This window comes from Mesorhizobium sp. WSM4813, assembly GCF_055811555.1.
Map to the genome: position 1 here is coordinate 58760 of NZ_JBVVQU010000011.1, position 54887 is coordinate 113646.

The 54887-nt window shown below is 63.0% G+C and carries 58 protein-coding genes (1 of these 58 cut by a window edge); 38 read left to right on the forward strand and 20 right to left on the reverse strand.

The window, feature by feature from the left end; all coding sequences use genetic code 11:
• On the reverse strand, positions 1–843 hold the 5' portion of the coding sequence (locus AC0L25_RS08545) for an NAD(P)-binding domain-containing protein (RefSeq protein ID WP_473595087.1). Its footprint begins 516 nt before the window's first position; 843 of the gene's 1359 nt are visible here — the first part of the coding sequence; it begins with the start codon at positions 841–843; its stop codon lies off the left edge, out of view.
• Between the two features lie 251 nt (positions 844–1094).
• Here AC0L25_RS08545 and AC0L25_RS08550 point away from each other — a divergent pair, with 251 nt between their 5' ends.
• The 6 genes from AC0L25_RS08550 (at position 1095) to AC0L25_RS08575 (ending at position 7982) form a co-directional block, all read left to right on the forward strand.
• Positions 1095–1805 carry a helix-turn-helix domain-containing protein gene (locus tag AC0L25_RS08550; RefSeq protein WP_473595088.1) on the forward strand — a complete coding sequence of 237 codons (711 nt, stop codon included), beginning with the start codon at positions 1095–1097 and terminating at the stop codon, positions 1803–1805.
• A 484-nt stretch (positions 1806–2289) separates the two neighbouring features.
• A complete protein-coding gene (locus AC0L25_RS08555; protein WP_473595089.1) occupies positions 2290–3222 on the forward strand; it encodes a carbohydrate ABC transporter permease in 933 nt (310 codons plus the stop codon).
• Positions 3222–4079 (forward strand): carbohydrate ABC transporter permease, encoded by an 858-nt coding sequence (locus AC0L25_RS08560; RefSeq protein ID WP_473595090.1) that lies wholly within the window; start codon positions 3222–3224, stop codon positions 4077–4079. The genes AC0L25_RS08555 and AC0L25_RS08560 overlap by 1 nt, the downstream gene beginning before the upstream one ends.
• Positions 4080–4102: 23 nt before the next feature.
• The gene (locus AC0L25_RS08565; RefSeq protein WP_473595091.1) at positions 4103–6094 is read left to right on the forward strand and encodes a glycoside hydrolase family 127 protein; all 1992 of its coding nucleotides are present in this window, start codon (positions 4103–4105) and stop codon (positions 6092–6094) included.
• A 150-nt stretch (positions 6095–6244) separates the two neighbouring features.
• The gene (locus tag AC0L25_RS08570) at positions 6245–7363 is read left to right on the forward strand and encodes a hypothetical protein (RefSeq protein ID WP_473595092.1); all 1119 of its coding nucleotides are present in this window, start codon (positions 6245–6247) and stop codon (positions 7361–7363) included.
• Positions 7350–7982, forward strand: a complete 633-nt coding sequence (locus AC0L25_RS08575; protein WP_473595093.1) for a hypothetical protein — start codon at positions 7350–7352, stop codon at positions 7980–7982. The genes AC0L25_RS08570 and AC0L25_RS08575 overlap by 14 nt, the downstream gene beginning before the upstream one ends.
• 98 nt (positions 7983–8080) lie before the next feature.
• Here the strand turns inward: AC0L25_RS08575 and AC0L25_RS08580 are convergent, their stop codons facing one another.
• From AC0L25_RS08580 to AC0L25_RS08590, 3 genes are read right to left on the reverse strand one after another with little or no spacing between them, the layout of a single operon-like run.
• The gene (locus AC0L25_RS08580; protein WP_473595094.1) at positions 8081–8536 is read right to left on the reverse strand and encodes a GtrA family protein; all 456 of its coding nucleotides are present in this window, start codon (positions 8534–8536) and stop codon (positions 8081–8083) included.
• Positions 8514–9206 (reverse strand): class I SAM-dependent methyltransferase, encoded by a 693-nt coding sequence (locus AC0L25_RS08585; protein ID WP_473595095.1) that lies wholly within the window; start codon positions 9204–9206, stop codon positions 8514–8516. The genes AC0L25_RS08580 and AC0L25_RS08585 overlap by 23 nt, the downstream gene beginning before the upstream one ends.
• Positions 9181–10239, reverse strand: a complete 1059-nt coding sequence (locus tag AC0L25_RS08590) for a glycosyltransferase family 2 protein (protein ID WP_473595096.1) — start codon at positions 10237–10239, stop codon at positions 9181–9183. Before AC0L25_RS08590 ends, AC0L25_RS08585 begins: the two co-directional genes overlap by 26 nt.
• A 10-nt stretch (positions 10240–10249) precedes the next feature.
• Between AC0L25_RS08590 and AC0L25_RS08595 the strand changes: the two genes are divergently transcribed.
• From AC0L25_RS08595 to lpxK, 7 genes are all read left to right on the forward strand, one after another.
• Entirely contained in the window at positions 10250–10444 is a 195-nt protein-coding gene (locus AC0L25_RS08595; protein ID WP_473595097.1) for a hypothetical protein, read from the forward strand.
• A gap of 134 nt (positions 10445–10578) precedes the next feature.
• Positions 10579–11922, forward strand: coding sequence for a TldD/PmbA family protein (locus tag AC0L25_RS08600; RefSeq protein WP_473595098.1), 1344 nt, complete (start codon positions 10579–10581; stop codon positions 11920–11922).
• The gene (locus tag AC0L25_RS08605; RefSeq protein WP_473595099.1) at positions 11909–12715 is read left to right on the forward strand and encodes a 3'(2'),5'-bisphosphate nucleotidase CysQ; all 807 of its coding nucleotides are present in this window, start codon (positions 11909–11911) and stop codon (positions 12713–12715) included. Before AC0L25_RS08600 ends, AC0L25_RS08605 begins: the two co-directional genes overlap by 14 nt.
• Positions 12716–12791: 76 nt before the next feature.
• Positions 12792–13037: a DUF4170 domain-containing protein gene (locus AC0L25_RS08610; protein WP_027153864.1), complete on the forward strand. Its 246-nt coding sequence runs from the start codon at positions 12792–12794 to the stop codon at positions 13035–13037.
• A gap of 5 nt (positions 13038–13042) precedes the next feature.
• The gene (locus tag AC0L25_RS08615; RefSeq protein ID WP_473595100.1) at positions 13043–13831 is read left to right on the forward strand and encodes a lysophospholipid acyltransferase family protein; all 789 of its coding nucleotides are present in this window, start codon (positions 13043–13045) and stop codon (positions 13829–13831) included.
• Entirely contained in the window at positions 13828–15144 is a 1317-nt protein-coding gene (gene waaA / locus AC0L25_RS08620; RefSeq protein ID WP_352951799.1) for a lipid IV(A) 3-deoxy-D-manno-octulosonic acid transferase, read from the forward strand. Before AC0L25_RS08615 ends, waaA begins: the two co-directional genes overlap by 4 nt.
• A gap of 1 nt (position 15145) precedes the next feature.
• Complete coding sequence (gene lpxK / locus AC0L25_RS08625) at positions 15146–16174, forward strand: tetraacyldisaccharide 4'-kinase (protein ID WP_473595101.1); 1029 nt, start codon at positions 15146–15148, stop codon at positions 16172–16174.
• A 24-nt stretch (positions 16175–16198) separates the two neighbouring features.
• On the opposite strand, the gene AC0L25_RS08630 is transcribed toward lpxK, so the two are convergent.
• Entirely contained in the window at positions 16199–16432 is a 234-nt protein-coding gene (locus tag AC0L25_RS08630; RefSeq protein WP_095496171.1) for a DUF2093 domain-containing protein, read from the reverse strand.
• Between the two features lie 143 nt (positions 16433–16575).
• On the reverse strand, positions 16576–17502 hold the full coding sequence (locus AC0L25_RS08635; protein WP_473595102.1) for a LysR substrate-binding domain-containing protein: 927 nt from the start codon (positions 17500–17502) through the stop codon (positions 16576–16578).
• A gap of 90 nt (positions 17503–17592) precedes the next feature.
• Here AC0L25_RS08635 and AC0L25_RS08640 point away from each other — a divergent pair, with 90 nt between their 5' ends.
• Positions 17593–18486 (forward strand): DMT family transporter, encoded by an 894-nt coding sequence (locus AC0L25_RS08640; RefSeq protein WP_473595103.1) that lies wholly within the window; start codon positions 17593–17595, stop codon positions 18484–18486.
• Between the two features lie 84 nt (positions 18487–18570).
• Here AC0L25_RS08640 and mutL read toward each other — a convergent pair whose 3' ends face one another.
• On the reverse strand, positions 18571–20460 hold the full coding sequence (mutL, locus tag AC0L25_RS08645; protein ID WP_473595104.1) for a DNA mismatch repair endonuclease MutL: 1890 nt from the start codon (positions 20458–20460) through the stop codon (positions 18571–18573).
• Positions 20461–20540: 80 nt separating this feature from the next.
• Complete coding sequence (locus tag AC0L25_RS08650) at positions 20541–21443, reverse strand: LysR substrate-binding domain-containing protein (RefSeq protein WP_352951803.1); 903 nt, start codon at positions 21441–21443, stop codon at positions 20541–20543.
• A gap of 92 nt (positions 21444–21535) precedes the next feature.
• Here AC0L25_RS08650 and AC0L25_RS08655 point away from each other — a divergent pair, with 92 nt between their 5' ends.
• From AC0L25_RS08655 to AC0L25_RS08675, 5 genes are all read left to right on the forward strand, one after another.
• Complete coding sequence (locus AC0L25_RS08655; RefSeq protein ID WP_473595105.1) at positions 21536–23086, forward strand: trimethylamine methyltransferase family protein; 1551 nt, start codon at positions 21536–21538, stop codon at positions 23084–23086.
• 42 nt (positions 23087–23128) lie between these two features.
• On the forward strand, positions 23129–24778 hold the full coding sequence (locus AC0L25_RS08660) for an ABC transporter substrate-binding protein (RefSeq protein ID WP_473595106.1): 1650 nt from the start codon (positions 23129–23131) through the stop codon (positions 24776–24778).
• 136 nt (positions 24779–24914) lie between these two features.
• Positions 24915–25394, forward strand: coding sequence for a DUF3828 domain-containing protein (locus AC0L25_RS08665; protein ID WP_473595107.1), 480 nt, complete (start codon positions 24915–24917; stop codon positions 25392–25394).
• Positions 25395–25398: 4 nt separating this feature from the next.
• Positions 25399–25947, forward strand: a complete 549-nt coding sequence (locus AC0L25_RS08670; protein ID WP_473595108.1) for a YqhG/Tai3 family protein — start codon at positions 25399–25401, stop codon at positions 25945–25947.
• 10 nt (positions 25948–25957) lie between these two features.
• The gene (locus AC0L25_RS08675; RefSeq protein WP_473595109.1) at positions 25958–27142 is read left to right on the forward strand and encodes a mandelate racemase/muconate lactonizing enzyme family protein; all 1185 of its coding nucleotides are present in this window, start codon (positions 25958–25960) and stop codon (positions 27140–27142) included.
• Between the two features lie 29 nt (positions 27143–27171).
• Here the strand turns inward: AC0L25_RS08675 and queF are convergent, their stop codons facing one another.
• Positions 27172–27633 carry a preQ(1) synthase gene (gene queF / locus AC0L25_RS08680; RefSeq protein WP_473595110.1) on the reverse strand — a complete coding sequence of 154 codons (462 nt, stop codon included), beginning with the start codon at positions 27631–27633 and terminating at the stop codon, positions 27172–27174.
• Between the two features lie 112 nt (positions 27634–27745).
• Between queF and AC0L25_RS08685 the strand changes: the two genes are divergently transcribed.
• From AC0L25_RS08685 to AC0L25_RS08695, 3 genes are all read left to right on the forward strand, one after another.
• Entirely contained in the window at positions 27746–29791 is a 2046-nt protein-coding gene (locus AC0L25_RS08685) for an oxidoreductase (RefSeq protein WP_473595111.1), read from the forward strand.
• Positions 29792–29976: 185 nt separating this feature from the next.
• Entirely contained in the window at positions 29977–30219 is a 243-nt protein-coding gene (locus AC0L25_RS08690) for a type II toxin-antitoxin system Phd/YefM family antitoxin (protein ID WP_473595112.1), read from the forward strand.
• A gap of 18 nt (positions 30220–30237) precedes the next feature.
• Positions 30238–30696 carry a PIN domain-containing protein gene (locus tag AC0L25_RS08695; protein WP_473595113.1) on the forward strand — a complete coding sequence of 153 codons (459 nt, stop codon included), beginning with the start codon at positions 30238–30240 and terminating at the stop codon, positions 30694–30696.
• 54 nt (positions 30697–30750) lie between these two features.
• On the opposite strand, the gene AC0L25_RS08700 is transcribed toward AC0L25_RS08695, so the two are convergent.
• Positions 30751–32823: a putative bifunctional diguanylate cyclase/phosphodiesterase gene (locus AC0L25_RS08700; RefSeq protein ID WP_473595114.1), complete on the reverse strand. Its 2073-nt coding sequence runs from the start codon at positions 32821–32823 to the stop codon at positions 30751–30753.
• Positions 32824–32977: 154 nt separating this feature from the next.
• Between AC0L25_RS08700 and AC0L25_RS08705 the strand changes: the two genes are divergently transcribed.
• From AC0L25_RS08705 to AC0L25_RS08720, 4 genes are all read left to right on the forward strand, one after another.
• A complete protein-coding gene (locus AC0L25_RS08705; protein WP_473595115.1) occupies positions 32978–33112 on the forward strand; it encodes a hypothetical protein in 135 nt (44 codons plus the stop codon).
• Positions 33113–33114: 2 nt separating this feature from the next.
• Entirely contained in the window at positions 33115–34302 is a 1188-nt protein-coding gene (locus AC0L25_RS08710; RefSeq protein ID WP_473595116.1) for a glycine C-acetyltransferase, read from the forward strand.
• A 68-nt stretch (positions 34303–34370) separates the two neighbouring features.
• Positions 34371–35405, forward strand: a complete 1035-nt coding sequence (gene tdh, locus AC0L25_RS08715; RefSeq protein ID WP_473595117.1) for an L-threonine 3-dehydrogenase — start codon at positions 34371–34373, stop codon at positions 35403–35405.
• A gap of 24 nt (positions 35406–35429) precedes the next feature.
• On the forward strand, positions 35430–35801 hold the full coding sequence (locus AC0L25_RS08720; protein WP_473595118.1) for a hypothetical protein: 372 nt from the start codon (positions 35430–35432) through the stop codon (positions 35799–35801).
• Here the strand turns inward: AC0L25_RS08720 and AC0L25_RS08725 are convergent.
• Positions 35798–36235, reverse strand: coding sequence for a MarR family winged helix-turn-helix transcriptional regulator (locus AC0L25_RS08725; RefSeq protein WP_473595154.1), 438 nt, complete (start codon positions 36233–36235; stop codon positions 35798–35800). The genes AC0L25_RS08720 and AC0L25_RS08725 overlap by 4 nt on opposite strands.
• Before the next feature lie 174 nt (positions 36236–36409).
• On the opposite strand from AC0L25_RS08725, the gene hmgA reads away from it, so the two are divergent.
• The 5 genes from hmgA to AC0L25_RS08750 are packed head-to-tail and all read left to right on the forward strand — an operon-like array spanning position 36410 to position 40474.
• On the forward strand, positions 36410–37723 hold the full coding sequence (hmgA, locus tag AC0L25_RS08730) for a homogentisate 1,2-dioxygenase (RefSeq protein ID WP_473595119.1): 1314 nt from the start codon (positions 36410–36412) through the stop codon (positions 37721–37723).
• A complete protein-coding gene (locus AC0L25_RS08735) occupies positions 37720–38622 on the forward strand; it encodes an MBL fold metallo-hydrolase (RefSeq protein WP_473595120.1) in 903 nt (300 codons plus the stop codon). Before hmgA ends, AC0L25_RS08735 begins: the two co-directional genes overlap by 4 nt.
• Entirely contained in the window at positions 38619–39632 is a 1014-nt protein-coding gene (locus AC0L25_RS08740; RefSeq protein WP_473595121.1) for a fumarylacetoacetate hydrolase family protein, read from the forward strand. Before AC0L25_RS08735 ends, AC0L25_RS08740 begins: the two co-directional genes overlap by 4 nt.
• A 4-nt stretch (positions 39633–39636) precedes the next feature.
• On the forward strand, positions 39637–39930 hold the full coding sequence (locus AC0L25_RS08745; RefSeq protein WP_473595122.1) for a hypothetical protein: 294 nt from the start codon (positions 39637–39639) through the stop codon (positions 39928–39930).
• 4 nt (positions 39931–39934) lie between these two features.
• Positions 39935–40474: a DinB family protein gene (locus AC0L25_RS08750; protein WP_473595123.1), complete on the forward strand. Its 540-nt coding sequence runs from the start codon at positions 39935–39937 to the stop codon at positions 40472–40474.
• On the opposite strand, the gene AC0L25_RS08755 is transcribed toward AC0L25_RS08750, so the two are convergent.
• The 3 genes from AC0L25_RS08755 to hppD all read right to left on the reverse strand — a co-directional run bounded on the left by AC0L25_RS08755 (position 40475) and on the right by hppD (position 42258).
• Entirely contained in the window at positions 40475–40849 is a 375-nt protein-coding gene (locus tag AC0L25_RS08755; RefSeq protein ID WP_473595124.1) for a type II toxin-antitoxin system VapC family toxin, read from the reverse strand.
• The gene (locus AC0L25_RS08760; RefSeq protein ID WP_473595125.1) at positions 40846–41061 is read right to left on the reverse strand and encodes a type II toxin-antitoxin system Phd/YefM family antitoxin; all 216 of its coding nucleotides are present in this window, start codon (positions 41059–41061) and stop codon (positions 40846–40848) included. Before AC0L25_RS08760 ends, AC0L25_RS08755 begins: the two co-directional genes overlap by 4 nt.
• A gap of 81 nt (positions 41062–41142) precedes the next feature.
• Positions 41143–42258 carry a 4-hydroxyphenylpyruvate dioxygenase gene (gene hppD / locus AC0L25_RS08765; protein ID WP_473595126.1) on the reverse strand — a complete coding sequence of 372 codons (1116 nt, stop codon included), beginning with the start codon at positions 42256–42258 and terminating at the stop codon, positions 41143–41145.
• A gap of 140 nt (positions 42259–42398) precedes the next feature.
• Between hppD and AC0L25_RS08770 the strand changes: the two genes are divergently transcribed.
• On the forward strand, positions 42399–42866 hold the full coding sequence (locus AC0L25_RS08770) for an Lrp/AsnC family transcriptional regulator (RefSeq protein ID WP_473595127.1): 468 nt from the start codon (positions 42399–42401) through the stop codon (positions 42864–42866).
• Here AC0L25_RS08770 and AC0L25_RS08775 read toward each other — a convergent pair.
• The 4 genes from AC0L25_RS08775 to aztA form a co-directional block, all read right to left on the reverse strand.
• Positions 42863–43201: a protein tyrosine phosphatase family protein gene (locus AC0L25_RS08775; RefSeq protein ID WP_473595128.1), complete on the reverse strand. Its 339-nt coding sequence runs from the start codon at positions 43199–43201 to the stop codon at positions 42863–42865. The two genes, AC0L25_RS08770 and AC0L25_RS08775, sit on opposite strands and share 4 nt — an antisense overlap.
• A gap of 232 nt (positions 43202–43433) precedes the next feature.
• The gene (aztC, locus tag AC0L25_RS08780) at positions 43434–44354 is read right to left on the reverse strand and encodes a zinc ABC transporter substrate-binding protein AztC (RefSeq protein WP_473595129.1); all 921 of its coding nucleotides are present in this window, start codon (positions 44352–44354) and stop codon (positions 43434–43436) included.
• A gap of 22 nt (positions 44355–44376) precedes the next feature.
• Positions 44377–45252, reverse strand: a complete 876-nt coding sequence (gene aztB / locus AC0L25_RS08785) for a zinc ABC transporter permease AztB (protein ID WP_473595155.1) — start codon at positions 45250–45252, stop codon at positions 44377–44379.
• Positions 45252–46070, reverse strand: coding sequence for a zinc ABC transporter ATP-binding protein AztA (gene aztA / locus AC0L25_RS08790; RefSeq protein WP_473595130.1), 819 nt, complete (start codon positions 46068–46070; stop codon positions 45252–45254). Before aztA ends, aztB begins: the two co-directional genes overlap by 1 nt.
• A gap of 219 nt (positions 46071–46289) precedes the next feature.
• Between aztA and AC0L25_RS08795 the strand changes: the two genes are divergently transcribed.
• On the forward strand, positions 46290–46634 hold the full coding sequence (locus AC0L25_RS08795; RefSeq protein WP_095496140.1) for a RidA family protein: 345 nt from the start codon (positions 46290–46292) through the stop codon (positions 46632–46634).
• A gap of 9 nt (positions 46635–46643) precedes the next feature.
• On the opposite strand, the gene hutC is transcribed toward AC0L25_RS08795, so the two are convergent.
• Together hutC and AC0L25_RS08805 are read right to left on the reverse strand one after the other, a co-directional pair.
• A complete protein-coding gene (gene hutC, locus AC0L25_RS08800) occupies positions 46644–47378 on the reverse strand; it encodes a histidine utilization repressor (protein WP_473595131.1) in 735 nt (244 codons plus the stop codon).
• A gap of 2 nt (positions 47379–47380) precedes the next feature.
• The gene (locus AC0L25_RS08805; RefSeq protein ID WP_473595132.1) at positions 47381–48733 is read right to left on the reverse strand and encodes a formimidoylglutamate deiminase; all 1353 of its coding nucleotides are present in this window, start codon (positions 48731–48733) and stop codon (positions 47381–47383) included.
• Positions 48734–48831: 98 nt separating this feature from the next.
• Between AC0L25_RS08805 and hutI the strand changes: the two genes are divergently transcribed.
• The 5 genes from hutI (at position 48832) to AC0L25_RS08830 (ending at position 54852) form a co-directional block, all read left to right on the forward strand.
• Positions 48832–50067, forward strand: a complete 1236-nt coding sequence (gene hutI, locus AC0L25_RS08810; protein WP_473595133.1) for an imidazolonepropionase — start codon at positions 48832–48834, stop codon at positions 50065–50067.
• On the forward strand, positions 50064–51599 hold the full coding sequence (gene hutH / locus AC0L25_RS08815; RefSeq protein WP_473595134.1) for a histidine ammonia-lyase: 1536 nt from the start codon (positions 50064–50066) through the stop codon (positions 51597–51599). Before hutI ends, hutH begins: the two co-directional genes overlap by 4 nt.
• A gap of 127 nt (positions 51600–51726) precedes the next feature.
• Entirely contained in the window at positions 51727–52545 is an 819-nt protein-coding gene (gene hutG, locus AC0L25_RS08820; RefSeq protein WP_473595135.1) for an N-formylglutamate deformylase, read from the forward strand.
• 40 nt (positions 52546–52585) lie between these two features.
• Complete coding sequence (hutU, locus tag AC0L25_RS08825) at positions 52586–54256, forward strand: urocanate hydratase (RefSeq protein ID WP_473595136.1); 1671 nt, start codon at positions 52586–52588, stop codon at positions 54254–54256.
• An 8-nt stretch (positions 54257–54264) separates the two neighbouring features.
• A complete protein-coding gene (locus AC0L25_RS08830; protein ID WP_473595137.1) occupies positions 54265–54852 on the forward strand; it encodes a HutD/Ves family protein in 588 nt (195 codons plus the stop codon).
• Positions 54853–54887: the final 35 nt, after the last annotated feature.

Sequence of the window (54887 nt, forward strand, 5' to 3'; positions counted from 1 at the left end):
GAGGAACGGGAACGAGTGCAGGTAGCCCGTGCACAGGATGATGGCGTCGACATCCCTGGTGCTGCCGTCCTTGAAATGCGCGGTCTTGCCGACGACCTTCTGCAGCAGCGGTACTTCCTTCCAGTTGTCAGGCCATTTGAAGCCCATCGGCTTCGAGCGGTAGCTTGAGGTGATCGATTTGGCGCCGTATTTGTAGCATTGCGAGCCGATATCCTCGGCCGAATAGGAGCGGCCGATGATCAGGATGTCCTTGTCCTTGAATTCCATGGCGTCGCGGAAATCATGGCTGTGCAGGATGCGGCCGTTGAAGGTCGAAAAACCTTCGAAATAAGGGACGTTGGGCACGGAGAAGTGCCCCGAGGCGACGACGACGTTGTCGAACTCCTCCGAATAGGTGACGTCGTTGGTGCGGTCATGCGCGGTGACGGTGAACTTTTTCGTCGTGTCGGAGAAGGTCACCATGCGCACCGGACTGTTGAAGCGCACCCATTGGCGCACACCGGATTTTTCGACGCGGCCCTTGATGTAGTCCCACAGCACGGCGCGCGGCGGATAGGAGCCGATCGGACGGCCAAAGTGCTCCTCAAACGTGTAGTCGGCAAATTCGAGGCATTCCTTCGGCCCGTTCGACCAGAGGTAGCGGTACATCGAGCCATGCACCGGGTCGCCATGCTCGTCGAGGCCGGTGCGCCAGGTGTAATTCCACAGGCCGCCCCAGTCGGACTGCTTTTCGAAGCAGACGATTTCCGGAATGTCCGCACCCTTGTCGGCAGCCGATTTGAAGGCTCGAAGCTGGGCCATGCCGGAGGGTCCGGCTCCAATGACGGCAACACGACTTTTCATTGCGGGCCTCCCGGTCTCATTTCCCTAACGAAACAAATTTCACTGACAGGACAGTAATTGCCCCTTCGATGCTGTCAACAGGCGTTCTGCTGAAACCACGTTCACCAGATCGGATTCTGGGCAAAACCGCTGACGGCGGAAAAATCGGAGAGCACGCTGTTCGACAAAGTGCCTTCGCAGTTGCGCTCAGGTACCCGCACCGAATATGTTCACCCCGAGTGAAATAAATCCGCAGAACCCGGGGTGGCGAAATGGCGAAAAAAGCTTTCAATTCCAGGAATGGGGCAGCCCCTTCCAAGGCCAAGCCATCGCCGAAGGGCGTGGCAACGATCCGGACGCCACTAAGCCAGGACCCGCACGCCGTTCGCGACACACGCGAAAAAGTCCTCGAGGTCGCGATCGGTCGCGAGGTGCGGGCGTTTCGCAAAAAACTCGGCATCACCGTCGCCGATCTTGCAGCTGCCACCGATATTTCGCTTGGTATGCTGTCGAAGATCGAAAACGGCATCACCTCGCCGTCGCTGACCACTTTGCAGGCGTTGTCGCGGGCGCTCGGCGTTCCGGTTACCGCTTTCTTCCGCCGTTTCGAGGAAGAGCGCAGCGCCGTTTTCGTCAGGGCTGGCGAAGGCCTCGACGTCGAGCGGCGCGGCACGCGTGCCGGCCACCAGTACAATCTGCTCGGCCATATCGGCTCCAACACCAGCGGCGTCGTGGTCGAACCCTATCTGATCACGCTGACCGAGGATTCCGACGTGTTTCCGACCTTCCAGCACGAAGGCATGGAGTTCCTCTACATGCTCGAAGGTGAGGTCACCTACCGGCACGGCAACAACCTCTATCCGATGAAGCCCGGCGACAGCCTGTTCTTCGACGCCGATGCGCCGCACGGGCCGGAAGTGCTGACAGTCCTGCCGATGCGCTATCTCTCGATCATCTGCTATCCGCAGAGTAGTGCGGGTTGAGCGGGTTTACTAATGAACGCCTGTTCATTCCAGCTTGGGTTCCTCGCCCACGAAGTGGGGGAGAGGTGGCTCGGCGGAGCCGAGACGGAGAGGGGGACTGCGCCCTACGAAAGCCCCCTCTCCGGGGGGGGGGGGGGCCCCCCCCCCCCCCCCCCGGGGGGGGGGGGGGGGCGCGGCCCGGGGGGGGGGGGGGGGGCCCCACCCCCCCCCGCGGCGGGGCCCCCCCCCCCCCCCCCCCCCCCCCGGGGGGGCCGCGCCGCCCCCCCCCCCCCCCCGCCTCTGGCGGGGGCGAGGAACTCAAGCCTTGTCGGGCCGTTCGCTCCACCTTCTCCCCTTGTGGGAGAAGGTGTCGCCGAAGGCGACGGATGAGGGGTGCTCCAGCTTGGCTCCGACAGCACTCCGTCCAACACCCCTCATCCGTCTCGGCGCTACGCGCCGATCCACCTTCTCCCACAAGGGGAGAAGGAAAGGGGAGCGGCCGCGCATGACCTCAATCGCAACATCAGCAACCACCACCCCCGCCCGTCGCCGCAAACTGGTCGGCGCCGGCCGCCGGCAGTGGATCGGCCTGCTCTATGTCGCGCCGGCCGTCGCGCTGGTCGTCGTCTTCTTCATCATCCCGCTTTGCATGACCGCGTGGATGTCGCTGCACAACTGGCCGCTGATGGGCGCGCACTCCTTCATTGGCCTCGACAATTACTGGGCCATCCTGCGCGATACCAGGTTCTGGAACGCGCTGCGTTTCACCGGCTACTACACGGTGGTGGTGACGATCGCGATCTTCGCCGTCGCCTTTCCGCTGGCGCTGTTCATCGAAAGGCCGCGGCCGCTGACCGGCTTCTACCGGACATCCTTCTTCATGCCGGCGGTCATCGGTTTCGCATCGGCCAGCCTGCTCTGGTCGTGGCTGCTCAACGTCGATTCCGGCCTGTTCAGCCCGGCCGCCTTCGAGCTCGGCTTGACCGAAAGGAAGGTCAATTTGCTGGCGACCTTCCAGCCGGCGTTCTGGTCGATCATCGCCATGGTCGTCTGGAAGGTGGCGGGTTTCACCATGATCATCCTGATGACCGGCCTGCAATCGATCCCGCCGGATCTGCAGGAGGCGGCGATGATCGACGGGGCAGGGCGGCTGGCGCGGTTTCGCGCCATCACTCTGCCGCTGATGCGCCGCACGTTGGCGCTGGCGCTGATCCTGTCGGTTGCCGGCTCGGTGCTCGCCTTCGACCAGTTCTACATCATCCTGCGCGGCGGGCCGCGCAACCAGACGCTGACCGCCGTCTACTGGATTTTCAACCAGTCATTCGTGTCGTTCAAGCTCGGCTATGGCGCCGCCCTGTCGATGATCCTGCTGGTCATCCTGGTCGCGCTCAGCCTCATCCAGCTGCGCCTGCTGCGCCAACCGGAGGGCGTTGACTGATGGCGCAGGCAAAGAGCCGCAAACGCCGCATCGGCATGCAGATCGCCGAGCACGCGACGGGCATCATCGCCTCGATGCTGTTCCTGGCGCCGATCGTCTGGACCGTGCTTTCGGCGTTCAAGCCAGCGCAGGAATCGCGCCAGCCGCCGCTGCCGCCCTGGCCGACGACGGGTTTTTCGGTCGAGAATTACGCCACGCTCAACACTTTCGGCGACGGCCTCTGGCTGCCGGCGCAAAACAGCATCTATGTCTCTGTCATGACGGTGGTGCTGTCGGTGATCGTCAGCGTGCTGGCCGGGTACGGTTTCTCGCGCTTCCGCTTTCCGCTGAAGAACCTGCTCTTCGTCCTCATCCTGTCGACGATCATGATCCCGTTCCAGTCGATCCTGACGCCGATCTTCCTGGTGCTGACCAAGATCGGCCTGCACAACACGCTGACCGGGCTGGTCTGCGTCTATGTCACGCTGCAGCTGCCGTTCTCGATCTTCATGATGCGCAACGCCTTCGACGCGGTTCCGCGCGAGATCGAGGAAGCCGCCCGCATGGACGGCGCCAACAACGTCACCATGCTGCTGCAGGTGATGCTGCCGCTGGTCTGGCCGGGCATCGTCACCATCGCGCTGTTCGCATTCCTTGGCGCCTGGAACGAATTCCTGGCAGCGCTGGTGCTGATGACAGACCAGTCCAAATTCACGCTGCCGATCATGATGACGGCGCTTCAGTCCGGCCGCTTCGGCGCCATCGACTGGGGCGCGGTGCAGGCCGGCGTCACCGTGATGATGGTGCCATGCCTGGTGCTCTTCCTGCTGCTGCAGCGCTTCTACATCCGCGGCCTCATGGCAGGGGCCGTGAAGTGATCCCTATCGAACGGAGTAAATTGATGACCGCATCGCAGTCGGCCCTTCAGGGCACCACGTTGGGCAAGCCGAAACTCGCCTTCCGTCCGCTGCCCGTGCCGCAGGTCGATGTGCGCGGCTTCTGGGGCGACCGTGTCGATGCCGTGGCCACCAGGACCGCCGACATCCTCTATGACCGCTGCGTCGAGGCGCGCATGCTGGAGCAGATCGATCCGGACCGGCCATCGCCGGGCGTCGTCATTCCGTTCCATTCCCCCTCGCCGGACGAGGCAGCCGCCGCCGGCAACGAGTTCACCGGATCGACGGTGACGACGCAGATGTTCTGGGACAGCGATTGGGGCAAGACGATCGAGACCGCCGCCTACTCGCTCTATCGCCGCCGTAATGACGAGCTGGAGAAGAAGATCGACGCCGTCATCGATATGTACGGCAAGCTGCAGCAGCCCGACGGCTATCTGTCGAGTTGGTACCAGCGCATCCAGCCGGGCTTGCGCTGGACCAATCTGCGCGATTGCCACGAGCTCTATTGCGCCGGCCATCTGATCGAAGGCGCGGTCGCCTACTACCAAGCCACTGGAAAACGCAAGCTGCTCGACATCATGTGCCGCTATGCCGACCACATCGCCGAGACGTTCGGTCCCGAGCCCGGCAAGAGGAAGGGCTATTGCGGCCACGAGGAGATCGAGCTGGCGCTGGTCAAGCTCGCGCGCGCCACGGGCGAGCAAAAGTACATGGACCTCGCAAAGTACTTCATCGACCAGCGCGGCCTTGAGCCGCATTATTTCGACGAGGAGGCGCGGGCCCGCGGCGCCGATCCGAAGACCTATCATTTCAAAACCTATGAATACAGCCAGTCGCACAAGCCGGTGCGCGAACAGGACAAGGTCGTCGGCCATGCGGTCAGGGCGATGTATCTCTATTCGGGCATGGCCGATATCGCCACCGAATATGGCGACGACACGCTGCGCGTGGCGCTCGACCGGCTGTGGGACGATCTCACCACCAAGAACCTCTACATTACCGGCGGCATCGGGCCGTCGTCGCACAATGAAGGCTTTACTGCCGACTACGACCTGCCCAACGAAACCGCCTATGCCGAGACCTGCGCTTCGGTCGGCCTGGTGTTCTGGGCGAGCCGCATGCTCGGCATGGGGCCCAATGCGCGTTACGCCGACATGATGGAGCGAGCGCTTTACAACGGCTCGATCTCGGGCCTGTCGCTCGACGGCTCGCTGTTCTTCTATGAAAATCCGCTGGAAAGCCGGGGCAAGCACAATCGCTGGAAATGGCATCGCTGCCCCTGCTGCCCGCCCAACATCGGCCGCATGGTGGCTTCGATCGGCAGCTATTTTTACAGCCTGTCCGACGATGCACTGGCCGTCCATCTCTATGGAAACAGTACGGCTCGTTTCGATATAGCAGGGACGCAAATAGAGCTGAGCCAGGCCAGCAACTATCCATGGGACGGCGCGGTCTCGATCGGCGTCGAACCCGAGGCGCCGACCGCGTTCACCTTGCACCTGCGCCTGCCGGCCTGGTGCCGCAACGCGGCGCTCAAGGTGAACGGAGAGGCAGTCGATCTGGAGGATGTAACCAGCGACGGCTATGCCGCGATCCGGCGTGAGTGGCGCACGGGTGACCAGGTCGAGCTCGATCTCGAAATGGCGGTCGACCGGCTCTACGCCAATCCGGAGGTCCGGCAGGATATCGGCCGCGTCGCGCTTGCCCGCGGTCCGCTGATCTATTGCGTCGAGCAGACCGACAATGCCGGCCAGCTGCACCGCATCGCCTTGCCACGCACGGCAGACATCGAGGCGCATGAGGAGCCGAACCTTCTGGGCGGCGTCGTCACGCTTTCAGCTATTGCCAGGAAAGAGGCGTTTGAAAACTGGGACAACGGCCTCTATCGCACCGAACCGCCGGCGGTGGAGGAAGCAAAAATCACCGCCGTGCCCTATTTTGCCTGGGACAACCGCGATCCCGGCGAGATGCTCGTCTGGCTGAGAGACTCGTGATACGGGACGAAGATGATGCCGCCGACGAAAGGGATGTCTTGAATTTGCCCCGACGGCGCTAGTTTAGAAGGAGAGTGGCGCCAGCCACTTGAATGGGTGGAGGCAGAGTTGGCGCTCGAAGTTGCGCATCCGAGCGCTGGCGCTCGCGCCATGGTCCTGACCGTCGCGGCGGTGCCGTTGCTGTTCGTGATCAGCGGACTGGCCATTCGCTATGCGGCATTTGCTTCTGTGTCGGAGGAACCAGGTTTCGAGGCTTATGCCCACGCGCTCTGCCGGTGGGATTGCGCCTGGTACATTGGCATCAGTGAACAGGGCTATGAGCGCTTTCCCATTCCAAACCACAGCAATGTCGGTCGCTGGGGCTTCTTCCCGCTCTACCCGATGCTGGTGGCGGCGATCCGGGTTGTCTTTCCTTTCCAGACGATACTGGTCGCGACGGTCACCTCCATCGCCTGCAGCTACGCCGCCTGTCTGGTGGCCTGGCCGCTGCTGGACAAGAACATGCGCGCCTATGTGCTGTATTGCGCCTTTCTGCTCAGCGGCCCGTTCTCCTTTCACTTCACGACCTTCCTGAGCGAACCGCTTTTCGTGCTCCTCACCTCGTGCGTTTTTCTGGCGCTCAAGCGCTCCAGCTATCTCGCCGCGGGCGTTTCATCCGCGCTCCTGTCGGCGACGAGGCTCGTCGGCGTCTTCGTCGTATTTGCGACCGTCATTCAAATGTTCAGGGAACACCGCGAGCAGGGCGGATCGGAGCTGTCTTTCCCGCGCTGGGTGCTTGGCCGGCCGGATCTGCTGGTCGCTGTCCTCATCTCGCCAGCCGGTTTGTTCGCTTACATCCTGTTCCTGTACCTCACCGTCGGAGACGGCTTTGCGTTCTTGCACATCCAGCGCGCGTTTGGACGGGTGGCCGGTAATCCGCTGGTTTTTGTGTGGGACGGGCTCTCCGCCGTCCCGAAGACGGGCTGGCTGCCCACGGCGCCGCAATGGAGCGCGCTCGCCGCGATCACGGGATTGGCGCTGTCGGCCGTTCTGGCGGCTCGCAGGCAATATGGCGCGGCACTGTTCTGCGCGCTCTGCATTGTCCTGCCGCTGATCACCAACCTGGCCTCGATGGTCAGATACGTCATTGGGCTTGCGCCTCTGACAATGTTGCTCGCCGTCCTGTTGTCGGCGTCGAGGCTTATTTGGCTCGCAGCTTTGGTTCTCTTCCTTGGCGCCTGTTATTTCACGACTGTGGCGTGGATCGGAGGCTATCTTGCCCTGGTCTGACAGTCTGGGGCCTTACAGACGCGCCGCCTCGCTCGGCGGCTACGCGCTGGCGGCGGTTCTGGCCGGGTCCGAGATCCTCATCCTTGCGCTTGCTCTCAATCCAAACGTCAATGCCGATTATCGCGCTTATTACATCGATCGGACGACGACCTGCCTCAATCGCGATGCCGTTGGCAGCTACACATTTGGCCAGACGGTATCGTTCCGGAACGACGGCGCCGAACAGGCAGCCAGTATAAAGGTCTGCGGCTGGTCGGGACCCGTTGCCGACGGCACCCATTCCCTAGGCGAGACCTCGCGGCTTCGCGTAAAGATACCGCCGATGCGCAACGAACTGACAGCCACGCTGCAAATGGCCGCCGTCATTCGCCCACCACAGGTCACGCAGAGGATTGTGATCTCGGTGAATGGCGTTCGGGCGCATGCTGTGACGCTGTCTGGCAAAGAACCACGAATGGTCTCGTTCGTCATTCCACCGGCGGCGCTCGGCAAGGCCGATACACTCGAAATTGCCTTCGATTATCTCGACGGCATTCCGCCAACTCCGGCCGCCAGCAACATCTATAAGCGCTCCATCAAGCTGGTGTCGTTCCGGCTGGATGCCATTGAGATGGATTGATGCATGTCGCGCAAAAGTGCGCAGCGGTTTTGCGATAACGACATGCATAAAAACAAGAACTTACGCGCGTCGCCTGAATCCATTCAAACGCGACGCGCTTAGGTAGAGCGGTCGCCTTGCGCGCCGGGTCCTCGCTGCGCAAAAACCCATCGGTCGAGCATGAGCAGATTGACCGCTGGAATAAGCAGGCATGTAACCAGAATGGCAATGATGGGCGGCAGGCCGAGTTTCGCCGTCAAAAGCGCCGGCGCCGCGTAAGCCACGGCGAAACCTGTCGACGTCAGCAGGAGAAAACGCGCAGCTTCCGATCGATGCGATCCGTTCGACATGAAGGTTACTGATTTGTGGGCGAGATACGAAAACACGGCAGCCGCGGCGTAAGCCGCAAGCGACGCTTGGACAGGCGAGAAGCCGATCCATCTCGTTTCGACCAAGGCGATAGCCAAGACAGCATACAGCGTTGTCGCGGCGATGCCGACCAACCCGAAGCGCGCCAGCAGCTTCAGCCCGGCGCCGGCGGTCGAACGGCGCTCAGACATACGCACTGCAGGCATACTGGGCTCCGAGCGGTAGGCGCGCGAGCAGACGCTCGAGTTTTCTGGCAAAAGGCCTGGCCGACGGCAGCAGCAGGAAGTGCTCGGATCGGACATCCCTGAAGCCCGTCTCCTGAAAAAGGGACCTTGCTTTGGCGGCGTTGAGCAGGACCGCATCCTGATCGAACGGACACCGGAACACCGCAAGACGCGTCAGCGGATTATAGGGATTGTGCTCGATGATGCAGGCGACGCCGCCCGGCCGCACGACGCGCCGCATTTCCCGGAAGAAATCGCACCAGGAGGCGGGCGGAACATGGTGGACGACGCAACTGGCGAATGCCAGATCGAACGCCCCGTCCTTATAAGGCAGGCTCGGCGTGGTGCAGGCTCTGTAGCTCACACGTGGATTGTCCTGGCCGGCGCGCAGGATCGATTCCTCCGAGACGTCGCAGCCATCCAGGCTCACGAAGACGCCTTCGAGATAAGGGTGGAGCGATCCGACACCGCAGCCGACATCCAGCGCCCGCACACCGGCACCATCCTGCCGAAGCCTTCGCTCGACGACAAGACGCTGCAGCAGGTCGGCTTTGGCGATAAGAAAGAAGTCGTGCCTGAGGCCGGAAAACCGGATGGATCCTGCGACCGCCTCGCCATAATTTGATTTATAGCTGTCGAAGAGTTCGGCCATCAGCCGAGGCTCCGTTCCTGGGTTTTCGAAACGATCGACGGCTCTCATCCGGGCTGGCGGCACGCAGTGCCTTGTCGAAGCCGGCGACCCGATCGATCACGTAAAGCGGACGGCGTTTGACCTCGGCGTGGATACCGCCGACATAGAGCCCGACCACGCCGGTCATGAAAAGATTGATGCCGCAAAGGAGCGACACGATCACCACGGTGGATGTCCAGCCGGCAATGATGCCAGTTTCAAAAATCCAGGCGAAGATGGCGTAAGCACCGAACACCACCGCAAGCGCGGAGATGGCCAATCCGCCCCACAGCGCCATGCGCAGCGGCTTCTCGGAGAAGCTGACGATGCCGTGAACGGCAAGGTGCATCATCTTCCAGAATGGGTATTTGGTCTGGCCGAGGGTCCGCGCGGGACGTTCGAAAGGCACCGCCGTCTGCTTGAACCCCATCCAGGCGAACATGCCCCTGACGAAACGGTCGTGTTCCGGCATTTGCTTGAAGGTTTCCAGAGCCTTGCGCCCGACCAGGCGAAAATCGCCGACGTCGCGCGGGATGTCGACCGACGTCATCTTCTCCAGCAGGCGGTAGAAGAGGCTCGCCGTCAAGCGCTTGAACCAGGATTCGCCCTCACGCTTGACACGGCGGGCATAGACGATCTCGAAGCCTTCCTTCCACTTCTCCACCAGATCGAGAACCACCTCCGGCGGGTCTTGCAGGTCGGCATCCATGACGATGACGGCATCACCCGCAGCTGCGTCCATGCCTGCCGTGATCGCGACCTGGTGGCCGAAATTGCGGGAAAGTTCGATCAGCCGGAAGCGCGGCTCGACGGCGACCATTTTCCGAAGGTATTCGACGCTTCCATCGAGGCTCCCGTCATCGACGAAGATCGCCTCAGCCTCTCCGTCCAACCGGCAGATCAGCGAATTGATCCGCTCGATCAGTCGAGGCAGCACCTGTTCTTCGTTGTAGATGGGAAGGACCAGCGAGTACCGCGGCGGCGCGTTCACCGCAGTCCTGATGGTTTGGATCACAGAGTCTCGCATGCGGTTGAAACTGGAACGCAAGCTACAAAGTTCCAAGGGAACACAAGAAATCGCTAAATTTAACGGTTTCGGGCAGGTGCCGATCATGAGTGGAAAGGACAAAGGCGCTACCGCATTCGAACGTCCGCATGAGGTCGGAGCACGGCGTCACTGGGCCATCCGCCAGTCCGAAACCGCCGCGAGCAGCGTTTGAGGACCCCGCTCCGATCGTGTCTGTTGGCCGATCTACCCCGCTTGCGACTTCTGCCATTGCACAAGCCACATCGGAACAATAGATGGTGCGGAGCGGCCGCCCCTTATGTCAGGCGGAAAAACAGGATTATGTGCATGACCGATACGCTGGACTCAGCGAAATTGACCGACCGCGTCGCGGCCCTGGTCGAGGCTGCCAAACGGGCCGGCGCCGACGCCGCCGACGCGGTTGCGGTGCGCGGCCGTTCGACCGGCGTGTCGGTGCGGCTTGGCAAGGTCGAGGGTACGGAGGCGTCCGAGAGCGAGGATGTCTCGCTGCGCGTCTTCGTCGGTAAGCGGGTGGCGAGCGTCTCGGCAACCGCTGCCTCCGACCCGAAAGCGCTAGCCGAGCGCGCCGTGGCGATGGCGAAAGTCTCGCCGGAAGATCCCTATCAGGGACTCGCCGATCCGGCCCTGCTGGTCAGGAAGCCGCGCGACCTCGATCTGTTCGACGCGACGGAAGTTTCGGCCGACCAGTTGAAGGAAGCAGCGCTGGCCGCGGAAGCGGCGGCCCTTGCCGTCAAGGGCGTTACCAATTCGGCCGGCAGCGGCGCCAGCGCCGGCCTTGGCGGGCTGGTGCTCGCCACCTCGCACGGCTTTGTCGGCCACTACGTCGCGTCCCGCTTTTCGCGCTCGACCAGCGTCATTGCCGGCGAGGGCACCGGCATGGAGCGCGATTATGAATTCTCCTCGCGCCAGCATTTCTCCGACCTGGACGCACCCGAGGACATCGGCCGCAAGGCCGGCGAACGCGCCGCGCGGCGCATCGGCGCGCGCAAGGCTGCGACCGGGCCGGTCGACGTGGTGTTCGACCCGCGCGTCGCCCGCGGCATCGCCGGCCATCTCGCCGGCGCCATCAACGGCGCGTCCGTCGCGCGCAAGACCAGCTTTTTGCGCGACATGATGGGCAAGCAGGTAGCGGCGGCGGCGATCACCGTCACCGACGAGCCGCTCCGGCTCCGCGGCCAGGCATCGCGCCCGTTCGACGGCGAAGGCATCGAGGGCGAAAAGCTGCTCATGGTTGAGAAGGGCGTTTTGAACCACTGGTTCCTGTCGACCTCGGTCGCGCGGGAACTGGAGCTGACCACCAACGGGCGCGGCTCGCGCAACGGCTCCTCCGTCTCGCCGTCGTCAACCAACCTCGCTATCGAGCCGGGCGAGCGAACGCCCGAAGACCTCATCAAGTCGCTCAAATCAGGCTTCTACGTCACCGAAGTGTTCGGCCAGGGCGTCGACATGGTGACTGGCGAGTACAGCCGCGGCGCTTCCGGCTTCTGGATCGAAAATGGCGAGCTCGCCTATCCGGTTGCGGAAGTGACCATCGCCTCGAACCTGAAGACCATGTTCCTCAACATGGTTCCGGCGAGCGATCTCGATCGCAATTTCGGCACCGCCGCACCAACACTTCTGATCGAAGGCATGACCCTTGCCGGAGCTTGACCAGGTCACCTCTGCCGGGGCTCGCGAGGATCTGCCGCTGCTGCGCGACGCCGCCCGCGAGGCGGGCGCCATCGCCATGCGCTATTTCGGCAACAATCCGCAAGTGTGGATGAAGGGCGGCACCTCGCCAGTGAGCGAGGCCGATCACGCCGCCGACGCCTATCTGCGCGAAACCTTGCTTGCAGCGCGGCCGGACTATGGCTGGCTGTCGGAGGAGACAGCCGACGATCCGGCAAGGCTTGCCGCCCGCCGCACCTTCGTCGTCGATCCGATCGACGGCACGCGCGGCTTCCTCGAAGGCCTTCGCTCCTGGTGCGTCAGCGTCGCGGTGGTCGAGGACGGCCGCACGCTTGCCGGTGTGCTCGAATGTCCGGCCACGGAGGAGACCTATTGGGCACTGCCCGGTGAGGGGGCGTTCCTGAATGGCCGTCGCATTGCCGTGCGCCGCCCGGCAGCAATGGTGGAAATTGGCGGCCCGAAGCCGTTGATCGCCCTGATGCCGGCGGAATGGCAGGGCCGGCTGAGCCGCGTGCCCTATATTCCCTCGCTCGCCTACCGGCTGGCGATGGTCGCCAATGGCAGGCTCGACGCGACCTTCGTCAAACCCAACGCACATGACTGGGACATCGCCGCGGCGGATCTCATCCTGCGCGAAGCCGGCGGCGCATTGCTCGACCAGAAGGGCCGCCCGCCGCGCTATGCCGGTGAAGTGATCCACCACGGCGCGCTGGTTGCCGGCAGCGGCGAACTGCTCGCCGTGCTCTCCGGCGTCGTCGCAGGGCTGGACGGCTGAACATATCATCAATGGTTCCAAAGTCGGCGGCTTTGGTCTAGACCTGTCATAAACTCACGATATGTGAAGGACCGACATGACCGCGGAAGACGGAAAGAAGCAGCTTTTGCACCTGGTGTTCGGCGGCGAACTGAAGACGCTGGGCGGGACAGAATTCCGTGATCTCGACGCGCTCGACATAGTCGGCATCTATCCCGATTATCAATCCGCGCAAACGGCGTGGAAAGCCAAGGCCCAAGCCAGCGTGGACAATGCCCACATGCGTTATTTCGTCGTTCACCTGCACCGGTTGCTCGACCCCGACAACAAGCCTGCCGGTTGAGATTGATGGATCATGACGCCGTGAAAGGGCCGGCCACGAGGTCCGCGGTAAGAGGGCGCCGCGGTGACAGCTCGAAGACAATCTGGCGCAAAATACGCGAACCGCTGGCGCAATCGCGATTCGCCAAGAACGCCATCGCCAGCGTGTTTGCGCAGTTCGTTCGCCTTGTCCGCCTGACCAACCGTGTTGTCGACGGATCGGCGCAGATGTCGGGCGGCGCCTACTCGCAGTTCGAACCCATCATCATCGCGCTGTGGCACGGCCAGCATCTTCTGACACCGGCCTACTATCCCAGCGGACGGCCGCTGGTCGCCATGGTGTCGCGTAGTGCCGATGCCGAGCTCAACGCACTGATGCTCGAAAAATTCGGCATCGAGGCGGTGCGCGGCTCGGGCGGACGCGAAAGCTCGAAGCGTCGCGATAAGGGCGGTGCCAAAGCGTTGATTGCCCTGAAAAAGTCACTCGCCACCGGCAAGAACGTTGCCATGATCGCTGACATTCCCCATGGAACGCCGCGCGACGCGGGGCTTGGCATCGTTCTCCTGGCACGGCTTTCGGGCCGACCGATCCTGCCTGTCGCGATCGCCACCAGCCGCCGCAAGGTGCTGGAGCGCAGCTGGGACAAGACCACGATCAATCTGCCGTTCGGCCGCTCCTCGATCATCGTCGGAGCGCCGGTGTTCGTTCCGGCCAATGCGGATGAGACCGAAATGGGACGCAAGCGCCAGGAGGTCACGGCCGCGCTCAACGCCGCGACCGCCGAGGCTTACAGCCTCGTGGATGGCTCAAAATGAGCGAGCGCTGGGCGCGCACTTTCCTGACGGCGTATCGTTTCGCAGGCGCAGCCGCCTACCCGCTGATCGGGCCCTATGTCGCTTGGCGCACCTCCAGGGGCAAGGAGGACCGAATTCGCCGGCGCGAGCGCTATGGCATCGCCGGGCGCGAGCGGCCCGAAGGGCCGGTGATCTGGATCCATGCGGCGAGCGTCGGCGAGACAATCGCGGTCGTGCCGTTGGTCGAGAGCATCCTCGACTACGGCGTCAACATTGTGCTGACGACGGGGACTGTCACCTCCGCTCAGGTTGCCGACGAGCGGCTCGGTGACCGCATCATCCACCAATATGTGCCGCTCGACCTCAAGCCGGCGGTCAGCCGCTTCCTCGACCATTGGCGGCCGGATCTGGCGATCATCGCCGAATCGGAGATCTGGCCGATGACCATCCTGGAGCTCGGCGCACGCCGTGTGCCGCAGGTGCTGGTCAATGGCAGGCTGTCGGACCGTTCGTACAAATCCTGGAAGAAGCGCGCCAACATCGCCGAGGCGCTGTTCGAGAATCTCGCCCATGTCGTCGCCCAGTCGGATGTCGACGGCGAGCGCTTCCTCTCGCTCGGCGCCCGGCCGGTCACGGTATCCGGCAATCTCAAGGTCGACACCACGCCGCCGCCGGCCGATGAAAGGGCGCTGTACACGCTGAAGCGCCAGATCGGCGCCCGCCCGACCTGGGCGGCGATCTCGACCCATGACGGCGAGGAGGTGGTCGCTGCCGAGGTTCACGCGATGCTGCACAAGCGTCACCACGGTCTTTTGACGATCGTCGTCCCGCGCCATCCCGATCGCGCCGACGCGCTTGCCGCGCAGATTTCTGGCATGGGCCTGAAAGTCGCTCGGCGCAGCAAGGGCGACCGGACCACCGCCGATACCGACATTCTGCTCGGCGACACGATGGGCGAGATGGGGCTTTATCTCAGGCTGACAGAGATCGCCTTCGTTGGTCGTTCGCTTACCTCCGAGGGCGGCCAGAACCCGCTGGAGCCGGCCATGCTCGACACGGCGGTGCTGGCCGGCCGCAATGTCCAGAATTTTCGCGAGACCTATCAGCGCCTGCTCGACAGCGGCGGCGCCAAGCTGGTGCGCGACCGCGACATGCTGGCCGGCGCCGTCAATTTCCTGTTGAGCAACGAGGTGGCTCGCCATGAGATGATGGCGGCCGGCGCGGCGACCGTCGACGAGATGCGCGGCGCGCTGGCGCTCACGTTGAAGTCGCTCGAACCCTACATTCAGCCGTTGGTCGTCAAGTCGCGCCTCAAGGGCGCCAACGGCCGCTAAGATGGCCAGCGAAGCGCCCCCCTTCTGGTGGGAAGAACCGGACTGGCGGGCGCTGGCGCTGGCGCCGCTGTCCGCGATCTATGCGCTCATTGCCGGCCGCCGCATGCGCTCAGCATCGCGCGAAAAGGTCGAGGCGCCGGTGCTGTGCGTCGGCAACTTCACCGTCGGCGGCACTGGCAAGACGCCGGTGGCGATCGCCTTGGCCCGGCAGGCCAGGCGCATGCAGCTCAATCCCGGTTTCCTGTCGCGCGGCCATGGCGGCTCCTTCGCGCAGCCGCATGTCGTCGATCCGCATCACGACGCCGCCAAACATGTCGGCGACGAGCCGCTGCTTTTGGCCGAGCACGCGCCGGTCGCAGTGACGCCTAACCGTGCCGCCGGCGCGCGCCTTCTGCTGGAAAAGCATGGCTGCGATTTCCTGATCATGGATGACGGTTTCCAGAGCGCGCGCATCCATATCGACTATGCGCTGGTCGTCGTCGATGCACGCTACGGCGTCGGCAACGGCCACGTTATTCCTGGCGGTCCGCTCAGGGCCGATATCGTCGACCAACTGGTTTTCACCAGCGCGCTGCTGAAGATGGGCGAGGGCCTTGCTGCCGATGCGGTCGTCCGCCAGGCGGCGCGTGCCGGCCGGCCGATCTTCGAGGCGCATACACGGCCAAGCAGCAAGGCGGTGTTGGCCGGCAAGCGATTTCTGGCCTTTGCCGGCATCGGCCATCCCGACAAATTCTTCGACACGGTCCGCGAGGCCGGTGGCGAGGTTGCGCTGACCCGGGCGTTTCCGGACCATCATTTCTATGGCGAGGACGAGCTTGCCGAACTGGCAACGACAGCGCGAGGTGCCGGACTTGGCCTCATCACCACCGCCAAGGACGCCGCCCGGCTGCGCCACGATGCCGCCTCCGCCGATTTCCTCGGACAGCTCGATGTGCTGGAGATCGACACCGTGTTCGATCCCGGCCACGTGCCTCAACGCATCATCGACGAGACGCTGGATGCCTGGCGGCAGCGCAAGCTGCAGGGCTGACTTTGGAGCCGATCCGGAGCTGGTTTAGCGCCGGCTGCGCATTTCGGGATGTGCCTCGATCTCGCGGCGCAGCGAGGCCGCGGCACTCACATAGGGCTCCTGCCTAGCGACGCTCCAATATTTGAGCTCATCGAGCGGGATGCTTTCGCCGGTTACCGCGCAGCGCACGAAAGCGCCGGGGCTGGTCACCTGGAAGTCCCCGTCCAGGTAGCGGATACGGGCTTCCTTGCCGCCGGGGCCTTCAAAGCGGTTCATCATGACATGGAGCCAAGGTTCATGACGATGTCATCGCCACAAATTGCCGGCAAGGTCAAGCTTGGAGCGAGACAAGATTGGGTTTGGTCGGCTCCGTTTCGGACGACAACCAGCCGAGCAAGCCGGCAAAGTGGATGTCCGTCATCCTACTGCTCGGCTTCGATGAACTCCTCGATCTTTTCCGCCGCCAGCCCGGCCTGGGCCGCGATGCGCCGGGCAAGCTCGGCGGCGGCGGCGCGCGGTCGCCCTATAGGCCGGTCGAGCCAATAGGATATCGGGCTGAGAACGATCCGGTCGTCCACAGCGACGATGCGGCCTGACTTCAGTTGATGCTCGGTCATCGGTGGCCGCGCCAGCGCGATGCCGAGGCCGTGAGTGGCAGCATCGAGCACCAGATTGTAATCCTCGAAGCGCCGGTCCTGTGGGCGCGGACGATAGTCGATATCCTGCGCGGCAAACCAGGCGCGCCAGGCCGAAGCATCCGAATCATTGATCAACGGAAATTTGAGCAGCCGGGCAGGGTCGCCACGGCCGATCTCGCGGGCGAGGTCCGGCGAGGCGACCGGAAACACATGTTCCTCGAACAGCTGCACCGAGACGCGGCCGGGAATGCGGCCGCGGCCGCAGCGGATCGACAGATCGATGCCCTCATCGGCAAGGTCCGCCTGGCGGATATCGACATCGAGCACGATGCGCAGCTTGGACGGATTGTTTTCCAGCGCCGCCATGCGCGGCATCAGCCACAGCCCGCTGACCGACGGGATAGAGGTCAGCCGCACCACGGCGGTGCCGCGCGGCTCGATCCAGCGGTCCGAATTGCTTGCGATCAGGGCGAAGGCCTCAGTGGTGCGCAGATGCAGGCGGTTGCCTTCGATCGTCAGCGATACCCCACGCGCGCCGCGATCGAACACTTTCAGCCCGAGCCAGTCCTCGAGCTTGGCGATCTGCCGGCTGACGGCGCCATGAGTGAGGTTGAGTTTTTCGGCAGCCGCCGAAAAGCTGCCCGTCCGTGCCGCGGCGTCGAACGCGCGCAGAGTTTCGAGCGGCAGCATCGCGTCCGAGCTGTGATCCATAGTCACAGCTCACTCTCGATTTGGTCGTTTGTCAATCGGCCAGGAAAGGCGTTTTGTTTGTTTGAGGACAAGAAACGCGAGAACAATGAAATGAGCGCCTGTACCGGCACGTTGAATACGACACAGCGGATAGATACCACGGCGGCCATTGCGGTGGCGCTGACGGTGGTCGGCTGGGCCTCCGCGTTCCCGGCGATCCGTGCCGGCCTCGCCGCCTTCGGGCCGCTGGAACTCGGCGCGCTACGCTTCGCCATCGCTGCGGTGCCGGCGGCGATCTTCCTCGCAGTCAAGCGGCCGGCACTGCCCCGGTTCGATGAATTGTGGCGCTTCGGGTTCGGCGGCGCCGTCTTCGTTGCGCTGTACACGGTGATGCTCAATTTCGGCGAACTAACCGTTTCGGCGGGTGCCGCCGGCTTCATCATCAATGTCAGCCCGATCTTCACTGCGATCCTGGCGATGGCGCTGCTCGGCGAACGCTTCTCAGGCCTGGCCTGGGCCGGCACATTTCTGTCCTTCGCCGGCATCGGCATCATCGCCATGGGCGAGGGGCAAGGGTTGCATTTCAACAATGGCGCGCTGTTGGTCCTTGGCTCTGCGCTGTGCTCGGCCGTCAACACCATCGTGCAAAAGCCGCTGTTTGCCCGCCATCATCCGCTGACCATTTCGGCCTCGAACATGGTGCTCGGCGCGCTCTGCCTGCTGCCTTTCCTGCCGAGCGGCCTGGCGCAGGCGGCGGTTGCCGATAGCGCCGGCCTAGGCGCGGTCATCTTTCTCGGCATCGTGCCAAGCCTCATCGCCTACGCGGCCTGGGCGACAGCACTTTCCCGGCTGCCTGCAGCCCGTGCCTCGAACTTCCTCTATCTGGTTTCGCCGGTGGCGACGCTGATCGGCTTCTTCTGGCTGGGCGAGGTGCCGACGCTGCTTGGCATTCTCGGCGGCGCACTGGCGCTTGGCGGCGTGATCGTGGTGAATTTGAAGAGGTGAATCAAAGCTTTGGGGCGGTCTCTTGACTCAGCGGTCCCTTGACTCAGAAGAGCCGCTGAAGAGCGGCTCTTTTTGCATCCCAAGCTAACGCCTGCCGAACAGTCTTTCGATGTCGGCGAGTTTGAGCTCGATATAGGTCGGGCGGCCATGGTTGCAGGTGCCGGAGCCCGGCGTTGCTTCCATCTGGCGCAGCAGCGCGTTCATCTCCTCTGGCTTGAGCAGGCGGCCGGAACGCACCGAGCCGTGGCAGGCCATGGTCGCGGCTATTTTGTCCAGCCGCCCTTTCAGCGTGTCGACCGTGTCGTTGTCGGCGATCTCGTCGGCAAGGTCGCGCACCAGCTGCTGGACATTGGTTTCGCCGAGAATCGACGGCGTCTCGCGTACCGCGACCGCACCCGGGCCGAAGCGCTCGACGGCGAGGCCGAAGCGGGCCAGCGTTTCGGAATGCATGGCAAGCCGCTCGGCATCCTCTTCCGACAGGTCGACGATCTCGGGCAAAAGCAGCATCTGCGACGGCACGGCGCGCGCATGCAGTGCGTTCTTCAGCGCCTCGTAGACCAGCCGCTCATGCGCCGCATGCTGGTCGACGATAACAAGCGAATCCCTGGTCTGCGCGACGATGTAGTTCTCGTGTACTTGCGCCCGTGCGGCACCTAGCACCATGCCAAGCAGCGTCTCCGCCGTCTCAATCTGTCCGGCACGCGCGTCGGCGCTGTGAAGCGGTCCGGCGTCGAACACCGCCTGATCGTTTTCGCCGAAGCCGCCGTTTCCTGGTTCAGGGTGTTCAAATCCCTCGCCTTCCAAGCCCAGGTCCAGCGGCCTCTGCGGCGAGCGGGAAGGATCGAAACCGGCGAAGCCAGAGGCCCGGTAAGCCGCTTCATAGCTGCGATGGCCGTTGGCCGGCCCAGCATGCGCATAGGACGCTGCGCCCGGCCGGAATGCCGCCATCATGCCGGCCGCCCCTGATGTGGCGGCACGGATGCCGGCATTGGCGAGCGCTTCGCGGATGGCGCCGACGACCAGCCCGCGCACCAGTCCCGGATCGCGGAAGCGGACATCGGCCTTGGCTGGATGGACATTGACGTCGACGATGGCCGGGTCGAGCGTCAGGAACAGCACCGTCACCGCATGTCGATCGCGCGGCAGCACGTCGGCGAAGGCGCCACGGATGGCGCCGGCGATCAGCTTGTCGCGCACCGGCCGGCCGTTGACATAGGCGTATTGCTGCAGCGCGTTGGCGCGGCTGAAGGATGGGATCGAGACGTGGCCGGCCAGATGCACGCCGTCGCGCATGGCATCGATGGCGATGGCATTCTCCGGAAAGTCGGCGCCCATCACTTGCGCGACGCGGCGCAGCCGGCCTTCCGGACTGTCGTCGGTCGCCGGCAGTTCCAGCGTCGAGCGGTCGGAACCGGCCAGCGTGAAGCGTACGGCTGGGAAAGCGATGGCGATGCGTTTGATCACATCGCTGGTTGCTGAGCTTTCGGCGCGCTCGCCCTTCATGAATTTGAGCCGCGCCGGCGTGGCGAAGAACAGGTCGCGCACCTCGACCGTGGTGCCGCGATTGGCGGCCGCCGGCTTGACGGCGGACACGCGGCCGCCCTCGATGCCGATCTCGGCGGCGCTGTCGCCGTTGGCGGTGCGCGAGCGGATCGACAGCCGCGCCACCGAGCCTATCGACGGCAGCGCTTCGCCGCGAAAGCCGAGCGAGCGGATGTCGTGAATGTTGTCGGCGAGCTTCGAGGTGCAGTGCCGCGCGATCGCCAGCGCCAGTTCCTTCTCCGGGATACCGGAGCCGTCGTCGGTGACGCGGATCAGGTTCAGCCCGCCGCCGGCGGTGACGATCTCTATTCTGGCAGCGCCGGCATCGAGTGCGTTCTCGACCAGTTCCTTGACCACGCTTGCCGGACGCTCGATGACTTCGCCGGCGGCGATCTGGTTGATCATCGTTTCGGAAAGCTGGCGGATGGGCATGGGGTACTATAAGCGGATTCGAGACTTGCGCGGAAGCACTAGATACATACGCCGAGGCCCGTGGCAGAAGATAGGCGAGCTCATGCTTGCGCGGCCAGCCAGTCCCGCACCTTGCGAGCATTGTCGCTGAGCTCCCGGTTTCTCGACCAGATGATGTGAAAGCCCTTGCCGGTCGTCATCGTGTGGTCGGTGACGCGCACCAGCAGTCCTGAGGCAAGCAGGCGCGCGGCGAGGTGACCCCAGCCGAGCGCAATGCCTTGCCCCTCCATGACCGCCTGGATCACCAGCGCGTAGTCGTTGATGCGCAAGCCGCGTCCGGCATCGGTGATGTTGACCCCAGCCGAGTGGAACCACTCGTCCCAGCTCGCGGCCTCGCGAAACGGCTCTTCGAGATGGATGAGCCGGTGTGATGGCAGAGCCTCGACGGTTTCCGGCAGTCCGAACCGCGCCACATAGCTCGCGCCGGCGACCGGGAATATTTCCTCGTCGGCTAGCCGCAGCGAATGATAGTCCGGCCACTCCCTGGGTTCGCCGCCGCGGACGCCGAGCGGGATATCTTCGGCGATGATGTCGAGATCGCGGTCGGCGGTCTGGATGCGCAGGTCGATGCCCGGCAGTTCGTCGCGAAACTGCTGCAGGCGCGGCATCATCCAGAACGAGGCGAAGGCCGTCGACGCGGCGAGCGTCACATGGCCGCCAGTCGCCTGCAGGCGCAGGTTCTCCGCTGACCTGCGGATGTGCGACAGGCCGAGCGAGACGTCGGCGTGGAAGCGATCGCCGGCTTCGGTAAGGCTGACCTGCCGATGGCGGCGCTGGAACAGTTTCGCGCCGAGCTGCTCTTCAAGCCCGCGGATCGCATAAGAAACGGCAGCCTGCGTCATGCCGAGCTCTCGCCCGGCGGCGGTAAAGCTCGACAGCCGCCCGGCGGCCTCGAAAACGATCAGGCTGCCGGCCGACGGCAGCAGATGGCGCAAGCTTCGCATAAGCTGAGCTTATACAAGTGATCAGGATTTTCCAGCGTCACAGCCAAATTTCCTCTCGCTAGGCTGGTCGTCATTGGGAGGATAGAATTGCCATGAACGCACCGGCCGCTGAATTAACCGAGCAAACCCACCGCCGCGGCGGCGGCCGCCTTGGACGCAAGGCGCTGAGGAGCGCTCCCATAGCCTCGTTCCCGACGCTGGTGCGCCAGATTCCCGCCTATCAGATGGTCCCTGACGAGGCGGTTGAGCTAATCCACCAGGAATCGCTCTCGATCCTCGAAGAGGTGGGCTGCGAGTTCCGCGACGACGAGGCGATCGCCCTCTGGAAGGCCGCCGGAGCCGATGTCTCCGAGACGCGCGTCCGTATCGACCGTGCGCTCTTGATGGAGCTGGTCTCCAAGGTCCCACCAGAATTCACCCTCAATGCCCGCAACCCCGAGCGTACCGTCCGCGTCGGCGGCAAGAACTCCATCTTCGTGCCGATGTATGGCGCACCCTATGTGCGCGACCTCGACAACAACAGGCGCTACGGCTCGCTCGCCGATCTCAACAATTTCCACAAGCTCGCCTACATGGCACCGGCGCTGCATTCCTCGAGCTCGGTCATCTGCGAGCCGATGGAAATTGCGGTGCCGAAGCGTCACCTCCACATCATCCATTCGGCGCTGAAGCACTCAGACAAGCCGTTCATGGGCATCGTCACCTCGAAGGAGCGAGCCGAAGACACGATGGCGATGGCGGGCATCGTCTTCGGCGAGGACTATGTCCGCGACAATTCGGTGCTGGTGGCGATCACCAACTGCAATTCGCCGCTCGTCTGGGACGCCACCATGCTGGACGCGATGAAGGTCTATGCGCGCCACAACCAGCCGCTGATTCTCGCGCCCTTCGCTCTCTGCGGCGCCTCGACTTCCGCCTCTGCCGTGGGAGCGGTCGCGCAGGTCAATGCGGAAGCGCTGGCCGGCGTCGCGTTCACGCAGCTCCTGCGTCCGGGTTCTCCGCAGATCTACGGACAATTCATGGTCACGGTGGACATGAAGACCGGCGCTCCGATGGGCGGCACGCCGGAGGCCGCCCAGATGATGTATCTGATGGGGGCGCTGGCGCGGAAATACCGGCTGCCATGGCGCACGTCGGGCTTCCATGTCGGGTCGAAGCTGAACGATGCCCAGGCGGGCTACGAGGCGAACATGCTGATGCATGCCGCCATCCTTGCCGGCGCCAACTACATCTGGCACTCCGCCGGATGGCTCGAGGCCGGCCTGACCTGCGGCTATTCAAAATTTGCGACGGACTGCGAACAGCTTATTGGCTGGTACAAATACGCAGGCGGCCTTCCGTTCGACGATTTCAAGGAAGCGATGGCGGCGATCCGCGAGGTGGGGCCGCAGGGCCACTTCCTCGGCACCCAGCACACGCTTGAACATTTCGAGTCCGCCTTCTTCATGCCCAGCATCATGGACTTCAATTCGTATGAACAGTGGAAGGCTGAAGGGGCAAAGGACCACGACACGCGCGGCCGCGAGAAAGCGCGCAACATGCTCGCGGATTATGAGGAGCCGAAGCTCGATGAGGGCATCGCCGACGGCCTGACAGACTTCATCGCGCGCCGCGAGGGGAAGCTGCCTGACAGCGTTAGTTGATGCAAAGGGCGAAGACCCGACGAAACCATAAGGGAGGAAAAAATGGCACTCTTCAGAAGCAACGGTGATCGCGTGCCGAATGCGATCGAGGCGATGGCTAAGGAGGCCCGCTCAGGCCGGATGGATCGGCGCGAATTTCTGGCGCTGGCAAGCACGTTCGGGGCATCGACTGCCCTTGCCTACGGTATGATCGGTCTTGCGATGCCGGAACAGGCTTTGGCCGAAGAGCCGAAGAAAGGGGGGACGCTGCGCCTATCGATGTCGGTGAAGGCGCAGAAGGATCCGCGCACTTACGACTGGGTGGAACTTGCGAATATTTCGCGCTGCTGGCTCGAGCCGCTTGTCCGTTACACCCGCCAGTTCACATTCGAGCCGGTCCTGCTCGAAAGCTGGGACGTCAACGATGACGCCACCGAATATGTGCTGCATCTGCGCAAGGGCGTCACCTGGAACAACGGCGACGCTTTCAACGCCGATGATGTCGTCTACAATCTGACGCGTTGGTGCGAGAAGGAAGCCTCCGGCAATTCGATGGCCGCGCGCGTCGGTGCGCTGATCGACGCAAAAACCGGCAAGGCGAAGGAGGGCGCGATCACCAGGGTCGACGACAACACGGTCAAGCTGAAGCTGAACGAACCTGACATCTCGCTGATCCCGAATTTCACTGACTATCCGGCGCTCGTCGTCCACCGCAAATTCGATGCCGACGGCGCCGATCCTATCGCCAAGCCGATCGGCACCGGGCCTTTCGAACTTGTGTCGTATTCGGTCGGCCAGAACGCGGTCGTCAAGCGGCGCGAGAATGGCAAATGGTGGGGCGGTGAAGCGCCGCTCGACAGCGTCGAATTCATCGACTACGGCACTGACTTCAACGCCTCGGTGAATGCCTTCGAATCCGGCGAGATCGACGTCAATTTCGAAACACCCGCCGACTTCATCGACATCCTCGACCAGATGGATCTGGTGAAATCGGAGGTCGCGACAGCGACCACGCTCGTTGCCCGGACCAACATCACGCACAAGCCTTATGATGACCAGCGGGTGCGCAACGCGCTGCAAATGGCCGTCGACAACAACGCGGTGCTCGAACTTGGCTACGCCGGGCGCGGCACCCCAGGTGAAAACCACCACGTCAGCCCGATCCATCCGGAATACTACCCGCTGCCCAAGAAGAGACGCGACGCGGCGGGCGCCAAGGCGCTGATGGCCGAGGCCGGACAGGCCGATTTTGAGCATGAACTGATCACCGTCGAGGACGATTGGCAAAAGAACACGGGCGATGCGATTGCCGGCCAGCTGCGCGATGCCGGGATCAAGGTGAAGCGCACGGTGCTGCCGGGGTCGACCTTCTGGAACGACTGGACGAAATATCCCTATTCCATGACCATCTGGTACATGCGCCCGCTCGGCGTTCAGGTGCTGGCGCTCGGCTATCGCACCGGCGAGGCCTGGAATGAAACGGCGTATTCGAATCCTGATTTCGATGCCAAGCTCAAGCAGGCCCTCTCGCTCATCGACGTAGAGAAGCGCCGCGAGGTGATGAAGGACGTCGAGCAGATCCTGCAGGATTCGGGCGTCATCATTCAGCCGTTCTGGCAGAAGCTGTATAGCCACATGAACAAGAAGGTGAAGAATTACGCTGTCCACCAGACTTTCGAAATGGATCTCCAGAACGTCTGGCTGGACGCCTGAGTTAACGCCCAAGGGCGGGCGGCTGAGTTAACGCCCCCTTGGATTTCATGGGGCGGATTCATGGGCTGCAAAAAAGCCGGAATGCAGGATTCGTGGTATTGAACGGTTCCCACCACGAAAGCCTGGAGATTATCGGATGAGACTGACTGTGCTTGCCGCCGCTCTCTCGATCGCAGCGCCTGCGGCCGCCCTGGCCGGGCCGGCATCCAATGCGGTGAAATTCTTCTATATGCCCGAGGTCAAGTTCGAGGCCGATGCGAAATACCGCGACCGTTTCACCGAGCCGGTGACCAAGCTGTTCGACCTCAACGACCAGGCACAGAAGAACAAGCCGGACGAAGTGCCTTGCATCGACTTCGCCCCCGGTCTCGACGCGCAGGACTATGACGAGAAGACCGTCGCCAAGACGCTGAAGCTGTCTGAAGCGGTGGATGGCGACAGCGCCAGTGTGACAGTGACGTTCAACCTTTTCCCGGAAGGCGATGGTTCCAAACGCGAAATGGTCTGGTCGCTGAAGAAGGTTGACGGCAAATGGAAGGTCGCCGACATCACCTCGAAGACCAGCGGCTGGACGCTGAGTGCGCTCGAATGCCTCGCTGGCCAGGCCCCGGAGTGATGCCATGGCCCGCGTCCTGGCCCTGGTGACTGTGTGCCTGCTGGCGGCGGGTTTGAGCAGCACCGCTGCTCAGGACCTGTTCGGTGCGCCACCCGCAAACGCGCCGGCCGACAATGCGGCACCTGCCACTCCGCCGGCCGCAGAAAATGAACCGACCGCGCCGGTGCGGCCGGGTTCGCCAACGGCGGTGGTGAAACCGTTCTACGAGCATGCCGGGCTCGAGCTCGATCCGGCCCAGCGCAGCCACTTCGCCGATCCGGCGAAGTCGGTGCTCGACAAAAGCGATGCGCTGCGGAAATCGGGGCAGGGCGAGTGCCTCGATCCCAACATGGCGCTCGACAATGCGGCGTACGATAGGGCCGAGATCGACAAGAGCCTGAAGACTGTTGAAGCGGTCAAGGGCGACGAGGCCAAGGTGGTCGTCGCCTTTGTCCTTGCCGGCAATCCGCACCGGCTGGAATGGAAACTCAAGAAGATCGATGACGATTGGAAGGTCACGGATCTTCTGTCGGTGACCGGCGAATGGGCGCTCAGCCAGTACCAGTGCGAGTGAAAGCGAACCGATGAAGATCACCAACATCCGCGTCACCCATGTCAACGTTCCGCTAGACGCCCCGTTCTGGTGGACGGCTGGTCTCTACGGCGGCGCCTCGAAGTCGATCATCGAGGTCGAAACGGACGGAGGCGTGGTCGGACTGGGCGAGGCCCCGTGGTGGCATTTCGGCGAGGTGATCAAGGTCGAGATCGCGCCGGCGCTGATCGGCGCCGATCCGCTCGACATCGCCGACTGCGAGGCGCGCTGCGTGCCGCCCTGGCAGATCACCGCCAACACCGGCGAGAATGCCGCCTCCGTGGCGTTCGGCGCCGTCGAACTGGCGCTGTGGGACATCAGAGGCAAGGTCTTCGGCATGCCGCTCTACAAAGTCCTCGGCGGCGCTGTGCGCAAGGACATTCCGTTTTCGGAATATTTCTCGTTCCGCACCGCGCAGGGCGGAGCGGGTGGCGAGATGACGTCCGAGGCGATCGTCGAGTACTGCCTAAAGATGCGCGAGGAGCATGGCTCGACCATCTTCGAGGGTAAGCTGATCATGGGCGATCCCGCGCTCGAGATCAGGACCGTGCGCATGCTGCGTGAGGCGCTTGGCGACAAGGCGCAGATCAAACTCGATTCCAACATGCAGTGGTCGCTGACCACGGCGCGCTGGGTGCTGCGCGAGATCGAGCCGTTCAACATCCGCAATTATGAGGATCCGGTCGCGACCTTCGAGGAGATGGCGGCGCTGCGCCAGCACTCGCGCATTCCGTTTTCCACGCACATCCCGGATCTCAGACGAGCGGTCGCGCTCGGTGCGCCGGATTACTTTGTCTGCAATTTCGCAGCACTCGGCGGATTGTCCAAAACCCTGAAATTCATTGCCGCCTGTGAGGCGATGGGCAAGGGGTTCTGGTGCTATTCGAACGATCTCGGCATCATGACATCGGCCTATCTGCACGTCGTCGCGGCGACGCCGTGGATCACCGAAGCATCGCAGTCGCTGTTTCGCTGGCAGATCGGCGATGTCATCAAGGACGGGCCGTTCCGGCAGACCGGCAATACGGTGCGTGTGCCGGAGGGCAACGGGCTGGGCGTCGAACTTGACCCCGCTGCGATGAAGTGCTGGGCCGGGCACTTCGCCGAGCACGGGCCGATGGGCCATTTCAGCGACCCGAACAATCCTGGCCGCTACCGGCGGCTGCCGCTCAACTGATGCAACGGACGTTCCGTAGAAACTCAGGCTCACCCGCGCCCGCGATAGGGCGCAACACCGGTGTCGGGCAGCCATGCGCCTTCGGGCGGCGCGCCGGTCTGCCAGAACACGTCGATCGGAATGCCGCCGCGCGGATACCAGTAGCCGCCAACGCGCAGCCACAGTGGTTTGGTCGCGGCGATGATGCGGCGGCCGATCATGACGGTGCACTCTTCATGGAACGCTCCATGGTTGCGAAACGAGGTCATGAACAGCTTGAGCGACTTCGATTCCACCAGCAGCGTATCGGGTGCATAGTCGATGACGATATGGGCGAAGTCCGGCTGGCCGGTGACCGGGCAGAGCGAGGTGAATTCCGGGCAGGTGAAGCGAACAATGGCCGGCGGCGCGTCACCGCGCGAAAACGGCACGGTTTCCAGGACTGCCGCTTCAGGGTTCTGTGGCGCCTCGACGTTGGTCCCGAGCTGGGTAAGGTTCTTCGTATCGGTCATGGGCGGATTCCTTGCTGCACGTCACCCAAAACTGCGCAGCGGTTTGGGATACGACATGCGCGAAAACAAAAATTTGCCGCTCTTTAGCACAATTTGAAACAGCAGGAAGACGATGACCACCAACGATCCGCTTCTCCAGCCCTATCAGCTCAAACATTTGACGCTGAAGAACCGGGTCATGTCGACCAGCCATGAGCCGGCCTATTCCGAGGACGGCATGCCGAAAGAGCGCTACCGGCTCTATCACGCTGAAAAGGCCAAAGGCGGCATGGCGCTGACCATGACGGCAGGCTCGGCGATCGTCTCGCGCGACAGTCCGGCCGCTTTCGGCAATCTGCATGTCTATGACGACCGCATCGTGCCGTGGCTCACCGAGCTCGCCGATGCCTGCCACGAGCATGACTGCAAGGTGATGATCCAGATTACCCATCTCGGCCGCCGCACCGGCTGGAACAAGGCCGACTGGCTGCCGGTATTGTCCGCCTCGCCGGTGCGTGAGCCGGCACACCGCGCCTTTCCCAAGACCATCGAGGACTGGGATATAGAGCGCATCGTCGCAGACTACGCCGCCGCCGCCCAGCGCTGCCAGGCCGCTGGCCTCGACGGCATCGAGTTCGAGGCTTACGGCCATCTGATGGACGGGTTCTGGTCACCGGCCACCAACCTGCGCGACGACGATTTCGGCGGCTCGCTCGACAACCGCTTGCGCTTCACTGGCATGGTGCTCGACGCGGTGCGGGCGGCAGTCGGCGACAAGTTCGTCGTCGGCATCCGCATGGTCGCCGACGAGGACTTCGAAAAAGGCTTGTCAAAGCAGGAAGGCGTCGAGATCGCCAGACGGCTGGCCGGCTCCGGCAAGGTCGATTTCCTCAACATCATTCGCGGCTCGATCGAAACCGACGCCGCGCTGACCAAGGTCATCCCGGTGACCGGCATGCGGTCGTCGCCGCATCTCGACTTCGCCGGCGAGGTGAGGGCGGCGACGAAATTCCCGACCTTCCATGCGGCGCGGATTGCCGATGTCGCCACCGCGCGTCACGCCATCGCCACCGGCAAGCTCGACATGGTCGGTATGACCCGCGCCCACATTGCCGATCCGCACATCGTTCGGAAAGTGATGGAGGGCCGCGAGCACGAAATCCGCCCCTGCGTTGGCGCCACCTATTGCCTCGACCGTATCTATGAGGGCGGTGAGGCGCTGTGCATTCACAATGCGGCAACCGGCCGCGAGGCTGATGTTCCGCACATCATCCCGAGGACCGAGGGACCGAAGCGAAACGTGGTCGTTGTCGGCGCTGGGGCCGGCGGTCTGGAGGCGGCGCGCGTCGCGGCTGAGCGCGGGCACCAGGTGACGGTGCTGGAAGCGTCGAGCCAGGCCGGCGGCCAGGTCCGTCTGGCGACGCAGAACCCGCGCCGCAAGGAACTGATCGGCATCGTCGACTGGCGACTGGCCGAGCTCGACCGGCTCGGCGTCGAGATCCGTTATGACACCTGGGCAGAGAAGGACGATGTTCTGGCGCTGTCGCCGGACGTGGTGGTGGTCGCCACCGGCGGCCTGCCGCAGAACCCGCCGCTGGCGGCAGGCGACAATCTCGTCACGTCGAGTTGGGATATCATGGCCGGCAGCATCAAGCCGGCTGAAAACGTGCTGCTCTACGACGACAATGGCGGCCATCAGGGCATGGGTGCGGCCGAGCTGATCGCCAATAGCGGTGCAAAGCTGCAGCTGGTTTCGCCCGAACGCTTCTTCGCCCCGGAAATGGGCGGCATGAACCACGTGCCCTATATGCGCGCCTTCCAGGAAAAAGGCGTCACCATCACCATCAACACGCGGCTGCGTTCGGTGCGGCGCGAGGGCAATCAACTGGTTGCGGAGCTCGGCTCAGACTTCGCTGACGGCTGGCGCGGCGAGCGGCGGGTCGATCAGGTGGTGGTCGAGCACGGCACCTTGCCGCTCGACGATCTCTATCGCGCACTGAAACCGCTGTCGAAGAACGGCGGCGCGGTCGATTACGAGCGGCTGGTCAATGGGGGCGACATTTTCCCGGCGCGCAATCCGCAAGGCGGTTTCGTGCTCTTCCGCATCGGCGATGCGGTCGCCTCGCGCAACATTCACGCCGCAATCTATGACGGCATCAGGTTCGGCCTGAGGATCTGAGGATCGCTTTGGATTGGTGGCGCGCAGCCGAACTCCGTACGGAGAGCCACCAGGCAAGTCGGACCGACCTGCGCGCCGCGCACGCTGCTGCGGTCGAATGTCGATTGATCCCAATTGCCGAACGCAATGTTTCAGTGGGTCCAAGATGTTATATGACCACAATGGTCACAAACTAGGACAGCAGCATGCGCGAAATTCAGTTGAAGGATGCCAAGGCTATGCTTTCGGCGGTGGTCGATCAGGCCGTCGCGGGAGAACCTGCCGTCATCACGCGTCACGGGCGTAAGCAGGCCGTGATCCTGTCGTTCGAAGACTACGAACGGCTGTCGCGGGTGCCTAGCTTCGGACAATTGCTAGCGGCTTTTCCTGGTGACAAAGGCGATATTCCTCCCCGTTTTCGCAAACAGGTTCGCAAGGTTGCGTTGTAACGCGGTTGATTGGTCCTGATGTTTCTGCTGGATACCAACATCATCTCGGCAATCGCTCCGGCCAAGAAGGTTGATCGGGCAGCGCTGCCAACATGGCTCGACAAAGCCAGCGAATACCTGTTCCTGTCCGTTGTCAGTGTATCCGAAATCGCTGCAGGGATAGCGAAGGCCGAGCGCGAGGGTGCGACGACAAAGGCGAATTTGCTACGCAACTGGTGGCAAGCGGTCGAGCACCTTTATGGAGAGAGGGTTCTTCCCTTCGATTTGCGTGCCGCACATGCCGCCGGGTCCATCCTTGATCGGGCAAGGGCGCATCGGCCAGGGTTCGATGACATAGCGATTGCCACTACGGCCGAGGTCCACGGTTTGACGCTACTGACGGACAACGAGCGTCATTTTGCACCGCTCGGGGTGCCGATGCTCAATCCGCTGAAGAATTTGCCACCGTTGCGGCAGTCAGCGGCAGATCGGCCTTAGCCGGACTCACCCGTCAGGCCGCCATTTCCGAAGAGGCGTGTCAAGGCTGGCGCCTTACGCCCGGCTTCCCCGCAGCAGCGTTAGTCTGGCTTTCTTCGGCGCCCGCGCGACCAGCCATTCGCGTGCCTTGTCCTGCGGCATCGGGAAGGCGATGGAATAGCCCTGCACCTGGTCGCAGCCGATCGCCATCAGCGAATCGAGCTCGGCCTCGGTTTCGGCGCCCTCGGCGACGATCGAGATGCCGAGGCCGCGGGCGAGTTCGGTGATGGCCCGCACGATCTTGGTGTTGTCGTCGTTCTCATTGATATTCTGGACGAAGCGTCGATCGATCTTCAGCCGGTCGATCTCGTTCGGGTTGACGTGGCTGAGCGACGCGTAGCCGGTGCCGAAATCATCAAGTTCGAGATGAACACCGGCGGCGCGAATGTGCCTCAGCTTTGCCGCTATGCCGGTCTTCTCGTCGTCGAGAATGACGGATTCGACGATTTCCAGCGAAAGTTTTTCTGGCGGCAGGCCAGTTTTTTCCAGCACGCCGAAGAGGAAGGCGTCGAAATCGGGCTCACGCAATTCGGAGCCGGACACGTTGACGGCGAGCCGTCCAAAGGCGACACCGGCGCGGTTCCACTCGGCCGCCGCGCTGATTGCCTTGGCGATGACAATGCGGCCGATCGCAGGCATGAGTCCGCATTTTTCGGCAACCGGAATGAACTCGCCCGGGGCGATCATGCCGCGTTCGGCATGTTCCCAGCGAACCAGCGCCTCGATGCCGCCGATCGTGCCGTTCGACAGCGAAACCTGTGGCTGGAAATAAACCTGGAACGCCTTCTCCGCGATCGCGATCCTAATGTCATGCTCGAGTTGCTTGCGGAAATCGAGTTCATGCCGCAACTCCTCGGAGAAGAATGAGATGCTGCCGCCACTCTGCTTCTTGGCGGAGTGGAGCGCGAGATCGGCATGGACGAGCAGATCTTGCGCATTGTCGGCGTCGATCGGATAGACGGCGACGCCGGCGCTGGCGCCCGGAAGGATGGTCGTGCCCTGAAATACGATCGGTTCGTTGATCTGCGTCAGGACGCGCCTGGCGACCATGTTGATGTCCTCGGTGCCGCCGGCGCCATTGAGGATCACTACGAACTCGTCGCTGCCGAGACGCACGCAGAGATCCGATGCTCGGCAGGAATCGCGCATGCGCTGCGCCGTCACCACCAGCACATAGTCGCCGGCGGCGTGGCCAAGCGTGTCGTTGATCTGCTTGAACCGGTCGAGGTCGAGGTGGACCGCCGCAAGCCGCTCCCGCCGACGCTGTGCCCCCTTGATCAGCGTATCGAAATGGTCGGTCAGGAAGGTGCGGTTGTGCAGGCCGGTAAGGCCGTCATGCACGGCGATGAAGGCCATGGAATTGCGGGCATCGATCAGTTCATGCGTCTTGCGCAGAATGGCGTTCGACATCGGCCTGAAGATGAAAAGTGCCACCAGCACGATGACGCCGATGGTGGTGTAGAACAGCGTTCGATGGAGATCGAGAAGTGTTTCCGATCGCGCATCGGCATGGGCGCTGATGCGCAGGCCGAGTGCCGCATAGCCCGACAGGGTCGCATTGGCGATGGAAGCGTCGAGGTTGACGCGTTCGCCGCCGCCCTTGTAGCCGCCATTATCGGCCACACCGAGTCGTGATTCGAACGCCGAAACCAGGCGTTGGCCGTTGGCGATAAGCCCGACCGAGAAGTAATCGAGATGAAACGGCTTGGCAAAAAGCACGCTCTCGACTGATTTCGGATCGAACCTTGCCGGTGACGCCGGGTCGGCGACGACCCGCTCGAGCAGAAGGTCATAGTTCCTCTCGAACTCCGCCGTGGCCTGTTTGAATGCGGTGACCAGAGCCGGTTGCTGGTTGCGCGAAGCAGCACCTGCCGCGTTGGCAAGGAAGACAATGCGTTGCGACAGCGTCTTTTGCATGCCGACAATATCGAGCAGCGTATCGTCGTGCCGCTGGGCAGCCATCATTTGCTGGAGAAGGATGAAGGAGGCCATCACCATGGCTGCAATGATCAGCAGCGCCAGCCAATAGCCGGCCTTGATCAACAGTACGAGCCTGCCCGAAATGGTTTGCGCCTGTTGCTGCGACATTTTCTGGGGCGGTCCCTCTCGCCGGCAGATTGTTAGGTGTGAGAACCATTGGCTTGAAAGTGTTAACAGCTCTGGAAGTCGACAGAGCTGCGACAGCGCCAGCGGTGGAAAGCTCGCGAAATGGTTATCGCGTTCTTTCGCGCGGCAGCTGCATTTGAGCATCCGCCATTTGGCGGCATTCTGGGGCGGCATTCTGGTCACTGGCCGTCGCATCACCGAAGCGGTCGCTTTTGCGGTGGATTTTTCGTCCGCGTGGGGCGACAGTCCATTCAATCTCAACAGGGCCTGATCATGAGCGCGGCATTCCTCTCCCATATCGACAGCGAGCTTCAAGGGCTGAAATCGGCCGGCCTCTACAAATCCGAGCGGGTGATCACCTCGACGCAGTCGGCCGAGATCGAGGTCGGCGGCGAAAAGGTGCTGAATTTCTGCGCCAACAATTATCTCGGGCTCGCAGACAGCGCCGAATTGCGCGACGCCGCCAAGCAGGCACTCGACCGCTATGGTTATGGCATGGCGTCGGTGCGTTTCATCTGCGGCACGCAGGAAGAGCACAAGCAGCTCGAGGCGACGATTTCTGGCTTCCTCGGCATGGAGGACACGATCCTTTACGGCTCGTGCTTCGATGCCAATGGCGGCCTGTTCGAGACGCTGCTCGGCGAGGAGGATGCGGTCATCTCCGACGCGCTGAACCACGCTTCGATCATCGACGGTGTGCGGCTGTCGAAGGCGAAGCGCTTCCGCTACGCCAACAACGACTTGGCCGATCTGGAGGCGCGGCTGAAGGAGGCAATGGATTGCCGTTTCCGGCTGATCGCCACCGATGGAGTATTTTCCATGGACGGCATCATCGCCAATCTGAAGGGCGTCTGCGATCTCGCCGAGAAGTACGATGCAATGGTGATGGTAGATGACAGCCATGCAGTCGGCTTCGTTGGCAGGAACGGCCGCGGCTCGGCCGAGCATTGTGGCGTCGAGGGCAGGGTGGACATTATCACCGGCACGCTCGGCAAGGCATTGGGCGGCGCGTCGGGCGGCTACACATCGGCCAAGAGCCAGGTGGTTGACTGGTTGCGCCAGCGCTCGCGTCCTTATCTGTTTTCCAACACGCTGATGCCGGCGATCGCCGGCGCCTCGATCCGGGTTTTCGAACTGATCGGCAATGGCGATGCGCTGCGTCAGCGTCTCTATGCCAATGCGGCGCGCTTCCGGTCTGAAATGGGTAAGATCGGCTTTACGCTTGCCGGCGCCGATCATCCGATCATCCCGGTCATGCTGGGCGATGCGACACTGGCGCAGGAGATGGCGGCGCGCATGCTGAAGCGCGGCATCTATGTCATCGGCTTCTCGTTTCCGGTGGTGCCGAAGGGCCAGGCGCGCATCCGCACGCAAATGTCGGCCGCCCATTCCAGCGCCGACATCGACCGTGCGGTCGAGGCATTCGGCGCAGTCGGGCGCGAACTCGGAGTGATTTCCTGAACAGCCGGAACCGAAAAGCGATTCCGGATCAAGAGATTCAAGCGACCAAGGGTTCTGGGGACAAAAGAATGTCGAACATGATGAAGGCGCTGGTCAAGGCCAAGGCCGAGCCGGGCATCTGGATGGAAGAAGTGCCGGTGCCGGAAATCGGCCCGAACGACGTTCTGATCAAGATCAAGAAGACCGCGATCTGCGGTACCGACGTCCACATCTACAATTGGGACCAGTGGGCGCGGAAGACCGTGCCGGTGCCGATGGTAACAGGGCATGAATTCGTCGGGACGGTCGCCGACTTTGGCGCGGCGGTGACCGAGTACAAGATCGGCCAGCGTGTTTCGGGTGAAGGCCACATCGTCTGCGGCCACTGCCGCAACTGCCGGGCGGGCAGGGGGCATCTGTGCCGCAACACGCTCGGCGTTGGCGTCAACCGGCCGGGTGCCTTCGGCGAATATCTGGCGATCCCGCAGCACAATGTCGTGCCGATTCCCGACGATGTGCCCGACGAGATCGCCGCAATTTTCGATCCCTTGGGCAATGCCGTTCACACTGCATTGTCCTTCGATCTCGTCGGCGAGGACGTGCTGGTCACCGGCGCCGGGCCGATCGGCATCATGGGTGCGCTCGTCGCTCAATGTGTCGGCGCGCGAAAAGTGGTCATCACCGATATCAACCCGGTGCGGCTGGCGCTGGCGAAAAAACTCGGCGTCCAGCATGTGGTCGACGCGTCGAAGGAAAAGTTGCGCGATATCATGCCGGCGCTCGGCATGACCGAAGGTTTTGACGTCGGCCTCGAAATGTCGGGCGCCGCACCCGCCTTCCGCGACATGATCGACGCCATGAACAATGGCGGCAAGATCGCCATTCTGGGCATCGCGCCGACCGGCTTCGAGATCGACTGGAACAAGGTCATCTTCAAGATGCTGCATCTCAAGGGCATCTATGGCCGCGAGATGTTCGAGACCTGGTACAAGATGATCGCGCTGGTGCAGGGCCCGCTCGACATCAGCGGCCTGATCACCCACCGCATCGGCATCGACGACTACATCGCCGGCTTCGAGGCGATGAAGAGCGGCAATTCCGGCAAGGTGGTGATGGACTGGTAATCCCGGACCTACCAGGTTACGCCCGTGCAAACGACCAGCAAGGACGCTACTTTGAAGCGGCACCAATTACTTGAGCTTCTGGTGGCTGCTCTGGAACAGTTGGACGGTCGATCATACGACAACATGAGGTTGGTATTCACGGAAGTCGCCCGACGTCGGCCGGATTTGCTGGAGCGGTCGCTGTTTTCTGAGCGTAGTCGCCGAACGACGGAAATCGAGAAGGTGCTGCTTAAGACCATCGCTGAAATAGACGCGATGGTCAGCACCGGCTCATTGCCGGATGGACTGGCCGCACCATTCTTAAGCCACTTGCGATTTAATCACTCGAGCGGCCGTTTGCACATTGGCCACGGTAGCCAATCCACGCTGTTGTTCTCGGAGGATCCAGGGCGCTAGCCCTTGCTCAACACCGCTTCCAGCGCGGCCACTCCGCTGACAATCGCCGCGCGCTCGCCAGCGCTGAGCTTTGCCAGCAATTCCCGCTCGAACGCCTTTGCCAGCGGCACCATCTCGCGATAGGCGGCAAGGCCCGCTCCAGTCAGCGTCAGGTGCTCGATGCGGCGGTCATTTTCATCCGGTTTTCGCGTGAGCCAGCGACGCCGTTCGAGTTCGGCAACAGCGCGCGAAACCTTGGTCTTGTGCATGGCGGACTGCTCACCGAGCGCTGTTGCGGTCATGCTGCCGTGTTGGCCGAGGCCGGCCAGCGTGCGCCATTCGGGCCGCGTCAGGCCGTGGCGATCTTTGTAAATCCTGGAGAATTCGCGGCTGACGGCATCGGCGAGCCGGTAGAGCCGGTAGGGCAGAAAGCTTTCGAGCTCGAGAATTTCCAGTTCATCCGAGGTCTCGCGCTTGGTCGTCATTTTCGCAGCCGCCGCATCTTTTAAGTCAGTTGATGGTTACATTTTCAATGGTTACAAATGAAACCAGTTTGGTCAATTCAGAGCGCGGCGCGCACTCGTGGACGCGCAAAGGCCGCTCTGGCACTGTGGATTCGGGAGGAAACTATGGATTTTTCCTACATGCCGGGGTTCGGCAACGACTTCGAAACCGAAACCTTGCCCGGCTCGCTACCGCAGGGGCGGAATTCGCCGCAGCGGCCGGCCTATGGACTCTATGCCGAGCAGCTCTCCGGCTCGCCCTTCACCGCGCCACGCGGCACCAATGAGCGCTCCTGGCTTTATCGCATCAGGCCGAGCGTTAGGCACACCGGCCGCTTCAAGCCGGCGAGCTATCCGCTATGGAAGAGCGCGCCGAATGTCGGCGATCACGAACTGGCGCTCGGCCAATATCGCTGGAGCCCGGTGCCGATGCCGACCGAGCCGACCGACTTCATTGCCGGCATCCGCAGCATCACCACCGCCGGCGACGTGCTCGGCCAGACCGGCATGGCGGCGCATGTCTATGTCGCCAACCGCTCGATGGTCGACGACCATTTCTTCAACGCCGACGGTGAGCTGCTGGTAGTGCCGCAGGTGGGGGCGCTCCGCCTCGTCACCGAGATGGGCGTCATCGAATTGCGACCGGGCGAGATCGCGGTGCTGCCGCGCGGCCTCGTCTTCAAGGTCGAACTGGCCGATGAAACAGTGCGCGGCTATGTCTGCGAGAATTACGGTGCCAAGCTGACGCTGCCGGATCGTGGCCCGATCGGCGCCAATTGCCTGGCCAATCCGCGCGATTTCAAGACGCCTTGCGCCTGGTTCGAGGACAAGGAGACGCCTTGCCGGCTGATCGTGAAATGGTGCGGCCAGTTTCACGTCACTGAACTCGATCATTCGCCGCTGGACGTGGTGGCCTGGCACGGCAATTACTCGCCCTACAAATATGATCTTGCAACCTTTTCGCCGGTTGGTGCGATCCTGTTCGACCATCCCGATCCGTCGATCTTCACGGTGCTGACCGCACCGAGCGGCGAGGAGGGCACCGCCAACATCGACTTCGTCATCTTCCCGCCGCGCTGGCTGGTGGCCGAAAACACGTTCCGCCCGCCCTGGTACCACCGCAACATCATGAGCGAGTTCATGGGCCTGATCCACGGCCAGTACGATGCCAAGGAGGAGGGCTTCGTTCCGGGCGGCATCAGCCTGCACAATCTGATGCTGGCTCACGGGCCTGACGCGTCTGGCTTCGAAAAGGCCTCGCGCGCCGAGCTGAAACCGGTCAAGCTGGACAACACCATGGCCTTCATGTTCGAAACCCGATTCCCGCAGATGCTGACCCGCTACGCCGCCGAGGTCGAAACCCGGCAGGACAATTACATCGACTGCTGGGCCGATCTGAAAAAGCGCTTCAACGGCACGCCCGAGGGCGACTGGTCTTGAGCGCTGATCCAACGCGGGATCGGCTGGTGCTGCTGGGCTCGAAGGGCGGCCCGGCGCTCCGGCCGGGCGGGCCGTGGCCGAGCTCGTCGCTACTGGAGATCGGCAGCCGCACCATCGTCGTCGATTGCGGGCTTGGCGTAACGCGCGGGCTGGCCGACGCCGGCATCAGTCTGAAGGCGCTCGACCTGGTCTTCATCACCCATCTGCATTCCGACCATGTGCTGGAACTCGGTCCGCTGATCCACACCGCCTGGACCGCGGGTCTGGCGACGCCGATCACCGTGTTCGGCCCGCCCGGCACCGGCCATTACTGGCAGCGTTTTTGCCAGGCGATGGAATTCGACATCGAGATACGCATCGTCGACGAAGGCCGGCCGGATATTCTCGAGATGGTTTCGATCATCGAATTCGGCCAAGGCCGGGTGATGGAGGAGCGCGGCCTGATGGTGTCAGCGCTGCGCGTCGACCATCCGCCGGTGACCGACTGCTTTGCGCTGCGCTTCGAGCATGCCGGACAAAGCGTGGTTTTCTCCGCCGATACGGCATTTTTTCCGCCATTGGCCGATTTCGCCAAAGACGCCGACATCCTCGTCCATGAAGCCATGCTGGAAGAAGGCATCGAGCGGCTCGTCGCGAAAACCGGCAACGGCGCGCGGCTGAGAGAGCATCTGCTCGCCAGCCATACTTTTGCTGAGGACGCGGGGCGCATTGCCAGTGATGCAGGAGTCAAAAGACTGGTTCTCAACCACCTCATTCCGGCCGACGATCCCGAGATCGGCGAGGCCGACTGGATTGCCGCCGTCAGGAAAACATGGGCCGGCGACTTGACGATCGCCCGCGACGGCCTTGTTGTGGGATTAAGCGGCACCAAAGCCGCATCAGGAGAGGAAACCGCATGAATCTTGCCACATTGAAGGACGGGACGCGCGACGGAAAGCTGGTCGTCGTCTCGCGCGACCTGACGCGGTTCACGGATGCCTCGTTTCTGGTGCCAACGCTGCAGGCGGCGCTCGACGACTGGAGCCGGATCGCCCCGCATCTCGCCGCCATGGCGGAATCGCTGGAGAACAATGCGGTGCCGTCAGCGCGCTTTCACGAGCATGACGCTCATTCGCCGCTGCCGCGCGCCTACCAATGGGCGGATGGCTCGGCCTATGTGAACCATGTCGAGCTGGTGCGGAAGGCGCGCGGCGCCGAGATACCGGCAAGCTTCTGGACCGATCCGCTGATCTATCAGGGCGGCTCCGACGCTTTCATCGCGCCGCGCGACCCGATCCGGATAGTCGACGAGGCTTTTGGCGTCGACATGGAGGCGGAGGTCGCCGTCATTGTCGACGATGTGCCGATCGGCGCAAGTCTCGATGAGGCAAGGGCCGCGATCCGGCTGGTCATGCTGGTCAATGACGTCACGCTGCGCTCCCTCACTGCGCCAGAGCTTGCAAAGGGCTTCGGCTTCTTCCAATCAAAGCCGTCCTCTGCTTTCTCGCCCGTCGCGGTAACGCCGGACGGTCTCGGCGAAGCCTGGGATGGCGGCAAGGTCAGCCTGCCGCTGCTGGTCGATCTCAATGGCAAGCCGTTTGGCCGGGCGAACGCGGGCGCGGATATGACCTTCGATTTTCCGGCGCTGATTGCACATGCCGCGAAAACCCGGCCGCTGGCCGCCGGCACCATCATCGGCTCGGGCACGGTCTCCAACAAGCTCGACGGTGGCCCGGGCAAGCCGGTCTCGGCGGGCGGCGCCGGCTATTCCTGCATTGCCGAGTTGCGTATGATCGAGGCGATCGAAACCGGCGAACCCACAACTCCGTTCCTGCGCTTTGGCGATACGGTACGCATAGAGATGAAGGACAGGACCGGACATTCGATTTTTGGTGCGATCGAGCAGAAGGTCGAGAAATACGGGGCATAAGAGAATGACAGGCGGGACAATCTATCTTCTGTGCGGTGTCTGGGCTCTTGTCATGCTGGCGATCTTCATCCAGGCGATCCGGCTGAGCTATCGCATCGAGGCGCGTTCGCCCGGCCTTACCAACCGCAGCGGCTTTCCGCGCAACGCAATGATGTTCCACACCGTCACCAACATCAACGTCGCGCGGGATCAGGAAACGCAAGCCATCCGGCGGCGCATGAATCGGCTTCTGCTGATCGTTCTCGCCGGATTTGCGCTTCTGTGGGCGGGCGTGACTTTGGTCCAGTCAGCGGAGTGAAGCCATGGACTTGCTGAACCATTTCCGCCGCATGGCAGCCAACAACCTCTGGTCGAATGATCGGCTCTACCGCGCCGTGTTGCAGCTTAAGCCGGGTGAATTCGAAGCCGAGCGCACCAGTTTCTTCCCGTCGATCAGCGCAACGCTCAATCACATCCTGGCGGTTGATCACCTCTATCTCGATTTCCTGGAGGAGGGCGGCGTAGGCGCCGCGGCTCATGACGATTTCGTGCCGTTCGATGAGCCGCAGGCGCTCTACGCCGCGCAGGTCGCGGCTGATCGCCGGCTGATTGCTTTCTGCAGTAGGCTATCGGAAGAGGATCTCGATCGCCGCGTCATCACCGACCGGCGCGAGGACGGAAAAATACCGGAGCGCATCGGCGACCTGGTCGCCCACCTCTTCATCCACGACATCCACCATCGCGGCCAGGTGCATGCCATGCTGTGCGGCACGTCGGTGAAGCCGCCGCAGCTCGACGAGTTCTTCCTGGACTATGATCTGAAGCTGCGGAAAGCGGAGGTCGAGCGGCTGAACCTGGAATGATCAAACCAACGCAACGTCATAGGCTGAAAAATGCCGATCCGCAGTGACCAACGTCAGGCCTTCAATTTGAGCCTGCGCGATGAGCAGACGGTCGAAAGGATCGCGGTGATGGAGCGGCAAATGCTCAAGCCTCGCCGCGTGTAGTTCATTCAAACTGAGGATCGGAATGCCGTTCGATCGCAAGATTTCCACTATGTTGCCTGTGAGCGTGACTTTGCCGAGCGATTTCTTGATGGCGATCTCTGCTACCGAGACGGCGCTGACGACCACATCCTCGCCCGCAAGAAAGATGTCGCGATGGTGGTCCGAAAGGCGTGAGTCTGCGTTGAGTACCCAAAGCAGAATATGAGTATCCACCAGATATTGGCGGCTCATTTAATGTACTCGTCCCATTCGGGACCGAGTTCATCAAAATCATCCGATATCCGAATTTGGCCTTTCAGGGCCCCCAAAAGGCCCTTGCTCCCGCCAGCCCGGGCGGGCGCGCTCAAGGTCGCCACCACCTCTCCATGCCGCGTCAGATGGATCTCTTCGCCGGCCTGGGCACGTTTCACCAACTCAGAGAGTTGGGCCTTCGCTTTTGCCATCGGAACATTCATGGTCAGACCTCTTATGACCAGAATTTAGGTCATAACTGATCAAACCACAAGGCACCTCGGCCGAACTGGCTACGCCGCCTTGCCGTCCACCTTGATTACCCCGCGCTTGATCTGATCCTGCTCGATCGATTCGAACAAAGCGCGGAAATTGCCCTCGCCAAAACCTTCGTCGCCCTTCCTCTGAATGAATTCGAAGAAGATCGGGCCGATCACGGTTTTTGAAAAGATCTGCAGCAGGATCTTGGTCGTGCCGCCGTCGACCACGCCTTCGCCATCGATCAGGATGCCGTGCTTTTTCATGCGCTCGATCGGTTCGTCATGACCGTGTACGCGGGCATGGGACATGTCGTAATAGGTCTCGGGCGGGCCTGGCATGAACTTCAGCCCGTTGGCGGCCAGTCTGTCGGTGGCGCCGTAGATCTCGTCCGTGCCGACGGCGATGTGCTGGATGCCTTCGCCATTGTACTTCTTCAGATATTCGGCGATCTGGCTGGTCTCGTCCTTGGACTCGTTCAGCGGGATGCGGATCTTGCCGCAGGGCGAGGTGATGGCGCGGCTGACCAGCCCGGTGATCTTGCCGTCGATGTCGAAGAAGTGGATTTGCTTGAAGCCGAACAGGTCACGATAGAAATCCCACCATTTGTCCATGTTGCCGCGGTAGACGTTGTGGGTGAGGTGGTCGAGATAATAGAAGCCGACGCCTTCCGGCTTCGGGTCGCGCGCGCCCAGCCAGTCGAACTCGGCATCGTAGGCCGAGCCCTTCTCGCCGTAGGTTTCGATGAAATAAAGCAGCGAGCCGCCAATGCCTGATATCGCCGGCACGTCGAGCGCCTTGTCGACGCCATCATAGGGTGTGGCGCCCTTGGCGACGGCATGGTCGAACGCGTGCTTGGCGTCGACCACCCGCCAGGCCATCGAGGCCGCGCAGGGGCCGTGCCTGTCGACGAACTTCATCGCATGCGAGCCGGGTTCGGCATTGACGACATAATTGATGTCGCCCTGCCGCCAGACGGTGATGTCCTTGGTGCGGTGCTTGGCTACCGGTACATAGCCCATGCGGGTGAAAAGCTCGGCGAGCTTTTCCGGTTCGGGATGCGCGAACTCGACGAACTCGAAGCCGTCGGTGCCGGCGGGATTGGCCTTGCTGATCTTTGCGGGCGGTGCGTCGTGCGGGAAGGGACCCATAGTGTTGTCCTCCAAAAAGCTCCGTGGCCGGAAAGGGCCATTTCCGGTAATCATAGCGCGGAACGGGCGCATGGTGCTTGCATTCAAACGCTTTAAATGCTTGAGTTATGCGCGAACTGTGCACGTATAGAGAGGAATCCATGGATTATGCGCGCGTTGATCAGTTTGACCGCAAGATAATGGCTCTGTTACAGGGCGACGCGCGGCTGACCAACAACGATCTTTCGGAACGGGTGAACCTGTCGGCGTCGCAATGTTCGCGCCGGCGCCAGAGGCTGGAAGAGGACGGTTACATCAGGGGCTATCGGGCTGTGCTCGACCGCGACAAGCTCGGCTTCTCGCTGGTCAACGTTATCTCGGTGACGCTCGCCACCCACAACCGCGACAATGCACAGCGCTTCGGCGAATTGGTGGCGCGACTGCCGCAAGTACAGGAAGCGCACGCGCTGACCGGCGAGATGGACTACATCCTGAAGGTGGTGACGCCCGACCTGAAGTCGTTGTCAGAGTTCGTCAACGGCGTGCTGCTGCCGCACGAATCCGTGCAGCATGTGAAGACGGCGATCGTACTGGAAACGCTGAAGGAAACCGGCGCGCTACCGATTTAGCCCTTCGATTGCTGGATCAGCCCGTAAAGGTTGGTGCAGCGCGCGCCGGAACGGCAATAGGCGAAGATCGGGCCTTCGAGTTCATCGAGCGCCTCGGCTTGGTCCTCGACATTCTCGGCCGTGATCTGGCCGCTGATGACCGGGATGTAGCGGAAAGCGAGTCCGGCAGCTTCGACCGCGGCCTTGACACTGTCCGCTGATGGCTGGCCGGGCTGCTCGTCATCAGGCCGGTTGCAGATGACGCTCTTGAAACCGGCGGCCTTGATGGCGGCGACCTCATCGGGCTGGATCTGACCCGCGACCGAGTAGTCCTCGGTGATCTGACGATATTCCATGATGGCGTCCTCGCAATGTTCGATACCTGCTGGCCAGGGGCGGAATCTTGCCACTCCCAGGCCTGGGCGGCAATCCGTGCAAAAAGAAATCCCGCTGCGCAGATAGACATTCTCATGCGGGAAATCCAGCCGGGCTACCTACAGCACCGCGCGTCCTGGGATCGACAAAGGACGCTGTAGCATTTTGTTGCCCCACGTGCGCAAGCCCGACTGAGCGGACGGCGTCGACCGCTCAGCTTCCGAGGATCGCGCCTTTGATCTGGGCGATGTTGTTGCGCATCAAGTCGATATAGGTCGAGGCCGGACCGTCGAATTGCGACAGCGCATCCGAATAGAGCGTGCCGCCCACCTTGATGCCGGTCTCGCTGGCGATCTGCTCGATCAGCCGCGCGTTGGTGATGTTCTCGATGAAGACCGCCGCCGCCTTGTCCTGCTTCACTTGGCTGACCAGCTTTGCGACGTCGGCAGCGGAAGGTTCCGACTCGGTCGAGACCCCTTCGGGGGCCAGGAAGGTGAGGCCATAGGCCTTCTCGAAATAGCCGAAGGCGTCATGCGAGGTGATGACCACGCGCTTCTCTTGCGGGATCGACTGGATCGCCGTCTGCACTTCGCCCTCGAGCGCATCGAGCTTTTCGGTATATGCTGCGGCATTGGCCTTGTAGCTGTCGCAACCCTCGGCGTCGGCGGTGCAGAAGGCGTCGGTGATGTTCTTCACATAGATCTTGGCATTGGTGATCGACTGGAAGGCATGCGGATCGGTGTCTTCGCCTTCAGCCGCGTCGGCATCTGCGAATTCGGGTTTGAAGTTTATCGGGGTCACCCCCTCAGTCAGGACAGCAATCGTCGCCTTGGTGGCGCTGGCGTCGACTAGGCGCTGCAGAAAGCCTTCGAAATGCAGGCCGTTGACCAGCACCACATCCGCACCCGCCATTGCCACCGCGTCCGCCGGACTCGGCTCGTAGACATGGGCATCGCCATCCGGCCCGACGATGGTGGTCAGATTGATGCGATCACCGCCGACATTCTTGGCGAAATCGCCAATGATCGTGAAGCTGGCGACCACTTTCAACGGCTCCGCGAGGGCCGACGACGCGCCAAAGGCGGTTAATGTTATAACGCCCACTGCCAAGGCGGCGCGGATCGATTTCAGCATGGACAGTTCTCCTCTGTTGGGATCAGGCGGTTCTGTGGCGGTGATGGATAATACGGGCCCGCAGGATGCCGCGCGTGCCGAACAGGATCGAGGCAAAATAGACAACGCCGGCGGACAGGATGATGGCCGGGCCGGAAGGCAGCGACACGTGGTAGGACAAGAGCAGCCCCGCGACGCAAGAGGCAAAGCCAATCAGCACCGCCAGCACGCACATCGGCTCGACGCGCATGGTCCAGAAGCGGGCGGCGGCCGCAGGCAGCATCATCAGCCCCACGGACAGCAGCGTGCCGAGCGCCTGGAAGCCGCCGACCAGGTTGAGAACGACCAGGCCGAGGAAGATGAAATGCACCGGGCTGCCCAACCGGCTGACCGAACGCAGGAACAGCGGGTCGAGACATTCGGCGACCAGCGCCCGCCAGAAGATGGCAAGGCTGACCAGCGTAACCACGACGATGCCGCCGATCAGTGTCAGCGCTTCATTGTTGAGTGCCAGCACGGTGCCGAACAGTACGTGCATGAGATCGACGCTGGAGCCGCGGATCGACACCATCAGCACGCCGATAGCCAGCGAAATCAGGTAGAAGGCCGCCATCGAGGCGTCCTCGCGCTGGATGGTGAAGCGCGAGACCGCACCGGCGCCGAGCGCCACGATGATGCCGGCAATCAACCCGCCGATGGTCATCGGCAGGATCTCCAGCCCATAGAACAGGAAACCGGCGGCAGCACCCGGCAGGATGGCGTGGGCCATGGCGTCGCCGGAAAGGCTCATGCGCCGCAGCATCAGGAAGACGCCGACGGGGCAGGCGCCGAGCGACAGCATCAGCGACCCGGCAAGCGCCCGCTGCATGAAGGCGAAATCGGCAAAGGGAGCGATGAAAAGACCGTAGAGCGTGTCCATCATGCCGCCCTCGGCCCGGAGCCGTGATGATAGTCGTGCCCATGGTCGTGCCCAGGATCGTCAACGTGATCACTGTGCTCATGGTTGTCGGGCTCGCACCAGGGCGCGTTCTCCTCCCAGGCTTCGTGGAAGCGGCGCGCGCGCAACAGGTTTTCCGGCCGCAGCGTTTCCTTGGTTTCGCCCCAGGCGATTGGCTGGCGCGCCAGCAGCAGCGTCTCGGGGAAATTTTGGCGCACCAGCTTCAGATCGTGGACGACAACCATGATGGTGCGTTCCTCGCCATGCCAGCGTTTGATCAGTGCGATCAGGTCGCCGACGGTCTTGGTGTCGACGGCGTTGAACGGCTCGTCGAGCAGGATGAGATCGGCATCCTGCAGCAGCACGCGGGCAAACAGTGTGCGCTGCAGCTGGCCGCCCGACAGCGTGTCGATCGGGCGCTTCTCGAAGCCGCCGAGGCCGACGGCCATCAGCGCCTGGCTGACAGAATCGCGATCTTCCTTAGTATAGCGGCCGAGCAGCCCGCGCCGTGGCCACAGCCCGAGCGAAACCAGATCGACGACCCTGGCCGGAAAGGAGCGGTCGAGCTCCGACTGCTGCGGCAGATAGGCGGCGCGCACGCCGGGCGCCCGGACAACCGTGCCGGCCATCGGCTTCAACACGCCGACGATACCCTTCATCAGGGTGGACTTGCCCGAGCCATTGGCGCCGACGACGGCGGTCAGCGATCCCCGGCGGATCGTGCCATCGAGATGATGGATTGCCGGATGGCTGTTGTAGCCCAGCGTCAGGTCGCTGAAGGTCAGGCAGGTTTTGGTCATGTGACGATCCGGAGGCACGACTGGTACGGCGGCGATTGGATATGTGATGTTATTACATTAGTCAACAAGCCAATCGGGCGGAATCACGGCGACCGGGGTGATTTGCTGTACCCTATTTGGCCCATGCCCTGCTGGCTCAAGAGGATTCACTCAGGCGACCTTGCCCCCAGCGAACCGCGACTCTAAAGAGGCGCGACCCACAAAGGAAGGAAACGTCCCATGAGCATTCGTCGCATCGATGTTGGCCCGCGCATGAGCCAGATCGTCATCCACGGCAACACCGTCTATCTGGCCGGTCAGGTCGGCGAACCCGGCGGAAACGTCGGCGCCCAGACCAGGGACATCCTGGCGGCCATCGATGAGTTGCTGGCCAAGGCAGGCACCGACAAGACCAAGATCCTGCAGGCGATCATCTGGCTGGCCGACATGAGCACGTTTGCAGAGATGAACGCGGAATGGGACAAGTGGGTGCCGCAGGGCCATACCCCGGCCCGCGCCACCGGCGAGGCCAAGCTTGCCGGGCCGGAATATCTGGTCGAGATCATCGTTACCGCTGCCATATAAGGCCGCAGATTAGGTCTGCGAGGGCGTGAACCGCGCGACCAGCGTGTGGTTCTCGGCCGCATAGGTGAAACGGACATGGGTGACGGGGTGCTCGGCGCTCCATGTCCGCCGCTCGACCACCAGGCACGGTGCGCCGGCCGCGATATCGAGTGCGGCCGCAATGTATTTGTCGGCGGCGATGGCGCGGATGCGGTGCTCGGCGGCACTCCACGGCACGCGGGCGATCAGCCACGGCCCAGGTGCGATGGCAAGAAATTCCTCGTCGCCGGCCTCGGCCACGGCGGCCAGGTTGATTAGCCGCTGCTCGTGGGCGAACGGCCGCTGGCCGGCGAAATGCCGGCATTCCAGCGCCAGCACAGGTCCGGCAGCGTCGAGTTCCAGCAAGGCGCGATCCTCCGCACTGCTGCGCCTTTTGTGTCGCGCCACACGCTCGTAGCGATAGGGCAGGCCAAGCGCCTCGACCTCGATCCTGATGTCGTGGATTTCCAGCACCGCGGCTTGCGACTGCGGCCGCCGGACAAAACTGCCGGAGCGGCGGCGGCGCTCGATAAGCCCGGCCTTGGCAAGCTGCGACAGCGCCTTGTTCACCGTCATGCGTGAACATTTGTACTCGGCCGACAGTTCGTGCTCGAATGGAATACGGTGGCCGGGCGCCCAGGCGCCGGACAGGATCCGTTCGCTGATGTCGGACAGGATGCGCTGATGCAGCGAGAGAGGCTCGCCGACGTCCATTGTTCCGGTCATGCTCACGCCGCGAGTTCCGTCATAACCTTGCGAAAACGCTCGGCAACGGCATCGCGCCTTGTGTGCCTGCCGCCGCTGACCAGTTTCTTGCCATGAACCCAGACGCAATCGACCTTGGTACCGTTGGCGAAGATCCAGGCGTCGACCACCGCATCGCCCGTCTTGCCGGCAAGCGACGGGTGCTTGCCGTCGAGCGAGACGAAATCGGCTGAGGCACCGGCGGCGATCCGCGAGGGGCCTGTGCCAAGCGCCGCGCTGCCGCCGTCGAGCGCTGCATCGAACAATGCGCGGCCGGTCGAACCACCGGCGACCGCCAGCAGGTTGCGGGCGCGGTGGGCGAGGCGCTGCGAATATTCGAGCTGCCGCAATTCGTCCGGCAGGCCGATCAGCACGTTGGAATCGGACCCGACGCCAAAGCGGCCGCCATGTTGCGTGAACAGGGGCGCGGCAAAGGTGCCGTCGCCGAGATTGGCCTCTGTGATTGGGCAGAGGCCGGCGATGGCCCCGCTTTTCGCCATGGCCGCTGTTTCGGTGTCGGTCGTATGGGTAGCGTGGATCAGGCACCAGCTTTTGTCGACCTTGGCATTGGCGAGAAGCCATTCGACCGGTCGCGCCCCGGACCAGGCAAGGCAGTCCTCGACTTCCTTCACTTGCTCGGCGACATGGATGTGGATCGGCCCGTCCGGCGTCATTGCGGTAACTGCGGCGAGTTCCTCCGGCGTCACGGCGCGCAGACTATGCGGGGCGACACCAACGACGCCCTGATTCAAGGTGCGAACGGATTCGCGGCATTTCTCAACAAGCCGCGAGAACCGATTCACATCGTTGATGAATCGCCGCTGGCCTTCATTCGGCGCAGCGCCGCCGAAGGAGGAATGGGCATAGAAGACCGGCAGCAGCGTCAGCCCGATGCCGGTATCGGCAGCCGCGGCAGTGATGCGTTCGGCCATTTCGGCGATGTTGGCGTAGGGCTGGCCGTCGCGGTCGTGATGCAGATAGTGAAACTCGCCGACGCGTGAGAACCCAGCCTCCAGCATCTCGACGTAGAGCTGCGCGGCAACCGCCTCGACCTGGTCCGGCGTCATCGACAGCGCGAAGCGGTACATCACCTCGCGCCAGCTCCAGAAACTGTCGGCTGAAGGGCCGCGCAGCTCGGCAAGGCCGGCCATGCCGCGCTGGAAGGCGTGGCTGTGAAGGTTCGGCATGCCTGGCAGGAGAGTGGCATAGCGTTCATCGCCGGGCCGGGATGCGGTGTTCGGCTCGACCGTGGCGATGCGCCCTTCACTGACGACGATCCGGGTATTGGAATGCCAGCCGTCGGGCAGAAGCGCCTGTTCCGCAAAGATCGCCGTCACGTTTTTCTCTCCGATTCCCTGTGTCCGTGCAATGATACCACTTGCAGTGCGTTTCAATATGTATATACATAATCGCGCCGATTGAAACGGAAAAGATGATGGCTGGAGAGAGCAAAAGCCGGGCAGGGGAGATTCGCCTCTGGCGCAATGCGCGTCTGGCGACCATGGCTGACAGCGCGGCCGGACTGGGTATCGTCGAAGACGGCGCGATCGCCGAGCGCGATGGCCTGATCGTCTATGCCGGCCCGGAAGCCGACATGCCGGCACCGTTCAGCCAGAACGCCGAGGTCGTCGATTGCGAAGGCCGCTGGATCACGCCCGGCCTGATCGACTGCCATACTCATCTGATTCATGCCGGCAACCGTGCCAACGAATTCGAGATGCGGTTGGCCGGCGCCACCTATGAAGAGGTCACCAAGGCCGGCGGCGGCATCGTCTCGTCGGTCAAGGCGCTGCGTGTTGCCAGCGAGCACGAACTGGTTGCGCAGTCGCTGCCGCGCCTCGATGCGCTGATCGCCGAAGGCCTCACCACCATCGAGGTCAAGTCGGGCTATGGGCTCGACATCGAAAACGAGAAGAAATCGCTGCGTGCCGCGCGGCTCCTGGGCGAACATCGTCCAGTAACAGTAAGGACGAGCTTCCTCGGCGCTCATGCACTGCCGCCCGAAGCCAAAGGCGACAAGGACGCTTTTATCGACCTGGTCGCAAAAGAGATTTTGCCGGCCGTCGCTGCCGAGGGCCTCGCCGATGCCGTCGACGGGTTTTGCGAAGGCATCGCCTTTTCGCCCGAGCAGATTTCTCGCGTGTTCGACGCGGCGAAAGCAGCAGGCCTGCCGGTCAAGCTCCATGCCGACCAACTGTCCAATCTGCACGGCGCCGAACTTGCGGCGCGCTATGGCGCCCTGTCGGCCGACCATCTCGAATACACTGACGAGGCGGGTGCGGCGGCGATGGCGAAGGCAGGAACCGTGGCGACGATCCTGCCCGGCGCCTATTATTTCATCCGCGAGACCAAGAAGCCGCCGATCGGCCTGTTTCGCCAGCACGGCGTCAAAATGGCGGTCGCCACCGATTGCAATCCCGGCACCTCGCCGCTGACCTCGCTGCTGCTGACCATGAATATGGCGGCGACTTTGTTCGGTCTGACTGTTGACGAATGCCTTGCCGGTGTCACTCGCGAGGCCGCTCGCGCGCTCGGACTGCTCGGAAAAACCGGCACGCTGGAGGTCGGAAAATCGGCCGACTTGGCGATCTGGGATATCGAGCGCCCGGCCGAGCTCGTCTACCGCATGGGCTTCAACCCGCTGCATGCCCGCATCTGGAGAGGACAATGAGCCAACTCAAACTCAAGCCGGGCAACACAACGCTGGCCGACTGGCGCGAAATCTATCGTGGCGCGGTGCCGAAGCTGGACGCTGCCTGCCGGCCGAAGATCAAGGCCAGCGCCGAAGCGGTCGCGCGGATCGTCGCCAGGGGTGAGCCGGTCTATGGCATCAACACCGGTTTCGGTAAATTGGCCAGCGTCCGCATTCCCGCCGCCGACCTCGAGACACTTCAACGCAACATCGTGCTGTCCCATGCCGCCGGTGTCGGCGAGCCGATGCCGGTTGCGATCACCCGGCTGATGATGGCGCTGAAGCTGGCCAGCCTGGCGCAGGGCGCCTCCGGTGTGCGGCCGCAGATCATTGAGCTGCTCGAAGCAATGCTGGCCAACGACGTCATTCCAGTGGTTCCGGCGCAAGGCTCCGTCGGCGCTTCCGGCGACCTTGCTCCGTTGTCGCATATGACGGCGGTAATGATCGGCGTCGGCGAGTGCTTTACCCCGCATGGCCGGTTCCCGGCCAAGGTTGCCTTTGTCTCACACGGGCTGGAGCCGGTCACGCTTGGAGCCAAGGAGGGGTTGGCGCTGCTCAACGGCACGCAGTTCTCGACCGCCTACGCGTTGGCCGCGCTGTTCGACGCTGAAGTGCTTTATCAGTCGGCGCTGGTCGCCGGCGCGCTTTCGACCGATGCCACCAAGGGCTCCGACGCCCCCTTCGATCCGCGCATCCATCTGCTCAGAAAGCATCCTGGCCAGATCGAGACGGCAGAGGCGCTGCGCAATTTGATGGCCGGCAGCGCCATCCGTGAATCGCACCGGGTCGGCGACGAGCGCGTGCAGGATCCGTACTGCCTCCGCTGCCAGCCGCAGGTGATGGGTGCGGCGCTCAGCGTGCTGCGCCAGGCCGCCGACACGCTGGGTACCGAGGCCAACGGCGTCACCGACAATCCTCTGATCTTCGCCGAGGACGACACAGCACTTTCCGGCGGCAATTTCCACGCCGAGCCGGTGGCCTTCGCCGCCGACATGATCGCGCTCGCCGTCTGCGAGATCGGCTCGCTGTCGGAACGGCGCATTGCCATGCTCGTCGACCCGGCGCTGTCCGGCATGCCGGCTTTCCTGACGCCGAAGCCTGGCTTGAATTCCGGCTTCATGATCCCGCAGGTGACGGCGGCAGCACTCGTCTCGGAAAATAAGCAGAAGGCCTATCCGGCCAGCGTCGATTCGATCCCGACCTCTGCCAATCAGGAAGACCACGTCTCGATGGCAGCGCATGGCGCGCGCCGGCTGATCGGCATGGTCGAGAATGCGACGGCCGTCATCGGCATCGAATTGCTGGCTGCAGCGCAAGGCTGCGATTTCCATGCGCCGCTGGCATCGAGTGCGCCGCTCGAAGCGGTGCGCAGGCTGGTCAGGGCCGAAGTGCCGCATCTCGACAATGATCGGCATTTCCACCCCGACATGGAAAAGGCCATTGCCATGGTGCGCAGCGGCGCTGCCGTGAAGGCAGCGGGCGCGGTGGCACTGCCGGGGATTGCGTCGTGACTGCGCACACCTCGATAAGCCGAGTTCCTTCGCGCCTCCCTCTGTCCTGCCGGAACCCCCCAAGTGGGGGAGATGTCCGGCAGGACAGAGGGGGGCGCCGTAGAACTCCAACTTGTGGAGCTCTTTCATGACCACTCCTTCCTGGCTCACCGTCACCCGCGGCACCGCACCCCTGCTGGTCTCGATCCCGCATACCGGCGTCGATCTCGCCGGCCTTGACGACCGGCTGGTTTCGCCCTGGCTAGGTCGCCGCGACTGCGACTGGTGGATCGACAAGCTCTATGACTTTGCAGCTGGCCTTGGCGCGACTGTCGTCCACACCGCGATCTCGCGCACCGTCATCGACGTCAATCGCGATCCGTCCGGCGCCTCGCTCTACCCCGGCCAGACGACCACCGGCCTGTGCCCGACCGAGACCTTCGACGGCGATCCGCTCTATCGCGAGGGCGAAGAGCCCGGACCTTCGGAAGTAGATGAACGGCGCGAAAAATACTTCACGCCCTATCATGCCGCCTTGCAGGCCGAAATCGATAGGCTTCGCGCCCTGCACCAGAAGATCGTCGTCTATGACTGCCATTCGATCCGTTCGGTGCTGCCGCGCCTGTTCGAAGGCACGCTGCCGGTGTTCAATCTCGGCACCAATGACGGCAAGAGCGCCGATCCGGCCTTGCAGGCGATGGTCGGCCAGATCCTCGCAGAGACCGGCGAAAGCTACGTCGTCAACGGCCGCTTCAAGGGCGGCTGGATCACGCGCCATTTCGGCCAGCCGCAGAACAACGTCCACGCGCTGCAGATGGAACTGTCCAACCGCGGCTATATGCGCGAGCCCGAGGGCAAGGGGACGCCCGATAATTGGCCGGTGCCTTACGACCCCGCATTCGCGGCGCCGATCCGCGCCACGCTGAAGCGGATCCTGGAAAACGCGATTGCCTGGGCCGGGCGCTGACGCTCCGCCGCGCAGCTCATTCGAAAGGAAAAGTGACGCCATGACCGATCCTCGTCATAACATCCGCGAAGTCCGCAGCCCGCGCGGCAGCGAGCTCAATGCACGTTCCTGGCTGACGGAAGCGCCGTTACGCATGCTGATGAACAATCTCGATCCCGACGTCGCCGAAAACCCCAACGAACTGGTCGTCTATGGCGGCATCGGCCGGGCGGCGCGCACCTGGAACGACTTTGATCGCATCGTCGCCTCGCTGAAGACGCTTGAAGATGACGAGACGCTGCTGGTGCAGTCGGGCAAGCCGGTCGGTGTGTTTCGCACCCACACCGATGCGCCGCGCGTGCTGATCGCCAATTCCAACCTCGTGCCGCACTGGGCGACATGGGAGAAATTCAACGAGCTCGATAAGAAGGGCCTGATGATGTACGGCCAGATGACGGCCGGCTCGTGGATCTACATCGGCACGCAAGGCATCGTCCAGGGCACCTACGAGACTTTCGTCGAGGCCGGCCGCCAGCACTATGGTGGCAATCTCAGGGGCAAATGGATCCTGACCGGCGGCCTCGGCGGCATGGGCGGCGCCCAGCCGCTGGCCGCGGTGATGGCCGGCGCCTGCTGCCTGGCGATCGAATGCGATCCCGACCGTATCGATTTCAGGCTGCGCACCGGCTATGTCGACGAACGCGCCGACACGCTCGACGAGGCGCTGGAAAAGATCGAGCGCTGGACCAGGGCCGGCGAGGCGAAATCGGTCGGTCTGGTCGGCAACACCGCCGACATCGTTCCGGAACTGGTGCGGCGTGGCGTGCGCCCCGACTTAGTCACCGACCAGACGTCGGCGCATGATCCGCTCAACGGCTATCTGCCCAAGGGCTGGTCGCTCGCCGAATGGCGCGAGAAGCGTACCAGCGACCCGAAGGCGGTCGAAAAGGCAGCGCGCGCGTCCATGCGTGAACATGTCGAGGCGATGGTGGCGTTCTGGAACGCCGGCGTGCCGACGCTCGACTATGGCAACAACATCCGTCAGGTGGCGAAAGAGGAAGGGTTCGAGAACGCCTTTGCCTTCCCGGGTTTCGTACCGGCCTATATCCGACCGCTGTTTTGCCGCGGCATAGGCCCGTTTCGCTGGGCAGCCCTCTCAGGCGATCCCGAGGACATCTACAAGACCGACGCCAAAGTGCGCGAATTGACGCCCGGCAACACCCACCTGCACAACTGGCTAGACATGGCGCGCGAGCGTATCGCCTTCCAGGGTCTGCCGGCACGCATCTGCTGGGTCGGTCTCGGCGACCGCCACCGGCTCGGCCTCGCCTTCAACGAGATGGTGGCGAAGGGCGAGCTCAAGGCGCCGGTGGTCATCGGCCGCGATCATCTCGATTCCGGCTCGGTTGCCTCGCCGAACCGCGAGACGGAATCGATGAAGGACGGCTCGGACGCCGTATCGGACTGGCCATTGCTCAATGCGCTGCTCAACACGGCCTCTGGCGCAACCTGGGTATCGCTGCATCATGGCGGTGGCGTCGGCATGGGTTTTTCGCAGCATGCCGGCATGGTCATCGTCGCCGATGGCACCCGCGAAGCGGCCAAACGCCTGGAGCGGGTGCTGTGGAACGACCCCGCAACCGGCGTCATGCGCCACGCCGATGCCGGCTATGACCTCGCCATCGACTGCGCCAGGGAGCACCAGCTCAACCTGCCAGGTATCCTCGGCTGAACCGCGCCTTGCGCATTCTCCGGGCAGCCGAATACCGCTCTATGCCGTGGAAGAACGGCGGCGGGGTGACGACGGAAATCGCTGTCTCGCCCGCAGGTGCTGCGCTCGACGATTTCGACTGGCGCGTCTCCATGGCGCGCGTCGAAAGCGGCGGGCCATTCTCCGGGTTTGCCGGAGTGGACCGAACGTTGGCCGTGTTGGAAGGCGAGGGGATTGTCCTTGATATCGCCGGCCGCCCGGCGGCTACGGTGACCAAAGCTTCCGCCCCGCTCTCCTTTCCGGCCGATGTGCCGACGCAAGCGGCGCTGATCGCCGGTCCGATCACCGATCTCAACGTCATGACGCGGCGCGGACGGATGACCCACGCCGTCAAGCGCGTGGTGATCTCGGCCCCGACAGATGTCCGGTCGGCGCCCGATACTACCCTCATCCTGTGTTTTGACGACGAGATCACGGTGGCCGGCGCGGCGCCTGTCCGCATCGGACAGCGCGATACGCTGCTGCTCGGACCGGACGCCTTGAAGTGGCGCCTGGAGCCTGCGCGACCGGCGACGCTGTTCGTGATCCGCATCGATCGCGTTGCTGCAAACGATTAACGCCTGTTTCGAAACATGATCACAACACCGGCGAA

Bases quoted from the DNA above. Each gene is read 5' to 3' on its own strand.
- AC0L25_RS08550 (WP_473595088.1), top strand. From the start codon at position 1,095: ATGGCGAAAAAAGCTTTCAATTCCAGGAATGGGGCAGCCCCTTCCAAG.
- AC0L25_RS08555 (WP_473595089.1), top strand. From the start codon at position 2,290: ATGACCTCAATCGCAACATCAGCAACCACCACCCCCGCCCGTCGCCGC.
- AC0L25_RS08560 (WP_473595090.1), top strand. From the start codon at position 3,222: ATGGCGCAGGCAAAGAGCCGCAAACGCCGCATCGGCATGCAGATCGCC.
- AC0L25_RS08565 (WP_473595091.1), top strand. From the start codon at position 4,103: ATGACCGCATCGCAGTCGGCCCTTCAGGGCACCACGTTGGGCAAGCCG.
- AC0L25_RS08570 (WP_473595092.1), top strand. From the start codon at position 6,245: ATGGTCCTGACCGTCGCGGCGGTGCCGTTGCTGTTCGTGATCAGCGGA.
- AC0L25_RS08580 (WP_473595094.1), bottom strand. From the start codon at position 8,536: ATGCCTGCAGTGCGTATGTCTGAGCGCCGTTCGACCGCCGGCGCCGGG.
- AC0L25_RS08585 (WP_473595095.1), bottom strand. From the start codon at position 9,206: ATGGCCGAACTCTTCGACAGCTATAAATCAAATTATGGCGAGGCGGTC.
- AC0L25_RS08595 (WP_473595097.1), top strand. From the start codon at position 10,250: ATGCGGTTGAAACTGGAACGCAAGCTACAAAGTTCCAAGGGAACACAA.
- AC0L25_RS08600 (WP_473595098.1), top strand. From the start codon at position 10,579: ATGACCGATACGCTGGACTCAGCGAAATTGACCGACCGCGTCGCGGCC.
- AC0L25_RS08610 (WP_027153864.1), top strand. From the start codon at position 12,792: ATGACCGCGGAAGACGGAAAGAAGCAGCTTTTGCACCTGGTGTTCGGC.
- AC0L25_RS08615 (WP_473595100.1), top strand. From the start codon at position 13,043: ATGGATCATGACGCCGTGAAAGGGCCGGCCACGAGGTCCGCGGTAAGA.
- waaA (WP_352951799.1), top strand. From the start codon at position 13,828: ATGAGCGAGCGCTGGGCGCGCACTTTCCTGACGGCGTATCGTTTCGCA.
- lpxK (WP_473595101.1), top strand. From the start codon at position 15,146: ATGGCCAGCGAAGCGCCCCCCTTCTGGTGGGAAGAACCGGACTGGCGG.
- AC0L25_RS08630 (WP_095496171.1), bottom strand. From the start codon at position 16,432: ATGATGAACCGCTTTGAAGGCCCCGGCGGCAAGGAAGCCCGTATCCGC.
- AC0L25_RS08635 (WP_473595102.1), bottom strand. From the start codon at position 17,502: ATGGATCACAGCTCGGACGCGATGCTGCCGCTCGAAACTCTGCGCGCG.
- AC0L25_RS08640 (WP_473595103.1), top strand. From the start codon at position 17,593: ATGAGCGCCTGTACCGGCACGTTGAATACGACACAGCGGATAGATACC.
- mutL (WP_473595104.1), bottom strand. From the start codon at position 20,460: ATGCCCATCCGCCAGCTTTCCGAAACGATGATCAACCAGATCGCCGCC.
- AC0L25_RS08650 (WP_352951803.1), bottom strand. From the start codon at position 21,443: ATGCGAAGCTTGCGCCATCTGCTGCCGTCGGCCGGCAGCCTGATCGTT.
- AC0L25_RS08655 (WP_473595105.1), top strand. From the start codon at position 21,536: ATGAACGCACCGGCCGCTGAATTAACCGAGCAAACCCACCGCCGCGGC.
- AC0L25_RS08660 (WP_473595106.1), top strand. From the start codon at position 23,129: ATGGCACTCTTCAGAAGCAACGGTGATCGCGTGCCGAATGCGATCGAG.
- AC0L25_RS08665 (WP_473595107.1), top strand. From the start codon at position 24,915: ATGAGACTGACTGTGCTTGCCGCCGCTCTCTCGATCGCAGCGCCTGCG.
- AC0L25_RS08670 (WP_473595108.1), top strand. From the start codon at position 25,399: ATGGCCCGCGTCCTGGCCCTGGTGACTGTGTGCCTGCTGGCGGCGGGT.
- AC0L25_RS08675 (WP_473595109.1), top strand. From the start codon at position 25,958: ATGAAGATCACCAACATCCGCGTCACCCATGTCAACGTTCCGCTAGAC.
- queF (WP_473595110.1), bottom strand. From the start codon at position 27,633: ATGACCGATACGAAGAACCTTACCCAGCTCGGGACCAACGTCGAGGCG.
- AC0L25_RS08685 (WP_473595111.1), top strand. From the start codon at position 27,746: ATGACCACCAACGATCCGCTTCTCCAGCCCTATCAGCTCAAACATTTG.
- AC0L25_RS08690 (WP_473595112.1), top strand. From the start codon at position 29,977: ATGCGCGAAATTCAGTTGAAGGATGCCAAGGCTATGCTTTCGGCGGTG.
- AC0L25_RS08695 (WP_473595113.1), top strand. From the start codon at position 30,238: ATGTTTCTGCTGGATACCAACATCATCTCGGCAATCGCTCCGGCCAAG.
- AC0L25_RS08700 (WP_473595114.1), bottom strand. From the start codon at position 32,823: ATGTCGCAGCAACAGGCGCAAACCATTTCGGGCAGGCTCGTACTGTTG.
- AC0L25_RS08710 (WP_473595116.1), top strand. From the start codon at position 33,115: ATGAGCGCGGCATTCCTCTCCCATATCGACAGCGAGCTTCAAGGGCTG.
- tdh (WP_473595117.1), top strand. From the start codon at position 34,371: ATGTCGAACATGATGAAGGCGCTGGTCAAGGCCAAGGCCGAGCCGGGC.
- hmgA (WP_473595119.1), top strand. From the start codon at position 36,410: ATGGATTTTTCCTACATGCCGGGGTTCGGCAACGACTTCGAAACCGAA.
- AC0L25_RS08740 (WP_473595121.1), top strand. From the start codon at position 38,619: ATGAATCTTGCCACATTGAAGGACGGGACGCGCGACGGAAAGCTGGTC.
- AC0L25_RS08745 (WP_473595122.1), top strand. From the start codon at position 39,637: ATGACAGGCGGGACAATCTATCTTCTGTGCGGTGTCTGGGCTCTTGTC.
- AC0L25_RS08750 (WP_473595123.1), top strand. From the start codon at position 39,935: ATGGACTTGCTGAACCATTTCCGCCGCATGGCAGCCAACAACCTCTGG.
- AC0L25_RS08755 (WP_473595124.1), bottom strand. From the start codon at position 40,849: ATGAGCCGCCAATATCTGGTGGATACTCATATTCTGCTTTGGGTACTC.
- AC0L25_RS08760 (WP_473595125.1), bottom strand. From the start codon at position 41,061: ATGGCAAAAGCGAAGGCCCAACTCTCTGAGTTGGTGAAACGTGCCCAG.
- hppD (WP_473595126.1), bottom strand. From the start codon at position 42,258: ATGGGTCCCTTCCCGCACGACGCACCGCCCGCAAAGATCAGCAAGGCC.
- AC0L25_RS08770 (WP_473595127.1), top strand. From the start codon at position 42,399: ATGGATTATGCGCGCGTTGATCAGTTTGACCGCAAGATAATGGCTCTG.
- AC0L25_RS08775 (WP_473595128.1), bottom strand. From the start codon at position 43,201: ATGGAATATCGTCAGATCACCGAGGACTACTCGGTCGCGGGTCAGATC.
- aztC (WP_473595129.1), bottom strand. From the start codon at position 44,354: ATGCTGAAATCGATCCGCGCCGCCTTGGCAGTGGGCGTTATAACATTA.
- aztB (WP_473595155.1), bottom strand. From the start codon at position 45,252: ATGGACACGCTCTACGGTCTTTTCATCGCTCCCTTTGCCGATTTCGCC.
- aztA (WP_473595130.1), bottom strand. From the start codon at position 46,070: ATGACCAAAACCTGCCTGACCTTCAGCGACCTGACGCTGGGCTACAAC.
- AC0L25_RS08795 (WP_095496140.1), top strand. From the start codon at position 46,290: ATGAGCATTCGTCGCATCGATGTTGGCCCGCGCATGAGCCAGATCGTC.
- hutC (WP_473595131.1), bottom strand. From the start codon at position 47,378: ATGACCGGAACAATGGACGTCGGCGAGCCTCTCTCGCTGCATCAGCGC.
- hutI (WP_473595133.1), top strand. From the start codon at position 48,832: ATGGCTGGAGAGAGCAAAAGCCGGGCAGGGGAGATTCGCCTCTGGCGC.
- hutH (WP_473595134.1), top strand. From the start codon at position 50,064: ATGAGCCAACTCAAACTCAAGCCGGGCAACACAACGCTGGCCGACTGG.
- hutG (WP_473595135.1), top strand. From the start codon at position 51,727: ATGACCACTCCTTCCTGGCTCACCGTCACCCGCGGCACCGCACCCCTG.
- hutU (WP_473595136.1), top strand. From the start codon at position 52,586: ATGACCGATCCTCGTCATAACATCCGCGAAGTCCGCAGCCCGCGCGGC.